Annotated in this window: 53 protein-coding genes (2 of these 53 running past the window's edge); 22 read left to right on the top strand and 31 right to left on the bottom strand. The window is 43.5% G+C overall.

The features are described from left to right. A protein-coding gene (locus ACE5CV_RS02510; RefSeq protein ID WP_374948574.1) for an acyltransferase family protein crosses the window boundary here: on the top strand, positions 1-667 show its 3' portion. 362 nt of this gene lie to the left of the window's left edge; only the last 667 of its 1,029 coding nucleotides appear in the window; the start codon falls outside the window, past its left edge; the stop codon is at positions 665-667. Here the strand turns inward: ACE5CV_RS02510 and ACE5CV_RS02505 are convergent. Continuing rightward, positions 648-1,418 (bottom strand): class I SAM-dependent methyltransferase, encoded by a 771-nt coding sequence (locus tag ACE5CV_RS02505; protein WP_374948573.1) that lies wholly within the window; start codon positions 1,416-1,418, stop codon positions 648-650. The genes ACE5CV_RS02510 and ACE5CV_RS02505 overlap by 20 nt on opposite strands. A 103-nt stretch (positions 1,419-1,521) precedes the next feature. Between ACE5CV_RS02505 and ACE5CV_RS02500 the strand changes: the two genes are divergently transcribed. Beyond that, positions 1,522-3,060 carry a YifB family Mg chelatase-like AAA ATPase gene (locus ACE5CV_RS02500; RefSeq protein ID WP_374948572.1) on the top strand — a complete coding sequence of 513 codons (1,539 nt, stop codon included), beginning with the start codon at positions 1,522-1,524 and terminating at the stop codon, positions 3,058-3,060. Positions 3,061-3,114: 54 nt separating this feature from the next. Here ACE5CV_RS02500 and ACE5CV_RS02495 read toward each other — a convergent pair whose 3' ends face one another. Beyond that, positions 3,115-3,492 carry a VOC family protein gene (locus ACE5CV_RS02495; protein WP_374948571.1) on the bottom strand — a complete coding sequence of 126 codons (378 nt, stop codon included), beginning with the start codon at positions 3,490-3,492 and terminating at the stop codon, positions 3,115-3,117. A gap of 14 nt (positions 3,493-3,506) precedes the next feature. Then, positions 3,507-4,043, bottom strand: a complete 537-nt coding sequence (locus tag ACE5CV_RS02490; protein WP_374948570.1) for a DUF4199 domain-containing protein — start codon at positions 4,041-4,043, stop codon at positions 3,507-3,509. A gap of 242 nt (positions 4,044-4,285) precedes the next feature. On the opposite strand from ACE5CV_RS02490, the gene ACE5CV_RS02485 reads away from it, so the two are divergent. Next, positions 4,286-4,660, top strand: coding sequence for a response regulator (locus ACE5CV_RS02485; protein ID WP_374948569.1), 375 nt, complete (start codon positions 4,286-4,288; stop codon positions 4,658-4,660). Positions 4,661-4,727: 67 nt separating this feature from the next. On the opposite strand, the gene ACE5CV_RS02480 is transcribed toward ACE5CV_RS02485, so the two are convergent. Beyond that, entirely contained in the window at positions 4,728-7,706 is a 2,979-nt protein-coding gene (locus ACE5CV_RS02480) for an outer membrane beta-barrel protein (RefSeq protein WP_374948568.1), read from the bottom strand. Positions 7,707-7,918: 212 nt separating this feature from the next. Further along, entirely contained in the window at positions 7,919-8,605 is a 687-nt protein-coding gene (locus ACE5CV_RS02475) for a hypothetical protein (protein WP_374948567.1), read from the bottom strand. A gap of 200 nt (positions 8,606-8,805) precedes the next feature. On the opposite strand from ACE5CV_RS02475, the gene ACE5CV_RS02470 reads away from it, so the two are divergent. Further along, on the top strand, positions 8,806-9,078 hold the full coding sequence (locus ACE5CV_RS02470) for a hypothetical protein (protein ID WP_374948566.1): 273 nt from the start codon (positions 8,806-8,808) through the stop codon (positions 9,076-9,078). A 74-nt stretch (positions 9,079-9,152) separates the two neighbouring features. Here ACE5CV_RS02470 and ACE5CV_RS02465 read toward each other — a convergent pair whose 3' ends face one another. From ACE5CV_RS02465 to ACE5CV_RS02455, 3 genes are all read right to left on the bottom strand, one after another. After that, positions 9,153-11,744 carry a zinc-dependent metalloprotease gene (locus ACE5CV_RS02465; RefSeq protein WP_374948565.1) on the bottom strand — a complete coding sequence of 864 codons (2,592 nt, stop codon included), beginning with the start codon at positions 11,742-11,744 and terminating at the stop codon, positions 9,153-9,155. Between the two features lie 108 nt (positions 11,745-11,852). After that, positions 11,853-13,082 carry an aspartyl protease family protein gene (locus ACE5CV_RS02460; protein WP_374948564.1) on the bottom strand — a complete coding sequence of 410 codons (1,230 nt, stop codon included), beginning with the start codon at positions 13,080-13,082 and terminating at the stop codon, positions 11,853-11,855. A 106-nt stretch (positions 13,083-13,188) separates the two neighbouring features. Then, the gene (locus tag ACE5CV_RS02455; protein WP_374948563.1) at positions 13,189-14,178 is read right to left on the bottom strand and encodes a YihY/virulence factor BrkB family protein; all 990 of its coding nucleotides are present in this window, start codon (positions 14,176-14,178) and stop codon (positions 13,189-13,191) included. A 49-nt stretch (positions 14,179-14,227) separates the two neighbouring features. On the opposite strand from ACE5CV_RS02455, the gene ACE5CV_RS02450 reads away from it, so the two are divergent. Next, complete coding sequence (locus tag ACE5CV_RS02450) at positions 14,228-14,842, top strand: histidine phosphatase family protein (RefSeq protein ID WP_374948562.1); 615 nt, start codon at positions 14,228-14,230, stop codon at positions 14,840-14,842. Here the strand turns inward: ACE5CV_RS02450 and ACE5CV_RS02445 are convergent, their stop codons facing one another. The 3 genes from ACE5CV_RS02445 to ACE5CV_RS02435 all read right to left on the bottom strand — a co-directional run bounded on the left by ACE5CV_RS02445 (position 14,843) and on the right by ACE5CV_RS02435 (position 18,209). Then, complete coding sequence (locus ACE5CV_RS02445) at positions 14,843-16,069, bottom strand: alanine dehydrogenase (protein ID WP_374948561.1); 1,227 nt, start codon at positions 16,067-16,069, stop codon at positions 14,843-14,845. 51 nt (positions 16,070-16,120) lie between these two features. Then, positions 16,121-16,537 carry a tRNA (adenosine(37)-N6)-threonylcarbamoyltransferase complex ATPase subunit type 1 TsaE gene (tsaE, locus tag ACE5CV_RS02440; protein ID WP_374948560.1) on the bottom strand — a complete coding sequence of 139 codons (417 nt, stop codon included), beginning with the start codon at positions 16,535-16,537 and terminating at the stop codon, positions 16,121-16,123. Between the two features lie 118 nt (positions 16,538-16,655). Continuing rightward, complete coding sequence (locus ACE5CV_RS02435) at positions 16,656-18,209, bottom strand: PglZ domain-containing protein (RefSeq protein ID WP_374948559.1); 1,554 nt, start codon at positions 18,207-18,209, stop codon at positions 16,656-16,658. Positions 18,210-18,350: 141 nt separating this feature from the next. Between ACE5CV_RS02435 and ACE5CV_RS02430 the strand changes: the two genes are divergently transcribed. The 6 genes from ACE5CV_RS02430 (at position 18,351) to efp (ending at position 24,364) form a co-directional block, all read left to right on the top strand. After that, the gene (locus ACE5CV_RS02430) at positions 18,351-19,577 is read left to right on the top strand and encodes an HD domain-containing protein (protein WP_374948558.1); all 1,227 of its coding nucleotides are present in this window, start codon (positions 18,351-18,353) and stop codon (positions 19,575-19,577) included. Positions 19,578-19,687: 110 nt separating this feature from the next. Next, complete coding sequence (gene lpxD, locus ACE5CV_RS02425) at positions 19,688-20,728, top strand: UDP-3-O-(3-hydroxymyristoyl)glucosamine N-acyltransferase (RefSeq protein WP_374948557.1); 1,041 nt, start codon at positions 19,688-19,690, stop codon at positions 20,726-20,728. 63 nt (positions 20,729-20,791) lie between these two features. Then, positions 20,792-22,189 (top strand): bifunctional UDP-3-O-[3-hydroxymyristoyl] N-acetylglucosamine deacetylase/3-hydroxyacyl-ACP dehydratase, encoded by a 1,398-nt coding sequence (locus ACE5CV_RS02420; protein ID WP_374948556.1) that lies wholly within the window; start codon positions 20,792-20,794, stop codon positions 22,187-22,189. Position 22,190: 1 nt separating this feature from the next. Continuing rightward, on the top strand, positions 22,191-22,976 hold the full coding sequence (lpxA, locus tag ACE5CV_RS02415; protein ID WP_374948555.1) for an acyl-ACP--UDP-N-acetylglucosamine O-acyltransferase: 786 nt from the start codon (positions 22,191-22,193) through the stop codon (positions 22,974-22,976). Between the two features lie 101 nt (positions 22,977-23,077). Continuing rightward, entirely contained in the window at positions 23,078-23,695 is a 618-nt protein-coding gene (locus tag ACE5CV_RS02410) for an ATP-binding cassette domain-containing protein (protein WP_374948554.1), read from the top strand. Positions 23,696-23,800: 105 nt separating this feature from the next. Further along, positions 23,801-24,364, top strand: a complete 564-nt coding sequence (gene efp, locus ACE5CV_RS02405; protein WP_374948553.1) for an elongation factor P — start codon at positions 23,801-23,803, stop codon at positions 24,362-24,364. Between the two features lie 74 nt (positions 24,365-24,438). On the opposite strand, the gene ACE5CV_RS02400 is transcribed toward efp, so the two are convergent. The 3 genes from ACE5CV_RS02400 to ACE5CV_RS02390 are packed head-to-tail and all read right to left on the bottom strand — an operon-like array spanning position 24,439 to position 26,281. Continuing rightward, a complete protein-coding gene (locus ACE5CV_RS02400; RefSeq protein WP_374948552.1) occupies positions 24,439-25,206 on the bottom strand; it encodes an exodeoxyribonuclease III in 768 nt (255 codons plus the stop codon). Positions 25,207-25,211: 5 nt separating this feature from the next. Continuing rightward, positions 25,212-25,916 (bottom strand): peptidylprolyl isomerase, encoded by a 705-nt coding sequence (locus ACE5CV_RS02395; protein WP_374948551.1) that lies wholly within the window; start codon positions 25,914-25,916, stop codon positions 25,212-25,214. Between the two features lie 11 nt (positions 25,917-25,927). Beyond that, positions 25,928-26,281: a hypothetical protein gene (locus ACE5CV_RS02390; RefSeq protein WP_374948550.1), complete on the bottom strand. Its 354-nt coding sequence runs from the start codon at positions 26,279-26,281 to the stop codon at positions 25,928-25,930. A gap of 134 nt (positions 26,282-26,415) precedes the next feature. Between ACE5CV_RS02390 and ACE5CV_RS02385 the strand changes: the two genes are divergently transcribed. Continuing rightward, positions 26,416-26,742 (top strand): hypothetical protein, encoded by a 327-nt coding sequence (locus ACE5CV_RS02385; protein ID WP_374948549.1) that lies wholly within the window; start codon positions 26,416-26,418, stop codon positions 26,740-26,742. A gap of 62 nt (positions 26,743-26,804) precedes the next feature. Beyond that, positions 26,805-29,102, top strand: coding sequence for a TonB-dependent receptor (locus ACE5CV_RS02380; RefSeq protein ID WP_374948548.1), 2,298 nt, complete (start codon positions 26,805-26,807; stop codon positions 29,100-29,102). 205 nt (positions 29,103-29,307) lie between these two features. Here ACE5CV_RS02380 and ACE5CV_RS02375 read toward each other — a convergent pair whose 3' ends face one another. The 5 genes from ACE5CV_RS02375 to thrA all read right to left on the bottom strand — a co-directional run bounded on the left by ACE5CV_RS02375 (position 29,308) and on the right by thrA (position 35,171). Beyond that, the gene (locus ACE5CV_RS02375; RefSeq protein ID WP_374948547.1) at positions 29,308-29,913 is read right to left on the bottom strand and encodes an HAD family hydrolase; all 606 of its coding nucleotides are present in this window, start codon (positions 29,911-29,913) and stop codon (positions 29,308-29,310) included. A gap of 41 nt (positions 29,914-29,954) precedes the next feature. Further along, positions 29,955-30,377 (bottom strand): hypothetical protein, encoded by a 423-nt coding sequence (locus tag ACE5CV_RS02370; RefSeq protein ID WP_374948546.1) that lies wholly within the window; start codon positions 30,375-30,377, stop codon positions 29,955-29,957. Next, entirely contained in the window at positions 30,370-31,680 is a 1,311-nt protein-coding gene (gene thrC / locus ACE5CV_RS02365) for a threonine synthase (protein WP_374948545.1), read from the bottom strand. Before thrC ends, ACE5CV_RS02370 begins: the two co-directional genes overlap by 8 nt. Before the next feature lie 103 nt (positions 31,681-31,783). Next, positions 31,784-32,719 carry a homoserine kinase gene (locus tag ACE5CV_RS02360; RefSeq protein WP_374948544.1) on the bottom strand — a complete coding sequence of 312 codons (936 nt, stop codon included), beginning with the start codon at positions 32,717-32,719 and terminating at the stop codon, positions 31,784-31,786. A 1-nt stretch (position 32,720) separates the two neighbouring features. Next, positions 32,721-35,171 carry a bifunctional aspartate kinase/homoserine dehydrogenase I gene (gene thrA / locus ACE5CV_RS02355; protein ID WP_374948543.1) on the bottom strand — a complete coding sequence of 817 codons (2,451 nt, stop codon included), beginning with the start codon at positions 35,169-35,171 and terminating at the stop codon, positions 32,721-32,723. Between the two features lie 246 nt (positions 35,172-35,417). Between thrA and rsgA the strand changes: the two genes are divergently transcribed. From rsgA to ACE5CV_RS02340, 3 genes are read left to right on the top strand one after another with little or no spacing between them, the layout of a single operon-like run. Further along, entirely contained in the window at positions 35,418-36,335 is a 918-nt protein-coding gene (rsgA, locus tag ACE5CV_RS02350; protein ID WP_374948542.1) for a ribosome small subunit-dependent GTPase A, read from the top strand. Positions 36,336-36,387: 52 nt separating this feature from the next. Then, complete coding sequence (gene dtd, locus ACE5CV_RS02345; RefSeq protein ID WP_374948541.1) at positions 36,388-36,846, top strand: D-aminoacyl-tRNA deacylase; 459 nt, start codon at positions 36,388-36,390, stop codon at positions 36,844-36,846. A 2-nt stretch (positions 36,847-36,848) separates the two neighbouring features. Continuing rightward, entirely contained in the window at positions 36,849-37,175 is a 327-nt protein-coding gene (locus ACE5CV_RS02340; protein ID WP_374948540.1) for a nucleotide pyrophosphohydrolase, read from the top strand. Positions 37,176-37,288: 113 nt separating this feature from the next. Here ACE5CV_RS02340 and ACE5CV_RS02335 read toward each other — a convergent pair whose 3' ends face one another. The 4 genes from ACE5CV_RS02335 to ACE5CV_RS02320 form a co-directional block, all read right to left on the bottom strand. Beyond that, the gene (locus tag ACE5CV_RS02335) at positions 37,289-37,999 is read right to left on the bottom strand and encodes a 2-phosphosulfolactate phosphatase (protein ID WP_374948539.1); all 711 of its coding nucleotides are present in this window, start codon (positions 37,997-37,999) and stop codon (positions 37,289-37,291) included. Positions 38,000-38,095: 96 nt separating this feature from the next. Further along, positions 38,096-39,175, bottom strand: a complete 1,080-nt coding sequence (gene gcvT / locus ACE5CV_RS02330) for a glycine cleavage system aminomethyltransferase GcvT (RefSeq protein WP_374948538.1) — start codon at positions 39,173-39,175, stop codon at positions 38,096-38,098. Between the two features lie 35 nt (positions 39,176-39,210). Continuing rightward, entirely contained in the window at positions 39,211-40,407 is a 1,197-nt protein-coding gene (locus ACE5CV_RS02325) for a glycosyltransferase family 4 protein (RefSeq protein ID WP_374948537.1), read from the bottom strand. Positions 40,408-40,438: 31 nt separating this feature from the next. Further along, positions 40,439-41,065: a ribonuclease HII gene (locus tag ACE5CV_RS02320; protein ID WP_374948536.1), complete on the bottom strand. Its 627-nt coding sequence runs from the start codon at positions 41,063-41,065 to the stop codon at positions 40,439-40,441. Between the two features lie 66 nt (positions 41,066-41,131). Between ACE5CV_RS02320 and ACE5CV_RS02315 the strand changes: the two genes are divergently transcribed. After that, positions 41,132-41,662, top strand: coding sequence for a DUF4920 domain-containing protein (locus ACE5CV_RS02315; protein ID WP_374948535.1), 531 nt, complete (start codon positions 41,132-41,134; stop codon positions 41,660-41,662). 246 nt (positions 41,663-41,908) lie between these two features. On the opposite strand, the gene ACE5CV_RS02310 is transcribed toward ACE5CV_RS02315, so the two are convergent. The 5 genes from ACE5CV_RS02310 to panC all read right to left on the bottom strand — a co-directional run bounded on the left by ACE5CV_RS02310 (position 41,909) and on the right by panC (position 47,973). Beyond that, positions 41,909-42,604: a hypothetical protein gene (locus tag ACE5CV_RS02310; protein ID WP_374948534.1), complete on the bottom strand. Its 696-nt coding sequence runs from the start codon at positions 42,602-42,604 to the stop codon at positions 41,909-41,911. Positions 42,605-42,696: 92 nt separating this feature from the next. Further along, entirely contained in the window at positions 42,697-45,513 is a 2,817-nt protein-coding gene (gene carB / locus ACE5CV_RS02305; RefSeq protein WP_374948533.1) for a carbamoyl-phosphate synthase large subunit, read from the bottom strand. 211 nt (positions 45,514-45,724) lie between these two features. Next, positions 45,725-46,696: a TonB family protein gene (locus ACE5CV_RS02300; RefSeq protein WP_374948532.1), complete on the bottom strand. Its 972-nt coding sequence runs from the start codon at positions 46,694-46,696 to the stop codon at positions 45,725-45,727. A 13-nt stretch (positions 46,697-46,709) separates the two neighbouring features. Then, positions 46,710-47,060 carry an aspartate 1-decarboxylase gene (gene panD / locus ACE5CV_RS02295; protein WP_374948531.1) on the bottom strand — a complete coding sequence of 117 codons (351 nt, stop codon included), beginning with the start codon at positions 47,058-47,060 and terminating at the stop codon, positions 46,710-46,712. An 82-nt stretch (positions 47,061-47,142) separates the two neighbouring features. After that, a complete protein-coding gene (gene panC, locus ACE5CV_RS02290) occupies positions 47,143-47,973 on the bottom strand; it encodes a pantoate--beta-alanine ligase (protein WP_374948530.1) in 831 nt (276 codons plus the stop codon). Positions 47,974-48,125: 152 nt separating this feature from the next. On the opposite strand from panC, the gene ACE5CV_RS02285 reads away from it, so the two are divergent. The 4 genes from ACE5CV_RS02285 to ACE5CV_RS02270 all read left to right on the top strand — a co-directional run bounded on the left by ACE5CV_RS02285 (position 48,126) and on the right by ACE5CV_RS02270 (position 53,502). Continuing rightward, the gene (locus ACE5CV_RS02285; RefSeq protein ID WP_374948529.1) at positions 48,126-48,950 is read left to right on the top strand and encodes a glycogen/starch synthase; all 825 of its coding nucleotides are present in this window, start codon (positions 48,126-48,128) and stop codon (positions 48,948-48,950) included. A 16-nt stretch (positions 48,951-48,966) separates the two neighbouring features. Beyond that, positions 48,967-50,382: a DUF4270 family protein gene (locus ACE5CV_RS02280; protein ID WP_374948528.1), complete on the top strand. Its 1,416-nt coding sequence runs from the start codon at positions 48,967-48,969 to the stop codon at positions 50,380-50,382. A gap of 93 nt (positions 50,383-50,475) precedes the next feature. Beyond that, entirely contained in the window at positions 50,476-52,311 is a 1,836-nt protein-coding gene (glmS, locus tag ACE5CV_RS02275) for a glutamine--fructose-6-phosphate transaminase (isomerizing) (protein WP_374948527.1), read from the top strand. Positions 52,312-52,566: 255 nt separating this feature from the next. Continuing rightward, positions 52,567-53,502: a LysR substrate-binding domain-containing protein gene (locus ACE5CV_RS02270; protein ID WP_374948526.1), complete on the top strand. Its 936-nt coding sequence runs from the start codon at positions 52,567-52,569 to the stop codon at positions 53,500-53,502. A gap of 4 nt (positions 53,503-53,506) precedes the next feature. On the opposite strand, the gene ACE5CV_RS02265 is transcribed toward ACE5CV_RS02270, so the two are convergent. From ACE5CV_RS02265 to ffh, 3 genes are all read right to left on the bottom strand, one after another. Continuing rightward, entirely contained in the window at positions 53,507-53,911 is a 405-nt protein-coding gene (locus tag ACE5CV_RS02265; protein ID WP_374948525.1) for an HIT family protein, read from the bottom strand. Positions 53,912-53,982: 71 nt separating this feature from the next. Continuing rightward, complete coding sequence (gene greA, locus ACE5CV_RS02260; RefSeq protein ID WP_374948524.1) at positions 53,983-54,459, bottom strand: transcription elongation factor GreA; 477 nt, start codon at positions 54,457-54,459, stop codon at positions 53,983-53,985. Positions 54,460-54,759: 300 nt separating this feature from the next. Continuing rightward, a complete protein-coding gene (ffh, locus tag ACE5CV_RS02255; protein ID WP_374948523.1) occupies positions 54,760-56,088 on the bottom strand; it encodes a signal recognition particle protein in 1,329 nt (442 codons plus the stop codon). 164 nt (positions 56,089-56,252) lie between these two features. Between ffh and ACE5CV_RS02250 the strand changes: the two genes are divergently transcribed. After that, a protein-coding gene (locus tag ACE5CV_RS02250; RefSeq protein WP_374948522.1) for a DUF5916 domain-containing protein crosses the window boundary here: on the top strand, positions 56,253-57,671 show its 5' portion. Its footprint extends 1,035 nt past the window's final position; the window shows 1,419 of its 2,454 coding nt (coding positions 1-1,419); it begins with the start codon at positions 56,253-56,255; its stop codon lies beyond the right edge, outside the window.

The raw sequence follows: 57,671 nt of genomic DNA, 5'->3' as shown, positions 1-57,671 counted from the left end.
TTATACCCCTAACTTTTTATCGGGCTACGGTTTTGGTTCGTACAACGGCAGCTTATGGACAATACCTATCGAACTGCAATTTTACATTATGTTGCCTTTGTGTTTTTTGCTTGCGCCCAAACGCAAAGTAAATGGTTGGTTTGTCGGCCTGTTTATCATTTTCCTGGCATTAAACCTTGCGTATCAGTTGACGGACATGAGCGATAAGGTAACCAAATTGATCCGGTATACTTTTATACCTCACTTTTACCTGTTTCTGGTAGGGGTTATATTCCAGCGGCTGCGCATTTATAGCTCTCGGTTTATTTATGGTAAGGCGCTTTATTGGATAGTACCATATTTTTCTTTTAGCCTATTTTTTTTCGACAGGATGGATGCTGTATACTTTACAGTTATACAGTACCTTTTCCTGTCCTTCACATTATTGTCGATGGCCTACACCTTACCAACCATAGCTGATAAATTGCTGCGTAAAAATGATATATCCTACGGGGTGTACATATACCACGGGTTAATTCTTACAGTAATTGTTGAAATGAAATGGTTACCCTATATTAACTTACCGGTTGTTCTGGCAGCCACTTCTGTAATGGCTCTATTATCATGGTTTTTTATTGAAAAACCCTTTCTCAAAAAAAAGGCTCGTACTATTCACCAGGTTTCATGATTTTGATGCCTACAAACATATTTCCCATAAAATTAAACGGGCTGAATAATGTGTAGATAAGTTTGGCAACGCTTAATTGCATCGACTTTGGAAATTTGCTGGCCAACTTAGATACCGCCAGACCATGGTCCCAAAAGCGTAATACTTTTATAGGCGCATAATCTTTAAGTAAGTAGCTTTTAACCACCTGTGTGAAGGTTTTTTTATCCCACCGAAAAACATAATTGATGGCGTCGCCCTGTACTTCCCATTCAGTACCTATTAAATTGCCAATGAGGCTATCATACGGTTCTATTACGATAACCGCTTTTCTGGCCACCCGCAGCATCTCTGTAAAGCCGGATACAGGCCTTGGCAGGTGATGCAATCCATCCTGCACAACTACCAAATCGTAGGAGTTGTCGTCAATGTCCAAGCTTTCGCCGTTAAGCATAATTGTTTTTATTGTCGGGTCAAATTCATTACAGATCTTGAGTGAATTCTCAGATATGTCGCTAACCGTAACATCTGCAAAGCCATTCTTTTTAAAAAAGATCCCTTCGCCGCCTACTCCTCCGCAGGTTAACAGCACACTCCAGTTTTTGTAATCAGCATCAAAATCCTTTAATACCTCCAGGCTTTTTAGCAGGCGCCTGTCGCGAAGGTAGCGTGTCAGCGGGTCAGGAGTTATATGGAAATCAAACTCCGATTTTTGTTCGGGTGCATAGATCTCCTCGTAAGCATTTTGCTGTTGTTTAACCTGCTCAAGCATCTGATAAAAAGTTTGTGAACAAGGTAAGGATTTTGGCCGAAATAGCATTCGGCGCTTAGCTGCTCAAATAAATTCTATATCTTTCGGCTTATAAAACATATACGTGTTAGTTAAAACCTTTGGAAGCGCTGTTTATGGTATCGAAGCTATTACCATAACGGTTGAAGTAAATATTGCGCCCGGTACAAAGTATTTTGTTGTAGGCCTGCCTGATGTTGCTATTAAAGAAAGCTATTTCCGAATAGAATCCGCATTGAAGAACTGCGGTTACCGCATGCCACGGCAGCAAGTAGTTGTGAACATGGCTCCGGCCGATATCAAAAAGGAAGGCTCTTCTTACGATCTAACTATTGCTACCGGTGTATTGGCTGCTTCAGGACAGATAGATGCCGACGAGTTGGAAAAATACCTTATCATGGGCGAACTTTCCCTGGATGGTGGGTTGCAACCTATAAAGGGTGCTTTGCCAATCGCGATTCAGGCACGCAAGGAAAAATATAAAGGATTTATTCTGCCTAAACAAAATGCACGCGAGGCGGCTATTGTAAACGATCTGGAAGTTTATGGTGTAGAAAACATAAAAGAGGTTGCAGACTTTTTTAACGGGACAGCCACACTCCATCAGGAAGTTGTTGACACACGCGATGAGTTTTATAACAGCCTTACTGCCTATGACAGCGACTTTAGCGAGGTGCGCGGTCAGGAAAATATTAAGCGTGCGTTAGAAATAGCTGCTGCAGGCGGCCATAATGTAATTTTGATTGGCCCGCCGGGTGCCGGTAAAACTATGCTGGCGAGGCGGCTGCCCTCAATTTTGCCGCCGTTGAGCTTATACGAATCGTTAGAAACCACCAAGATCCATTCTGTAGCGGGTAAGCTATCTGCCGCTGATGCACTGGTTACCACCCGCCCTTTCCGTTCGCCGCACCACACTATAAGTGACGTTGCATTGGTAGGCGGCGGCAGCAACCCGCAGCCGGGCGAGATTTCACTGGCACACAACGGTGTTTTATTTCTGGATGAATTGCCGGAATTTAAGCGGTCGGCTTTAGAGGTAATGCGTCAACCGTTAGAAGAGCGCCGAGTAACTATATCACGCGCCAAGTTTACAGTTGACTATCCAAGCAGTTTCATGCTGGTGGCCAGCATGAACCCATGCCCTTGCGGCTATTATAACCACCCGGAAAAAGACTGTATTTGCCCGCCCGGTAACGTTCAAAAATATCTAAGTAAGATCTCTGGGCCACTACTGGACAGGATTGATCTGCACGTAGAAGTTACACCGGTTAACTTTGATGAATTATCATCTGAGCGCTTAGCCGAAACCAGCGAATTCATTCGTGACCGCGTGATCAAAGCGCGGGATATACAGGCAACCCGTTTTGGCAACAAGCCGGAATTGCATGCTAACGCACAGATGAGCCCGCAAATGGTACGCGAGATCTGTAAAATTAGCCAGGCAGGGCAAAACCTGCTAAAAAAAGCAATGGAAAAGCTCGGCCTGTCTGCTCGCGCCTATGATCGGATATTAAAAGTAGCGCGTACCATTGCCGACCTTGCCGGTGCCGAGGAGATTCAATTGGAACATCTGGCAGAAGCTATACATTTCAGGAGCCTTGACAGGGAAGGTTGGGCCGGCTAAACGTTGCAATGTGCATGCCCTGGCTTAAATTCGCAGGGCACGCATAATATCTAATTAGTCAATTGGTTCCCATAATTCTAAAATGTTACCTTCAGGGTCAAGTATGTGCAAAAATTTGCCGTAATCATATTCCGCAATTTCATCAACAATCGTAACGTTCCCTTTCTTCAGCTCCTCCGCTAATTCTACAAGGTTTTCTACCCGGTAGTTGATCATAAACGGCTTTGCAGACGGCTTAAACGATTCTGCATCATTTGGAAATGCACACCATGTAGTCGACCCTTTTTTGGATGGATCGTCATCCTGGCGCCAATCAAATGTAGTCCCGTATGGGCTCGTTGGCAGGCCGAGGTTTTTACCATACCACTCATTTAATGCTGTAGGGTCATTGCTCTTAAAGAACACGCCGCCCAGTCCTGTGACTTTTTTCATATTAAAATTTATATCTATTCGTTTGTTGTATGTGCCGCCGTTTTATGTCTAAGTATTAGTGCAGCAATTACCGATATGGCAATACCAACCGGCGCAATCTCCATGTAAGTGATCAGCGCATTATAAAATGGGTTTTTGTACAGGTCGTTATACTTAGCCATCCCCGCCATTTCCCTATTTATATCAGCAGCATTTTTGCCTGCAGCCTGCATCTGCTGCTTCATTTGATTTATGTAACTGTCGATAGCATTTGGGAAGAAAAAGTAGTAACCAATAAGCCAAACCCCAACGTAGATGGTAGAAGCTACAAGGGTTACTAACAGGCCGATTTTTAAAGCCTTAGCAAATGTTATCTGGCCATTGCCAAATTTGTCCCGGAAACTTTTTACTGCTACAAAAATTATGGACAAAGCCACGATCATAGAAGCATAACCCAACCAGGTCTGCATCCCAACGTTAACATCCTTTGGCAGAGCCTTTACGCCTATAGTAAACCAGGCTGCAGAAATACATCCTCCTATAAGGCCGTACGTAAGAATGATCTTTTTCATTGAATAGGGCTTAAAGACATCGATCAAAAGTGTAAAATCGTTCAAAAACTTTAATCATACTTTAGGATGATTTTACAAATAATAGTCGGCAATAACAAGATTTACATTTACAGCGTTATATTTTAAATCCGCAATCAGCTAAAAGAATATTCAATTGCAAACGCGCTTTTAAATAGCTATAGCCCTAATTAAATTATTTGCTTTTTTTAAAACTTATTTATAGTTTCACCCTTCTATCGCCAATGAATAATAAAGCAAAAAAGATCATCATTTTTGATGATGATGAAGACATTTTATCCATCTGCAGTTATATTTTAGAGGAGCAGGGTTGGGAAGTTCACACTTATACCGACTGCAACAACATCGTCGAAAAAGTTTTGGGGATATCTCCCGACGTGATTTTGATGGATAACTGGATCCCAGACGCAGGCGGCATTATCGCAACACAAACTTTAAAAAAGGATGAGCAGTTGAAAAGTATTCCAGTGGTTTACTTTTCGGCAAACAGTGATATTCAGCTTTTGGCAGATCATGCCGGTGCCGAAACATACCTGGCAAAGCCATTCGACCTGGAAGAATTGGAGCGCGTTATAAATACCGTTTTAATTCACGATTAATAAATTCTTTACTATAATAAAAAGCCCCTACTATTTATCAGCAGGGGCTTTTTCATTTCATCAACTATTACATTGGCGGGCCACCGGGACCGCCCCCGCCTGGGCCACCACCACCAGGACCACCGAAGCCGCCGCCCGCCGGTCTGTTACCTCCGTCGCCACCTCTGAAGCTTCTTTCAGGAGATGCCGGCGCTTTGCCCGAGAACTTTTGCAAACGCAGGGTAAACGTTAATAAAGCATAACGCCCCAGTCTGTTTACATTGGTTTGGGTAACAATGCTACCATTGGTTGTGGTAGAGAAGCCGGTATTCTCATTGAATAAATCGTATGCAGCAAGGCGTAATGTTCCTCTGTGGTCTTTCAGGAAACGGCGCTCTACATAAGCATTTAATATGTTAGGATTTTTAACCGGAATGGAGTAGCCATAGTTTAATGTTTTGGTATAATCATAGCTTAAAGTCCAGTCTTTCCAGAAGTAATTTTTACCGTTGACACCCAGATTAAGCGCACGGATGTTGGTATTTTGATTATATAAAGCACCGTTTTGCGAGTTAACTGTTTTATTTAACGCGTAGCTGGTGTTTACTTCAGCGTCTACCACATCAGTAATGTTAATCCTGAAGCGGGCTTGCGGGGCTAAAGTAAATGTCTTGGCAATGTTCTTAATTAAAGGCGATTCTACATTATTCGCGTCAACACTTTGCGAGAAACCAATATTATTGGTATAACCCACGCCCGAACCTAAGATGACAGTGTATTTACGCTCCGACCATGGTTTTGAGTACAGAATGTTACCTGCTGCAGAATAATAACCGCTTGAATTAAGGTACTTGGTTAAGTTGGTATTTTGCAATTGTGCCAACCCAGGGTTCGCAGCTAATGCAGCTGCAGTAAACTGCGAAGGATAAGTAATGGTATTTTGAACTATCTTATTATCTGTTTGGGTAAATTGCGCCCGTATTAAAAAGATGTTACCTGTTTGGAAACTAAATGCATTGTATTGTAACGACAAGTTGTTGGTAAATTCTGGTTTCAGATCGGGGTTACCTTGTACGGGGTACAATGCATTAGAGAAATCGATAACCGGCTGCAATTGGTTAAACGCCGGCTGGTTACTGCTACCGTTGTAGTTTAAACGGAATGATTGGCTGCGTGAAAAGTTATAATTAAAGGATGCTGTAGGGATGATGTTAAAGGTTGAAATGCTGGTAGCTATTCCGGTTTTAACGTTTAATCCATCAAGTTTAGCCGGCTGTGCGCCAACACCAACTGTCAAGTTATATTTCTTCTCTACAACTTTATAGTTCAACGCAAAGCGGTTTGTTGTAAAGGTGTAATTATAATTATTGCTCAACAGATCGTAACGGTGATACCTGTCCGGGTTTGATGTGTACAGCGTATCGGTTTCTTTATCACTTTCTGTGTAAGAGTGGTTAAATTCATAACGCCCTTCCAGGTAAGACACCTTACCAAGTGGTTCTAAATATGATAGATTGAAGTTGTAAGCGCTGGTGCGGCTATCGGTAAAAATTACCTGGTTGATAGGTGCGGTTGGTACGCCAACGGTATAGTTATAAGTTGGGTTATCAAACTGGTTGTTTTTGCTGGTGCTTGCCCCAAAACCTAACTGAAGATTGCGACGGGTGCCTTTAAACTTGTGATTGTAAAAGCCCGTTATGCCGTAATTTGGCGACGTTGTATTGCTTATCGAGTTTGATGTGTAAGCTAAATTCGTTGCGCCGGCCCTGGTAGATGTAACGTTATCAAAGCTGGTAACGTCCGATCCGGTATAGCTAAATGTTGGGGTAACCTTCAAATAATTTAGCGTATCAGGTTTCCACTCCACGTTAAAATTAAAGCGGTGGTTTATTGGATTGCTGGTTTCCTGGCTAATCTGGTTACTGGTACTCGGCGTAGTGAAGTTGTTTGTTTGTAAGGTGGTAGAGTTAATAAAGGTAGTATTATCGCTAAAACTGTAGCTGCCATAAACAGACAGCGTTTTACCCCACTGATCCCTGAAATTTAACCCTAGTGAACGTGCGTTAGTTATACCCGGTGCATTAGTTGTTGAGCCTGTGCTACCGCCACGCAGTGCATTACCCCGGCCCCCACCGCCGCCACCACCGCCGAAACCACCACCGCCGGCAGCGCCACCTGTTGGCGCACCAAAGCTAAAAGTGTTCACATTAGTATTGTTTAAGCTACCCAGTACAGAAATTTGCTGATCGCCTTTGAACTTAAAAAAGTTTAGCAAGCCGATGTAACGATTATCATTGTGAATATCGGCACCATCTTTTTTAGGCAGTAAGTCGCTACCGTCGCCTGCAGTCGCCTGGCCAAAGTAGCCATAGTTTTTATCTTTGCGGATAGTAAAGTTTAATATTTTATTTGGCTCACCTGTACGTACACCGCTCAAATTTTGCTGATCGCCGTAGTCATCAACAACCTGTACGCTTTCAATTACATCGGCAGGCAAATTTTTGGTTGCGCTTAAAACGTCTCCTCCAAAAAAGTCTTTCCCGTTTACCCTTACTTTGGTAACCGCCTTACCCTGCGCCGTGATCGATCCATCCTTGGCAACGTCTAACCCCGGAATCTTTTTCAATACATCCTCTATAGGCGCGTTCTCGCGCACCTTATAGGCAGCAACGCTGTACTGTACCGTATCTTCTTTAAACACTACCGGGTTTACGCCAACAATTGTTACAGTAGCCAACTGGCGTGTGTCAGATTTTAAGATGATAGCAGGCAAGGTAACCGGCCCGGTTGCGTTATCTAAAGTGTAATGTTTTATAATAGCCTGAAATCCGATGGATGTTATCGCCAAGTTTATTTTGGTGCCTTTAACCGCCGGAAAGGCAAACTTACCATTCACATCAGCAATAGTAATTACACTATCTCCTTTGTCTGAGGTAAGCTTAATATTACTGCCCGGCAGCGATAGTTTGGTGGTATCTAAAACTGTACCCTGCACAACGCGTGTTTGCGCATTTGACTGTATGGCACCAATAGATAAAAACGCTAAAAGTAAAATTAAATATTTCATAATTCGATAAGGGTATTCACTGTAAGGCTGTAGTATACATTTATTATGCAAATGTTCATTTAATAAAATTTAAATATTAAAAAATCATATTATTGTTACATATTATAATAGATCAACAATGGGATTGTTACATAACAAAAAAAATAAGCCCTGCTTTGGCAGGGCTCATTTTTTTAACCGGTAAAACCTTGTATATATTTTACTACACGCTGTTAATTAGACAGATGCAAAGCCGAGGCTACCTGGCTGTAGTTTTTTAGGTTTAAGTTTGGATGTGTAAAGCCAAGATTGGTTAATGATGTACCGGGCACAATAACCACTTTAAAGTCTAATCCCGAGCCGTTGAAATTGGCCTTTATATTTAGATATCCAACACCAAATGATGACACGCTTATGCTGCGGTCATTTTCGGTATAAGGCAATGCATAATAACCCGATGTAGAGCCCGTAGTACGGAAGTAAACCAGCACCACTCCCTGGTTAACAATATCTTGAGTGATAGCAGGTACGCTAAAAGTTGTAAAACCGGTAAGTACTACACTGCGGTTAGTAAGCAAAAAGCTTTGTACGTTGGAAGATGTGCCATCCTTGCCATCTTTACCGGTAGCTCCCGTTGCACCCGTAGCACCTGTTTCTCCCTGTGGGCCTTGCGGGCCTGTTGCACCAACAGCGCCGGTTGCTCCCGTAGCACCTGTTGCCCCGGTTGCGCCTGTAGCACCGGTTGCTCCTTGCGGTCCTTGCGCGCCTGTAGCACCTGTCGCGCCAGTAGCACCCGGGTCACCTTTATCACCCTTTGTTCCCTGCACACCCTGTGGGCCTGGATCACCCTTTTTTGAGCATGAACTCAATGCTATGGTGCAAAGTAGTAAAAGTGCCAATGAACGTCTAATTGTAGTCATAATAGTTGTATAAGTAAGTGAGTGGATGCTTTTACGATAGCGTTTATAATTAGTTGCAAATTAATTTGAATGGAAAAATGTTTCTTAGTCTGATTTGGAATAATCATCCGCCGGATGCAGAACAACTTAATTTCCAAAAGTTTGTTGGGTTGCACAACTTTTAATGTTGGCGTTTCGTTAAAGAATAAAAAACGTAACCTATGGATAATACAAGCATGTCTTTGCACTCAAAAGTGCATCGTTGGATAGATGCGATTGGTTTCCGGCTCAACGCATCACAAACAAATGGTAAAAGTAAAGTTACTACACAGCATTACTTTTTTGAGACCTTCAATTTTTTTGAACGCATCAAATCCGGCGATTACGAAAAATCCAAATTCCTGTGTTTTGATATGTATGGTGAAAAGGTTAACGTAAAAACACTACTTGATTTGCAAACAGCGTTTTTTGAGAACATCAGCCAGCTTAAGTAAGCCCCCGGCTTAATGTAAGGCAATAAAAAAGGCCTGCTCCGGTATTGGGCAGGCCTTTAAAATTTATAATAAAATTAATAATTAAAATCCCGATCCAATTCTTCTGTTAAACGGCCCGGCGTGCCTGCACTAACATTAACAACCGGCCTGGTTGGGTATAGTGCTTCCTTAATACGTAAACGTAAATCGGCGTAATGCGCAGTTGTTAACGCATCGCCGCCTTTTGAAAGGCCGTTGCTGATCCTGGCAAGTTCGGCACGTACCATAGGGCGGATATCCGATAGGGCTATATTAATTGGCGTGTAACCTAAGTTAGCGAGTTGCGCAGTGGTAGCACCAGGCAACGTACGGCTTGCATCCTCATTTAACAACGATTTGAGGTTGTCAATGTACCCGCGCTGCAGGTTGCGTTTAAACTGATCAGGCTTTGTTGTGCCAAACACACCACTACGCAAATCGGTAAATAACTCTGCAACAGTATATGCCCTGGCGCCATTTTTAGATTCGTTATCAAACATACGTGCCATGCGCGATGCATTGATCACATTGCCAATAGCGTTAACCTGAACAGCTTTAATACGGCTAATCACAACGCCATTATCAAAACGGCTCAGTTCGGCATTGTTGATTAACCAATAGGGGGTTGAGAATACTTGCTTATTTAAAAAGTCTACCGCATCATGCTGCAGGCTTTTGCTTACAAAGCCATAAACTGGGCCGGTTTGGTCGTATGTTTTAAAATTTTCGTTCATGCCGCCAATGTTCATAGTAACATGGCCTATGTAACGGTTGTACTGGCCAATAACCTCGTTGTACAAAGTTTGTACATCTTCAAAATCCTCACCTTTTTGGAAGCTCCATTTCTCCAGATTAGGCAAAATCCTTTTCAGATTGGCAATTCCGTATGTACTTGCCTTCATTGCATTATCACCTAAATCTTCGTTTTGCAGGCGCGGATCAATAGATGTACCCTGGCGGCCGAAATAGTAAAGCGGATTGCCGGCATTTTTCTTGGTCCAAACATCCAGCATTTCTCTTTCTGCCTTAACACTTTTGTTACCCGGGAAATAGCTGTATCCCCATTTGATAGCCCATTTATCGTACTCGCCTATTTGCGGGTATAAATGGGTAACATTATCGCCTGGTTGTGCTATGTAATTAAAACGGGCATAGTCCATAATTGATGGTGCGGTGCCGTGTTTATCAGTAAACGATTTGGAGCGTAAAGAGTCAACAGGGTAAGCGTAGCTTGAGCCAAAGTTGTGTGGTAAGCCCAGGGTGTGGCCAATTTCGTGCGATGATACGAAACGGATCAGTTCGCCCATTTGCTCGTCAGAATATTTAGCAACTCGTACTTTGGGGTTAACAGCTGCAGTTTGGATAAAATACCAGTTGTGCAGTAAACTCATTACGTTGTGATACCAGCCTACATGGCTCTCCAGGATCTCGCCTGTGCGCGGGTCTGATATATGCGGGCCATAAGCATTCTGTACATCTGATGCAAAGTAACGCACAACGCTGTAACGGGCATCTTCGGTACTAAATTCGGGGTCTTCTTTAAGGCTCGGGGCTTCTTTGCCAATAATGGCATTTTTAAAGCCGGCTGCTTCAAAGCCTTTATTCCAATCGTTAATACCTGCAATAAGGTAAGGAACCCACTTTTTGGGTGTAGCCGGGTCGATGTAGTAAACAATTTGTTTTTTTGGCTCTACCAACTCGCCACGGGCGTAGGCGGCCTCATCTTTAGGTTCCAACTTCCAACGGTGAATGTAGGCCGTACGTTCTGCCTTTTGCGCATCGGTACCGTAGTCCGTTTGTTCCTGCCCAAAAAACCCTACACGGGCATCCGTCAAACGCGCTTTCATCGGTGTTTTAGGTAGCAGCAGCATTGAGGTATTCAGCTCAAAAGTGAGCGCACCGTTCGTATTATCAGTCGGCGACTCTGCCGAGCGGAATGTTTTTAGGGTGCGGGCTTCCAAATTGATAGGAAAACTCTTAATAGTATCGATGTATGAACGACCGGCATCAAGCGCAGTAATTTTATACAGCTTTTTAATATTATCCGGCAGGCTGATGGCGGGTACATCACCATTGTACATATCTGTAACATCAACCAAAACGCCAGTCGTATCTTTGTTGTAAGCTTTAATATCAAACGATGCTAACACCGCATCAAGATTAGAGTTTTTTACAGATTGATACATATCGCTGGTACTATCGGCCCTTACCGAATAGCTAGGCACGCGGATGAAGATCTGCTTATCGTGGCGCTGCCATTTCCAAACCTGGTCATTCACTTCTTCGCCACCGTATTGCTGGCCAAAAGATTTTAAGCCGGCAGGCGTCTTTACAAAGCGGGTTACAACCAGCATTTCGCGCTCTAATAAGCTGTCGGGAATTTCAAAATAATACTTACCGTCAACTTTGTAAGTATTAAAAAGGCCATTATCGGCTTTTACTTTACCTATTAGGTCGCTAAATTTTTTGATACCTTCTTTTTTTGCAGGTCCTACAGTTGCTGTAGCGGTCGATCCGCCGGGAGTATTTGTGGTTTTAAGCGTAACAGTTTGGGCAGCCTGCTTTTTGGTAGCACATGCACTTGCAAAAACCGCAAGTGACACCGCAGCTACGCGCAAGTAAGTACCTACCCGTAAAGATGTGTTCATTGGATATAATTAATTGTTTAAATGAAATTAGTAAAGGGATAAAAATATGTAATAATAACGGATTTCAAATAACACAATGCCTTTGTTACATATAATTATAAGGTCGCGTTAAATGCGGCGTTTTAGGGTGAGTACTACTTTATCGTAACGATTATCATGGAAAATCTCCAAAAGCAATGCCCGTTCATCTCTTGATTTGAAGATCCCGTCGACCTCCTCAATTGTCATGTGTGAAATGGGCTTTAAATTGATTGATACGATTTCGTCATCTTTTTCTATACCTATATCAGCAGCGGGTGAGCCCGGAGATACACGGCTAACAATTAAATGCTGATAATTTTCGCCGCCTGCATAATACTCCATCCCACTCATATCAAACTCATAAGCATTTTTGTAAGTACTGTTAGGCTTCAGGTAAAGGGCGCCGCTGCTATAGTCGAAAATAATATGAAATCGTTTCAGGATCCCAATTCCCATATTGCCATCCCTTGGCACAGTATACTGTCTTTTATCGTAATCAACATCGGGAAAGGATGTAATCACCTTTTTAATCTTGTATTTCCCAATATCTATCTCGTCCATCCGGCTGATGTAGCCGGATATTGGTCCATTGAGCGCTACACCAAGATTAGCCGCTATAAATTTGGGTGGAAGGCCGTTTTTAGCAATAAGGTTTTCCAGTGATAGCGGGTGTCCGGCACCAAGATCAATAATAAGTTTGTTTTTGGTTTTCTTGCCACCCTGATAAGTAATGGTTGTTTCGAGATACGGCTTTTTATCTTCAATCGTTATAGGCACCTTGTGCATTTTGCGCATTTTGCCCAAATCTGTTGGCTCACAAACCGTGATTGTGCTATCTTCAAAATTAATTTTTACAGCAAACCCGCTAAAAAAGTCGTAGCCCAGCAAACCATGTACAGGCATGCCAACAAACCCAGACAAGTTAAAATAATCATTTTTAAGAATAGCCGCTCCAACATCAACGCTATTGATACCGGGCATGGTGATGTTTAGCGCAGGTGTAACCAAGGCTTCATAATCTTCGCCGTTAGCAAGGCCGCTTATTTTAATGGTTCGTTTATTCGGGATAGTAATGGAATCAGCCAGTAAGGGATCTGTAATGATCATGATCCCCACCCCGGTATCTAAAATGAAATTATAAGGCCCGCGCTGGTTGATGCTTAACTGCACCACGACCATATTACGCACCAGTTTAAACGGAATGTTAATGTTTTTACGCGAGCTGTTTATTTCGAAGTGCTGGGCGTAACAAGGCAAAACAATAGCGCATAAAATAGCTATAAGCCATATCAGTTTATGGATAAAATATTGTTGCAACGCTAACAACTGTTTATAATTGGTAGCTAAATTTAATATTATTATGCAACAAAAGGTATAAAGCCGGCATTAAAATAATAACGGCTTTAACAGAACATCCGGGATATTATTTTTTTTCTTCCTTATCCTCACACTTAAGGTTTCCCTTAAGTTCAGGATTTTGTGCTGGCAATGTGCTTACAGTGCGTTCTACCTCTGTTTGTTGAATATGTACCGCATATTCTGCAGGCTCAATGTGGCTGCCAATCGCTTCAGCGTATACCTGGGTAAATTCAGCACCGATATACAGTATGGCCGAAGTGTAATAGATCCAAACCAGTATCACAATAAGCGACCCGGCGGCACCATATGCCGAACCTTGTGCACTGTAGGTTATATACAACCCTATGACATATTGGCCTATCATAAACATAATTGCGGTAAATAACGCGCCAGACCGAACATCTTTCCATTTGATCTTGACATCGGGCAATACTTTAAAAATAATACCGAATAGCGTAGCTATGATGATAAGTGTAATACCCAGGTTAATTCCTTTTAATAAAACACCGGTAACCGCAGGTAAAAAGTGCTCTATTTGTTTACTTAGCGCATCCATTAAAAAGCTCACTACTAACGATGCCATCAGTAAAAAACCAAGGCTCACAATCAGCGAGAATGATAAGAAACGGTTTTGCAGCATTTTAACCCATCCGCGTTTTGGCTTAGCTTTTACGCGCCAGATAGTATTTAGCGAATCTTGTATTTCAATAAAAATACTGCTGGCACCTACCAGCAGGGTTACCACACCAATTACAACAGCAACGGTGGTTTTACCGGACAGTTGCAGGTTTTTTAGCATAGACTGAATCTGCAGTGCAGCTTCTGACCCTACATAAGTTTGAATCTGGGGGTAAAGCCGGTTAGTCGCAGCATCGGCACCAAAAAACAAGCCTGCAAGCGAAATAACCAGTATTAATAAAGGAGCCAGCGAAAATACGGTATAATAAGCCAGCGATGCGCTTAACTTTAAGCCATTATCATTACTGAAACCACTAAAAGTTGCCAGTATAACCTTCCAAAGCTGCTTTAAATAATCCTTGCTAAAAAATTTCATATTCAATTTCCAATATATTTGTTAATACCTTTATCATAAACAGCACTGTATGAAAAATGTAACGCATACCGCAAACTTTTTTAAGGTACTCTTATTCGTTTTACTTCTAAGCAATTTTAGTGCCTCAGCTCAAAAAACTGTAATTTGGGTGGTACGCCATGCCGAAAAACAGGCACCCGCACCAGATATGCCTGTAAGCAATCCAGACCTTTCTGAAGACGGCCGCGAACGCGCAAAAGAGCTGGCCAAAGTGCTAAAGCGTGAGAACATCAAAGCTATTTATGTTACCTCAACAAAGCGCAGTGCACAAACCGCCCGCCCGCTGGCCGCACAATTAAAAATATTGCCAAGGATATATACTGATAGTATTAAAGCATTTGTAAAAACACTGCTAACCAATTTTAACGGCAGTAAAGTACTGGTTTTGGCACACTCAAATACAGTAATGCCTATATTAGCCGCCCTGGGCGCCGAACAGCCGTTAGACACCTTATCTGAAGAGGATTTTGATATGATATTTAAGATGACGATAAAAGAATCGGGAAAAGTTGGCCTTGAGATATCCTATTATGGCGCGGTACATCATACAAGTGAATTGCCCGACAAATACCGGCCCGATAAGCAAGGCGTTCAGCAATACTCCAGGCCGCTAACCAACTATTAGTTAATGGTTAGACACCACCAGTAGATCCAGGTCTTTACATGGGATATTAAAGCGCTCGCCCATGTGTTTGTTTGTTAGGTGGCCCTGATAAATGTATACCGATTTCCGGATCCCTGCTTTCTGCCAGATTACATTTTTTAAGCCGCCCATGTCGCCAATGTCTATCAAAATAGGCGCGAAGATATTAGTAAGGGCATAGGTTGCCGTCCGCGCCACGCGTGATGCGATGTTAGGAACGCAGTAATGTATAACGTCATATTTACGAAACACCGGGTGGGTATGATTAGTTACTTCTGATGTTTCAAAGCAGCCTCCCTGGTCTATGCTTACATCGATAATTACCGAATTAGGTTTCATGCGGCTTACCGTAGCCTCAGATACGATCTGCGGACTGCGGCCATCATCTGCGCGCATTGCACCAATGGCAACATCGCAGGTAGTAATAGCTTTTTCTAAAACAATGGGTTGTACTACCGAAGTAAATACCCTTGTGCCGATATTATTTTGCAGGCGGCGCAACTTATAGATAGACGGATCAAAAACCTTAACCTCGGCACCTAGTGAAATGGCTGTACGGGCAGCATATTCGCCAACTGTCCCCGCGCCTAAAATTACAATTTCGGTAGGCGGCACGCCGGTAATACCACCCAGCATCAGGCCTTTGCCTTCAAAAATGTTGCTTAGGTATTCTGCCGCAATGAGTACGGATGTCGCGCCCACAATTTCGCTCATGGCACGCACTACGGTTAATGAGCCTCCTTCATCTTCTAAATGTTCAAAACACAGTGCAGTAATTTTTTTATTAAGCAGGGCATGCAGGCATTCGGCCTTTAGGGTTGATACCTGCAAGGCTGAAATTAGCAGCTGGCCGGGTTTCATCATAGCTATCTCATCCATGGTGGGCGGCGCTATTTTGATGATGATATCGGCTTCATAAACGCGCTTGGTATCATATACAATTTGTGCGCCCTGCTCGCTATAATTATTATCAGAAAAATTGGCTGCCTGGCCGGCGTTACTTTCCAGCATTACCTCGTGCCCGTTGTTTACCAGCAATGCTACGGATAAAGGTGTAAGCGGGATGCGGTTTTCCTGGAAAGAAACTTCTTTAGGGATACCGATGTAAAGCTTGTTCTTTTTACTTTTTACCTCAAGCATCGATTCCTGGGGTTGCATCATTGCCTGCTTGGCAATGTCAGAAAACCCGCTATATTTCCCTGTGCTCATGTTATAATTATTTTCCGGATGATGAAGTTAACAAAAAAACGGCATTGGCGTTCAAATATTTTCCACAGTTACCTGCCGGGTGGTAGCATCTAAAACCAGTATGCGAATACCAGTATACTGGTCCGGAATAAGGCCTGCAATTTTTTCTGGCCACTCAATAAAGCAGTAGTTGCCGCTGTCAAAATATTCCTCATATCCCAAATCAAGCGCCTCACTCTGGTTACTTAACCGGTAAAAATCAAAGTGAAATACAGGGCCATTACTGCTGCGGTATTCGTTTACAATAGAAAACGTAGGACTTGTTACCGCATCGTTTACCCCGAGTGCTTCACATAAGGATTTAATGAGCGTTGTTTTGCCTGCGCCCATTTCTCCATAAAAAAGTAGGATACGGTTGCTGCCGGCAGCTTTTAAAATGCTTTTCGCCGCGCCGGGCAGATCTGCAGGAGATGAAGTGATAATATCCAAAACGTAATTATTTAAGCCTTGTTGCCGGTAATAACAATCCTCAGATAGACGTTTCGCTATCAGCTTAATTGTTAGTGCTTTGCAACAACGCGACATTCATTAACACTTATCAAATATCTTATTTAGGGCCGTAAGTTACAATCGGGATGATCATTTCTTCTAATGAGATACCACCGTGCTGGAAGGTTTCATTATAAAAATTAACAAAGTGATTGTAATTGTTAGGATAAACAAAATAGCTATCGCCTTTGGCAAAAACAAAACTGCTGCTCACGTGCAGCTTTGGCAGCATGGCATCGTGCGGGTTACGGATATGGAATACTTCTTTGGCGTTATAATTCAAATTTTTACCCTGTTTATAACGCAGGTTAGTATTGGTGTTCCTGTCGCCAATTATTTTGCTTGGGTTTTTGACCTTTATAGTACCGTGATCTGTGGTAATCACCACACGCACTTGCTTTGTTGCTAAAAATTTAAGCAGGTCAAACAGCGGCGAGTGCTCAAACCACGAAAGTGTTAATGAGCGGTAAGCTGCATCATCACTTGCCAATTCACGAATCATTTGCATATCCGTACGGGCGTGGCTCAGCATATCAACAAAGTTGTACACCACTACGTTAAGGTCGTTGCCCATCAGGTTATTTACCGATTCGTTGAGTGCGCGGCCTTCGTCTATATTAAGTATTTTATGATACGAGTGCTTAATTTCTTTACGCAGTACACGCTTTAACTGGTCGGCAATAAAATCGGCCTCGTAAAGGTTTTTTCCGCCTTCATCTTCGTCGTTCTGCCACATGGTTGGATAGCGTTTCTCCATATCAAGCGGCATCAGGCCCGAGAAGATAGAGTTACGCGCGTACTGTGTGGCGGTTGGCAGGATGCTGTAGTAGCTATCTTCTTCCTCAAGCCTGAAATACTCAGAGATGATCGGATTAATGATTTTAAACTGATCATAACGTAAATTATCGATCAGGATAAAAAATACCGGGCCGTTACCATCAAGCTTAGGGAAAACCTTTTTCTTGAACAGTTGTGGCGAGCTGGTGGGGCCATTTTCCGGATCTTTCACCCATCCCAGGTAATTCCGTTCCACAAATTTGCAAAACTGAACGTTGGCCTCGGCTTTCTGCAGGGTAAGTATCTCGTGCATGCCCGCATCTTCCAATGTTTCTAATTCCAGTTCCCAATAAATCAGCTTTTTATAAACATCCACCCATTCCTGGTAGCTTAAATTATCGTTCAGCGTCATTCCCAGGTTACGGAAATCCTGCTGATAAGCCATTGTTGTTTTTGCGCCAACTAGTTTTTTGTTCTCCGTAAGTTTTTTAATCGTGAGCAATATTTGCTTTGGATGTACCGGCTTTATCAGGTAATCGTCAATTTTAGATCCGATAGCATCCTCCATTAAATACTCTTCCTCATTTTTTGTAATGAGCACTATCGGTACATCACTTTTTATATTCTTTATTTGTTGTAACGTCTCCAGCCCGGTTAATCCCGGCATATTTTCATCTAAAAAAACAAGGTCAAAATAACCTTTTTTAAATTCTTCAACGGCATCATTACCGTTAGTAACCGTGGTAACCTTGTAGCCCTTCTCGCTTAAAAATAGTATATGTGGTTTCAGCAGATCAATCTCGTCATCGGCCCATAATATTGTGGTATCCTGCATAATATATTTAATTTTACCACCGTATAACCTTACGGCAGTATGTTTTGTTGTAAAAATATACAAAGGTTTAACATATATTAACATCCGGAAGGTGCTTGTTATGTCATAATTCAACACTTTTGCAAACTTTACAAGCACACCTTGAATAAAAAGAAAATCATTAACGACCCTGTTTACGGGTTTATCAGCATACCGTCCGATCTGATCTTCGATCTGATCGAGCACCCATACTTTCAGCGTTTGCGTTATATCAAGCAATTGGGGATGACCCACCTGGTTTATCCCGGTGCGCTGCACACCCGATTCCATCATGCGATAGGCGCCATGCATTTAATGGGTACTGCCATAGAAACACTTTGCAACAAAGGTCTCGAAATCACGGGCGAGGAAAAAGAAGGGCTTATTATTGCCATCTTGCTGCACGATATTGGCCATGGGCCATTTTCGCACGCGTTGGAGCAAACTATAGTTGAGGATATAGACCACGAGGATATATCCATCCTGCTGATGAATAAACTAAATGAGGAATTTGGCGGCAAGTTAAAAACCGCTATTGAGATCTTCAAAGGTACTTACCACAAAAACTACCTGCACCAGTTGGTATCCAGTCAGCTGGATATGGACAGAATGGATTATTTGAACCGCGATAGTTTTTTCACGGGTGTATCTGAAGGGGTTATTAGCTCGGACCGGATCATCAAAATGCTGAACGTTAAAGACAACGGCATAGCAGTTGAGGAAAAGGGAATATATTCGATCGAAAAATTCCTGATCTCGCGCAGATTAATGTACTGGCAGGTCTATCTGCATAAAACGGTTATAGCAGCCGAGCAGCTTTTATGTAAGATATTCAAGCGTAGCCGCGAATTGGCCCTTCAGGGTAAAACATTCCCGGTTACGCCGGCCCTGGCTTACTTTTTAGAGAACGTTATTACCAAACAGGAATTTATAGGCAATACAAGACACCTGGATACTTTTGCCCTGCTTGATGATACCGATGTAATGGCTGCTGTGAAAGTTTGGGCTGGTGCAGAAGATTTCGTGCTTAAAACGCTTTGCCACAATCTTATTAACCGCAAACTTTTTCATGTAGACATTACCGCTGATAAGCCCGATGATGCCCTGATTAAACAATTGACAGCCAGTGCCGTTACTTATTACGATATTACAGAGCATGAAGCTGCATACTTTGTATTTACAGACAGTATCCGTAATAACGCGTACAACAAAGGCGACGGCAACATTCATATATTAATGAAGAATGGGACTGTAACGGATATCACCCTGGCCAGCGACAATTCGAATTTAGAGGCGTTATCAAAAACGGTAAAGAAATATATACTTTGTTATAGTAAAGAGTTGTTATAGGTTAAGGTAACCAGCGAAGGTTACAAGTAAAAAAAACCTGATGATTGACCCTGCACTATGCATCAATATTAATGATTTGTTGCTATGGTTTTAACATTTAAATTTGCGTGATGCATTTTACTGCGAAGGATATAGCCTTAATGCTTAAAGGTACGGTTGAGGGCGACCCGCTTGCTGCGGTTAGTGGCTTAGCCAAAATTGAAGAAGCAGGGCCTGGTTCATTATCTTTCCTGGCAAACCCCAAGTATGAGCACTATCTATACACAACCAACGCCGGTATAGTAATTATCAACAGCGGTCATCAGCTTACAGAGCCGGTAAAAGCAACCCTTATTCGTGTAGAGAATGCATATAGCGCTTTTACTGTTCTTTTAGAGGCCTACAGCACCTTTAAACTACAAAAAGCCGGAATTGAGCAACCATCTTTTATACATGATACAGCCACCGTTGGTGAAAGTGCTTACATAGGTGCTTTCGCTTATATAGGCCAGGGTGTTACAATGGGTATCAATTGCAAAATCTATCCTAACTGTTATATTGCTGATAACGTAACGCTGGGCGATAACGTAACGCTGTTTCCGGGTGTTACGGTTTATTTTGATTGCGCTATTGGCAGCAACGTCATCATCCATTCCGGTGCAGTGATCGGCAGCGATGGTTTTGGCTTTGCCCCTAATACGGATGGCACTTATAATAAAATTGCGCAGATAGGCAATGTGATAGTTGAAGACGATGTGGAAATAGGCTCAAACGCCACTATCGACAGGGCAACTATGGGATCTACTATTATACGTAAGGGTGCAAAAATTGATAATCTGGTACAGGTAGCCCACAATGTCGAGATAGGGTCTAACACTGTAATTGCTGCGCAATCAGGAATTGCGGGTAGCACTAAACTGGGCGAAAACGTGATGTTGGGCGGCCAGGTTGGCGTAGTTGGCCATATAACATTAGCCAAAGGAACTCAGGTACAAGCGCAAGCAGGTGTAAGCCGTACCATTAAAGAAGAAGGAAAAAGATGGGCCGGTTCTCCGGCTATAAGCTACACTGCCGACATGCGGTCAAACATAGTAGTAGGCCGTTTGCCTGAACTGGAAAGAAGAGTAAGAGATTTAGAAATCATTATAAAAGAATTGACCAAGGGTGATTAATTAGAGGTAAGGCTGTTAAGGCAGATGCTAATTAACGGTATATAATCCCAATGACTACATAAAATGAATGTAAAACAAAGAACCATAAAAGCGCCTGTATCAATTTCAGGTACGGGGCTGCACACCGGCGAACGGGTTACCATGACCTTTAACCCCGCTGCTGAAAAGCATGGATTTAAATTTCGCCGTATCGACCTGCCCGGCCAGCCGATTATCGATGCCGACTGCGATAACGTAACCGATACCTCGCGCGGTACTACGCTTACCCAAAACGGCGCTAGTGTAAGCACTGTTGAACATGTGCTGGCAGCGTTGGTTGGATTAGAGATAGATAACGTATTGATTGATATGGATGGGCCTGAAACACCTATTATGGACGGTAGTTCTATTCAATTTATTGATGCTATACTTGAATCCGGGTTTACAGAGCAGGAGGCCGACCGGGAGTATTATCATATCCCGTATAACATTCATTACTCGGAGCCCGACCGCAAGGTAGACATGGTAGCGATGCCCTTAGATGACGATTATCGCTTTACCTGTATGGTTGATTATAACTCACAGGTGCTGGGTAGTCAGCATGCAACCATCTCCAGCATCACGGAGTTTAAAAAAGAGATCGCATCTAGCCGCACTTTCTGCTTTTTACATGAGTTGGAAATGCTGGTAAAGCACGACCTGATCAAAGGCGGCGATTTGAATAATGCCATTGTTGTTGTAGATAAAAAAGTGGACGAAGAAGAATTAGCCCATCTGGCTAAGCTATTTAACCGTAAAGATATCAACGTTGCCCCGCAGGGAATTTTAAACAACATTGAACTAAGGCACCAAAACGAGCCGGCCCGCCACAAGCTGCTGGACATGATTGGCGACCTTGCCCTGGTTGGTGTACCGCTTAAAGGCCATATTATGGCTGCAAGGCCAGGTCACGCTGCAAATGTAGCGTTCGCTAAAAAAATTAAGGCACTGATTAAAAAGGAGCGGGGCCGCAAGCATGTTAAGGTCTATGATCCTAACATGAAACCGGTTTATGATACGGTTCAAATCATGAACATTTTGCCGCATCGCCCGCCAATGCTGCTGATCGATAAGATCCTGGAGCTTACCAAAACCCATGTTGTAGGCTTAAAGGCCGTTACCATGAATGAACCTTTCTTTGTTGGGCACTTCCCGGGTGCGCCGGTAATGCCGGGTGTTTTACAAATTGAAGCGATGGCCCAAACCGGTGGTATCCTGGTATTAAACACCGTTCCTGACCCTGAAAACTGGCTGACCCTTTTCCTGAAAATAGAAAATGCACGCTTTAAAGACAAGGTTTTGCCCGGCGACACGTTAATATTCCGTTGCGACCTGGTTGCACCAATCCGCCGTGGTATTGCACAAATGAAGGGCATAGGCATGGTTGGCGAAAAAATTGTTGTTGAGGCCGAGTTAATGGCGCAAATAGTTAAATACAAGTAATATGATACAGCCGTTAGCATACATCCATCCGCAGGCCCGCATAGCCGATAATGTGGTGATAGAGCCGTTTGTAACCATCCATAAGGATGTGGAAATTGGCGAGGGTACCTGGGTAGGCTCCAATTCGGTGATTATGGATGGTGCTCGAATCGGCAAAAACTGTCGCATTTTTCCGGGCGCGGTGGTATCTGCACCACCCCAGGATTTAAAATACAAGGGCGAGCCCAGCACCGTTACGGTTGGCGATAACACGGTTATCCGCGAATGCGTAACCTTAAACCGCGGCACCGCGTTAGATAAAAACACTACTACTATAGGCAGCAATTGCCTGCTAATGGCATATGTACACGTTGCCCACGATTGTGTGATTGGCGATAATGTGATTATTGCAAACGGTGTGCAGTTAGCCGGCCACATTAATATTTACGATTATGCTTTTATTGGAGGCACATCTGCTGTTCACCAGTTTGTTGAGATCGGCGCGCATAGCATGATCTCGGGCGGCTCACTCGTTCGTAAAGATGTTCCTCCGTTTACCAAGGCCGGGCGCGAGCCCTTATCTTATATTGGTATCAATTCGGTTGGTTTGCGCCGCAGGGGCTATTCGGCTGCTACAATAAACGAGATCCAGGAGATCTACCGGATTATTTTCCTGAAAAAATATAACATGACCAAGGCGCTCGATATTATTGAGGCGGAATTTAACCCAACAGTTGAGCGTGACGAGATCATCAACTTTGTACAAAACTCACAACGCGGTATCATGAAGGGATTTGGAAGCAGTTAATTTTGATCAGAATTTACAGAATATTTGAATAAACATGACGCATATTGCGGGCATATTTTTATTCTGAAGTTCTCCGTTTGTGATATACTGATTCAGGAAGAATGAAAATCACCCTTCAAAATATTGGCCGGCGTTTTAACCGGGAATGGATCTTTAAGGGTATAACCTATACTTTTAGCCAGTCGGGCAGCTATGCCATTTTAGGCCCTAATGGTTCCGGCAAATCAACTCTTTTGCAGGTTTTAAACGGCAGCCTTGCGCCTTCTGTTGGGGTGCTTAAATATTCAAACGGTGAAACAGGAATAGAGCCCGAAGATGTTTTTAATCATTTGAGCCTTGCTGCGCCTTACCTGGAGCTGATCGAGGAGTTTAGCTTAAACGAGATGGTTGATTTCCATTTTAAATTTAAAAAATACAAGCAGGGAATAGATAAGGCTGAACTAACCAGCCTGCTTAATTTAAAAGGCAGCGAAAATAAAATGATCCGCTATTTTTCATCGGGAATGAAACAGCGATTAAAGCTGGCGCTTGCGTTCTGTTCCGACACTCCTATGCTGATGCTGGACGAGCCAACCTCTAACCTGGATACGCAAGGCATCGATTGGTATTTAAACCTCGTAGAAAAGTTTAGCGCCGACCGACTTACCATCATTTGCTCCAATCAGGAGCACGAGTACAGTTTTTGTAAAGAACAATTAAGCATTGCAGATTATAAGTAGCATTTTGACTACCTATACGTCGAATTGTATTACTGTAATTCTAAATCTGTTAGCTTAAATATCGCCTCTAATAATTATTTTTGCTCCTCGATTATACAACTTATTATGGCAAAAGCATCTGACATAAAAAACGGAAATATACTTCGCTTTAATGGCGAGCTGGTACAGGTTGAAGAATTTTTACACCGCACGCCCGGCAATCTTCGGGCATTTTATCAGGCCCGTATGCGAAATGTACGTTCGGGTAAATTGGTGGAGTATCGTTTCCGTACGGATGAAGAAGTTGACATTGCACGTGTAGAAACCAGCAATTACCAATATTTGTATGAGGACGGTGAATCGTTAGTTGTGATGGACAACGAAACTTACGACCAGCACAATGTTCCCAAAAAACTGTTCGGCCCGGCGGTAAAGTTTCTAAAAGAAGGAATGAACGTAATTGTGGCCTTTGAAAGTGATGAGCCAATAATGGGTTCCGTTCCAGGATCTGCCGAGTTAGAGATCACTTATACGGAACCTGCTGTTAAAGGTGATACATCAACCGGAGCCATGAAAAATGCCACTGTTGAAACTGGTGCCGAGATCAAAGTGCCCTTGTTTATTAATATTGGCGACAAGGTAAAAGTAGACACCGCTACGGGCAGCTATGTAGAGCGTGTAAAAGTGTAGCAGAAATTATTTCATCAAAAAAGGGATGCTATCGAGCATCCCTTTTTTGTTTTATTGAACCTCGTTGTTATGTCTTAAAACTCCAGCTCCAGCAAGACGGGACAATGATCGGAATGTTTGGCCTCTGATAGTATGGCAGAACGTTTGATATTGTCCTCTAACTCTTTACTAACCATATTATAATCTATACGCCAGCCCAGATTTTTACCACGTGCGCCCGCGCGGAAACTCCACCAAGTGTAGTTATGCGGCTCCTTATTTACATGCCGGAAGGAGTCTACAAAACCCGACTCAATAAACCCTTCCATCCACTCACGTTCTTCAGGCAAAAAGCCGGATGAATTGGCGTTTGATTTTGGATTGTGAATGTCTATTGGTTTATGGCAGATGTTGTAATCGCCGCATACAACAAGTTTAGGATATTGCACTTTCAGCAGCGTAAGGTATTTACCAAACTCATCTAAAAAGCGGTATTTAAATATTTGCCGTTCGTCTCCGCTGGATCCTGACGGGAAGTAGACACTCATTACCGAAACTTCATCAAAATCAACCCGGATACAGCGGCCCTCGCGGTCAAAGTCGGGGATACCGCAGCCATATTCTACATGATTAGGCAGGCTTTTGCTGAAAATAGCTGTTCCGCTGTACCCTTTCTTTTCGGCCGGAAACCAAAAATGCTGATAGCCCATTGCGTCTACTAAGCCGAGGTCAGTTAAAACATCGGGCGTTGCCTTGATCTCCTGCAGGCAAACTACATCCGCATCAGTAGCCTGTAGCCACGCCAACCAATCTTTATTAATTGCAGAGCGTATGCCGTTCACGTTATAGGTAATGATCTTCATAAAACTTATTTTGCCAAGCCTAAAAGTTTATCCAATTGTTTGCATTCTTTCTTATCCAATAGCTCAACCGTCATGGTTACATTGCTCTTAGGGCGGTCGCACTCATCTTTTTTAACAGCCGCAATGCGGTCTACCATATCAATGCCATTAATTACTTCGCCATACACAGTATAGTTTTGATCAAGATGCGGCACACCGCCTACGGTAGTATAGATCTCCCGCTGTGATGGCGGGATCTTCCGGCCTTTCAATCTTGTTCTTTCCAGTGTATCTAACCGGCCTGGTGTAAAACGCCGTCCTTCCACAATATAAAACTGGCATCCGCTCGATGCCTTTTTTGGGTTGTCGTCTCGGGCAGCGGCCAGTACACCGCGTTTGTGAAAAATACTATCGCGAAATTCAGCAGGCACGGTATAGCCAACGTCACCATCACCAAGCGCCATGTCTGGTGCGGCCTTAACCGGGTCCTTCGAATCAGGATCGCCGCCCTGAATCATAAAGTTTTGTATCACCCTGTGAAATAATGTACCATTATAAAACCCCTGCTTGGTAAGCTTAATAAAATTATCGCGGTGCAGGGGCGTTTCGTTATACAACCGGATGATGCAATCGCCATAACCGGTTTTAATTCGTACGTATTGGTTTTTAGGCGGTTTTGCGAATGCAGTTGCGGCCAAAAGTAAGAAGCAAAGAGTAAAGACTTTTTTCATATGGTTAAGTATTAAAACTCCCATTCCATTTCTGTTTCAAAATAGTTAATGACAAGCGATTTCAGTAGCATCTCCTGCTCAAGCAGCGTATAATTAGGCATTTGATTAACCAGTTTCCAGTGAGGCCACCCATCTTGGTCAAGGCCTTCCAGTTCGTAAAAGCCCATTTGGCTAAATAGCTTACAGTTGGCAATGTGCATCAACTCTTCTTTTTGACGCTTGCTAAACTTCCGCGGGCCCTGGCCAAGTTCCTGTACGCCAATTAAAAATAAAACCACTTTAATATCCGGCTTTTCATTATCAAACTCGGTTGCTAAACGCTCTTGCAGCGCGGCCCATTTCAAATTAATTTCGGCAGGTTTCATCTGGGCAAATATAGCAGATGTACAGTTGCTTTAACCATTTTGTTACCCGGCCTTTAACAATATTGTTACTTTACAAACCGGCTTTTGGGGTTTAAATATTTACTTTTGTTTGTATTGTTAAAATAACAGCGGTTTTGAAAAAAAGCACTTACCATATAATTTGCGCCTGGACACTGCTTTTATGCTTTATAACAGGCCAATATATGGTTTACGCCCATCAGCACTACATCAATAAAGGGGCTCATACAACCGTTTGCCATTCTCCGTCAAAATCAGCTCAGCCTACTGTGTCAGAAAAATGTGCCGTGTGCGATAGTATGCACCACATTAATATGGAACTGGTAAATCATATCAGTTACCCTAAAGTTGCCGCTACAACATTTACTTACAAAACCCTTCAATACCAATCCAAGAGCATATCGCTCATCCTGGCTTCAGGCCGCGGCCCGCCAACAGCATAATAAGTTTTTATATCCAGCAAACGCCACATTGTGTGGTATTTATGAATTTTTAAATTATTATTATGAAACTACGATTAGTTAGTTGCCTGTTTTTCCTGTTTATGCAAATATCTGCATTTGCCAATTTTATAGATTTTAAAGGTAAAGTAATTGACGCAAAAACGCATGAAACCCTGCCTGGTGCTGTGATCAACATTCCGGATCTCCGGATCTCCGTCGCTACAAACAATAAAGGTGAATTTACTTTCAAGGCCATCCCTGCACGCGGCCGTTATGTGGTGCAGGTACAATATCTAAGTTACAAGACATTGACCCAGACTGTCGACTTCTCGACAACCACCTCGTTTGTGTTTGAAATGCAGCCCAGCATTGTGGAAACACACGAAGTTGTGATCACCGGTACACCAATAACCGCTGGCAGCCGAAGTAATAGTACATCGGCTTCGGTAGTAACTAAAGACCAGTTGCAGGGCTCGTCAACCAACCTGATCGATGCATTAGCAAGGCAGGTGCCCGGAGTAAGCCAGATCACTACCAGCCAGGCTATTTCTAAACCTGTTATACGCGGGTTAAGCTATAACAGGGTGGTTACTTTAAATGACGGGGTTAAACAACAAGGCCAGCAATGGGGCGACGAACACGGTATAGAGATGGACCAGTTCCAGGCCGAGCGTGTAGAGGTGCTCAGGGGCGCAGCATCGCTGCAATACGGATCTGACGCGCTGGGCGGTGTAATCAATGTTATCGACCCGCCAACCCCAGCCGAAGGGAATATTAAAGGCGAGGTACTATCTAACTACTCTACCAATAGCGGCTTAACTAATACATCGGTAATGTTAAGCGGTAACGAAAATGGTTTTGTTTGGCGAGGCCGCGGTACGTATCAAAACGCGCACGAGTTTAAAACACCCGCAGGTTACTATATTAACAGTGGTTTTAATCAAACCAATTTTAGCGGTTTGTTAGGGGTTAACAAAAGCTGGGGCTATTCGCATCTAAACTTTTCTTACTTTAAAAACAACATCGGATTTTACGATTCGGAGCCTGGTGACCCGCTTTACACCGACACTAAAAGCCGCACTATAGATTATCCACGCCAGGATATCCGCCATTATAAATTGGCATTAAATAACAACTTCATCTTTGGCTCCAGCTCGTTAAAACTGGACTTAGGCTATCAGAAAAATCAGCGCCGCGAACTGGAGGACAGCCCCGTTCCCAATTTATTCTTCGACCTGAGCACCTACTCGTTAGACGCTAAATATTACCTGCCAGAAAGCAACGGCTGGCGGCCGGTTATTGGTTTAAGCAGCAGCCTGGGTCATAGTGTTAACCTGGGCGAGGAACTACTGATACCGGCGTATGACGAATTTAGCAGCGGCGCTTTTGTTTACGCCAAAAAAACCTGGGATCAAAATACCTTTAGCGCTGGCGCAAGGTTCGACTATATTAAAAATAAAGGCAAGGCCCAAAATAACACCAATGGCGGTGTAATCTTTACCGGCTTTGACAACAACTTTTCCAACGTAAGTGCCGCGTTGGGTTTCACGCATATATTCAATGACGAGTTTAGCTTTAAATCTAATGCCGGGTCGGCATTCCGTGCGCCAAACCCCGCTGAACTGGGCTCTAACGGCGTGCACGAAGGAACATCCCGTTATGAAATTGGTAACCCTAATTTAAGCCCGGAGCGCAGCTATCAGGCTGATGCCACGATTGAGTATGGTTCACGCTTTGTAACCGGTAGCGTTGGTGTTTACGAAAACTATATCCATGACTTTATTTACGCATCGAACACCAATAAGGAGCAGGTAACCGTAGTGGACGAAACCGGCAACCCGCGCGATTATGACGCTTACCGTTACGGACAGGTAAATGCCAATTTGTATGGCTTTGAAGGTAATTTAACCTTGCACCCGGTATCATTTATTCACTTTGAAAATACGTTTAGTTATACCCGTGCCAAAAACACATCGTTCGACAGGCCGCTGCCCCTAATACCGGCAGGTGTGCTGCACAACACTTTGCGTTTTGAGCCAAAAGTTAAAGGCCTGACAAATTTTTACATCTCTGCCGGGATAGATAACTATTTCGCACAGAATCGCATCGACGCCACCTTCGAAACTCCAACGGATGGCTATACCCTGATCAATGCCGGCATTGGTGCCACATTTAAAATAGGGACTCAGCTTTTAAAATTATATGTGACCGGATCTAACCTGGGCAATAAACGTTATTACGATGCCCTGAGCCGCTTAAGGCCCGGCCGTTACAGCCAGGAAGACCTTAGTTACGGTGTTTACAACGCTGGGCGTAACATTACCTTTGGCTTTTACCTGCCATTCGGCACTAATAAATAGTAAGTTAGTTAGTTTAGTTAATCAATAGTGAGGCGGTGAGTGGTAACTCATCGCCTTTTTTATTGGTTATTTGGTCGATAAATGCAATGCTGACATGCTATACCAAATTATCTTCCTGCGTATATTTCTGGTTTGTTTTGATAAGCTAACGCCTTGATATTGATCCGGGTGGTTGCTTAACAATTCAGCCTGGCATCAATATTCCCTACAAAATATTTCTTTTTTCAAGATCTTCTTTTAACTGCTCGGGCGAGGTGAAGTGAATACTATTGATCCCTAGTTTTTGGGCAGCTAGTATATTGCGGTAATTATCATCTATAAATAATGATTCTTCGGCTTTTACATTATAACGGTCTAGCAGGATCTGGTAAAACTCTGGCGCCGGTTTACGCATTTTTTCAGCACCCGACACTACAATACCGTCAAACCAGTTTAAAAATTCGAATCGTTCCTGTGCCAGTGGGAATGTCTCTGCCGACCAGTTAGTAAGTGCATAGATTTTGTATTTGCCGCTTGCTTTTAGTTCTTTGAAAATTTCAACGGTACCTAAAAATGCATCGCCCAGCATCTCTACCCACCGGCTATAAAATGCGCGGATATTTGCCTCGTGTTCCGGGTGTTGAGCCACTAACAAATCGGTACCTTCCTGTAAAGTACGGCCGGCATCCTGTTCCTCATTCCAATCGGAGGTGGTGATGTTGTTTAAAAAATCGCGCATTTCCTGCTCATCGTCGAAAATGGTCTTATACATGTAATCCGGGTTCCAGTCAATTAAAACTGCCCCAAGGTCAAATATGATAGTGTTGATCATGGAAATATTTGTAGTCAAATAAGCGCTTTTATTTAATTCAGTTATTTTTTAGCGTTCTCTTTTTTATGCTTTTCCGCTAGTTTATCGGCATTATCCTGTTCAATTACTTTCACATCATTCACTACCGAATCTTTGTTTAGATAAAGCACCAGGTATTTCGCGTAAACGGTATCCAGCCGGTCCATTTTACAGTTAATTTCATACTTAAAACTTCGGTCGGTGTAGCTGTTCCACTGGGGGTAGCGCAACAGGTTGATCACCTCTTTGTATTTCATCCCTTTTAGCTTATGGGTAGCCAGCAAATCATCCAACATACCGTTACGGTTTGGCCAGCTAATGCCGTCGCCATCGTCCCAGCCCCGCCTGTCAAACTTTTTTTTGCTGCAGCCGGCAACTATAAGCATCATCGCCATGCAAAACAGTAGTAAGCCGTTCTTTTTTATTGATTTGTTATTGCTATGCATTGTTGAGCAAATATCCTTTAAATCCTTCAAAATCCTTACCTAAACTCAAAGCTTGTTTTTGTTTTTTTTCCAGCTCTGCTACCTGTGGAGGATTGACAATATGTGCAGAAACATGCTGCGGAAAAACATCCGGAAATTTGCAGGGGTGTGCGGTCGACAAAAATATCCCGGCAGTGTCTTTATCCGCATGTTTTTGCCGATAACTCTTCAATGCTTTCCATGCAATTGCAGTATGGGGGCAAACAACGTAATTGTATTTGCTATGCACCTCATTAATTGCGGCAATTGTTTCCTCATCATCGTAGCGGTAACCGGTAATTAATTTTTTTAAAGTGCCGTCATCATCTTTAAACATATCTGCAATACGCATCCAATTGCTTGGGTTGCCAACATCCATTGCGTTTGATAGTGTTGCTACCGATGGTTTGGGTTGATAAATACCGGTTTTAAGAAACTCCGGCACGGTATCATTTGCGTTTGTAGCTGCAATAAATTGCTCAACGGGTAGGCCCATTTTCCATGCCAACAGCCCGGCCCCTATGTTGCCAAAATTACCGCTCGGTACGGCAAAAACAACTTTACTGATTCCTGCCTTTAAGAGTTGCGCATACGCGTTAAAATAGTAAAACGTTTGAGGGATAAGCCTGGCAATGTTAATGGAATTAGCCGATGTAAGCCTTAGCTTTCCGTTCAGTTTATCATCGGTGAAGGCCTGCTTAACCAAGGCCTGGCAATCGTCAAAAGTGCCGTTAATTTCCAGCGCGCGGATGTTTTGGCCATTGGTAGTTAATTGCAACTCCTGAATATCGCTCACCTTGCCTTTTGGGTATAGGATGGTGACACGGGTATTGGGTACGCCTAAAAAACCAAGCGCCACTGCGCCGCCTGTATCTCCCGACGTAGCAACGAGCACATCCAGCTGCTTTTCGCCGTCTTTTAAAAAGTAGCTCATCACCCGGCTCATAAAGCGGGCGCCAAAATCTTTAAAAGCTAACGATGGCCCGTGAAAAAGCTCGAGTACGTAAATGTTATCTTCCAACTTTTCAATTGGCGCATAAAAGTTAATGGCATCGTTGATAATAGCCTTCAGATCATCGGCCGGGATATCGTCTGCCAACAGGTTTTGCGCTACATGAAAGGCAATTTCCGGCAGGGTATATTGATCAAGGTTGTTGATGAACTTATCATCCAGGCGCGGGACATTTACCGGCATGTATAAACCCTTATCCTGCGGCATGCTGTTAAATACCGCCTCTTTGAAACCAACCCGCAGGCTAGTGTTGTTTGTACTGTAGAATTTCATTGTCTGAATCAGAATTTACTGAATTTAAGAATCAACAGAATTATAAACTGACAGAACAGGGATTTGAAAATTCAATAATCCTGTATTCTGATTCAGCTATTTTTTACCCTATCACCCTCGGCCCTTTATCGTTTATAGTCGACACATAGCCATTTGAGCCTATTTTGATGCTGGTTAAATGCTTTTGTAATTTATCAGTAATGCGTTTAGCCGTTTCTTTATCCCTGGTAAAGGCAAATACTGACGGACCCGAGCCGGAGATGCCGAAACTTACGGCACCCAGATCCATAGCCATTTGGCGCATCTCATAAAAATCAGGAATCAGCATGCTGCGAACCGGTTCTACCAGTACATCCTGCATGCTTCGGCCAATCAAGTCGATATCCTGCATAAACAACCCGCTTACCAGGCCGGCAATATTTCCCCATTGGGTTACGGCATCTTTCATTAAAATTTTATTGCGGATGATTTGCCTTGCCTCACGAGTTGGTACATCCACATCCGGGAAAACAATGGCACACCACAAACTTGGTGGGTGCGGCAGGCGGACCACATCCAACGGCTCGTAACTGCGAATAAGTACAAAACCCCCTAATAGCGCAGGTGCAACATTATCCGCATGACCATGCCCGCAAGCCATTTCTTCGCCTTTCATAGCAAAAGGTAGTAAGGTAGATGGATCAGTATCATCGCCCATAAGGGTTTTTATAGCAAATAAGCCGGCCACCGTACTGGCTGAACTGGAGCCCAACCCACTGCCGATAGGCATTTTTTTATACAGTTCAATATCCACACCAACGTCCAACCTATCTATGCTACGTAAATAATGTTCTACGCTTACGCTCACCGTATTTTTAGCCGGGTTAAGCGGCAGGCGGCCGTCATCGCCCGTTATTTTGCTGATGGAGATACCCGGCTTATCGTTTATCCGCATGATCACCTCGTCGCCCGGTTCATTTACGGCAAAGCCCAGCACATCAAACCCACATACTACATTAGCAACGGTAGCCGGGGCAAAAACTTTTATAGACTCTTCCATATCAATTAGCACCTACGTTTATCAGATCGGCAAATACACCCGCAGCGGTAACTTCGGCACCGGCACCGGGACCTTTTACCACCAAAGGGCGGTCTTTATACCTGTCGGTAGTAAAAGAAATGATGTTATCGCTGCCGCTCAGCATATAAAACGGATGGCCTTCATCTACACTTTGCAAGGTGATTGATGCCTTACCATTCTCAAGCTTACCAATATAGCGTAATACCTTTTTATTAACTTGTGCCTGGTCTTTTATTTTAGCAAAATAAGCATCTTCTGATTGAAGAGCCTTATAAAACTCCTCAACGGTTTGTGCATCCAGGCAAGCCTGGGGTAGGATGTTCTGTATTTCCACATCCGCTTCTTCCATTTGGTAACCGGCATCACGGGCCAGGATCAGCATTTTGCGCATAAAATCCTTGCCGTTTAAATCATCGCGTGGATCAGGTTCGGTATAGCCCTTTTCCTGTGCTTCTTTTACTATATCATGAAAATTAGCATCACCTTTGAAGTGATTAAATATAAACGATATAGTTCCGGAAAGGATGGCCTCTACCTTTTGCACCCTGTCGCCGCTGCTCATTAAATCTTTTAACGTACGAATAATCGGAAGGCCGGCTCCTACGTTGGTTTCGTAAAAAAAATCTACCCCATGCCTCCGGGCTGTATCCCTGAAGGTTTTATATTGGCTATAAGTTGCCGAGTTGCCTATTTTGTTACAGGTAACTACTGATATGTTCGATTTAAAAACCTGTTCGTAAAAAGCGATAGGTTTAGGGCTGGCAGTGTTGTCGATAAACACGCAGTTAGGCAAATTCATTTCCTTCATTTTATTAATGAATTGCTGCAGGTCGGCAGTTTGCACGGAGTTTTGCAACTCATTCTCCCAGCTATCCAAAGGCAGTCCATCGGCATTGAACACCATTTTGCGGGTGTTGCTAATGCCGGCTATCTTTACCTGGATACCGTTGTTTTGCTGCAGGAAAACGCTGTTTTGTTGCAGTTGCTTAAACAGCGTTTTACCAATGTTACCTGTACCCAGGCAAAATGCATGCAGGGTTTTAGTAAGCTCGATAAAGAAAGCATCATGCACGGCATTTAAGGCTTTAGAAAGATCAGTTGCAGAGATGATCACCGAGATATTGTATTCTGAGGAGCCCTGAGCAATGGCCCTGACATTTACACCGTTACGGCCAAGGGCATGAAACAATTTGCCACTAACGCCGGGGGTTTGCTTCATGTTTTCGCCTACTATGGCAAGGATAGCCTGGCCGGTTTCGATAACCAAGGGCTCCAGTTTGTTGGCCAACAGTTCCAGTTCGAACTCTTGTTCTATCAATTGCCTGGCATTGTCCACATCATGCGGCTGCACAGCAAAGGTGATGCTATGCTCTGATGACGATTGGGTGATAAGGATAATATTGATCTGCTCGCGCGCCAGCAAGCTAAACAAACGCCCGCTAAAGCCCGATTTGCCTACCATACCGCTACCTTCCAAACTCAGTATGCTGATATTATTGATAGAGGAGATTCCTTTTATTGGAAGATTTGACGCTTTGCAATTGTGACGGATAACCGTCCCCGCAAAAGCTGGTTCAAAAGTGTTTTTTATAACGATAGGAATTTTTTTCAGAAATGCAGGGATCATAGTTGGCGGGTAGATCACTTTGGCACCAAAGTAGGATAACTCCATGGCTTCGGTATAAGATAGCTCTTCCAGCGGGAAAGCCTTTTTTACCATGCGCGGGTCTGCTGTCATCATGCCGTTAACGTCCGTCCAGATCTGGATTTCATCTGCATTTAACGCCGAACCGAAGATGGCTGCTGTATAATCGCTGCCGCCGCGGCCAAGGGTAGTGATTTGTCCGGGTTCGTTACCGGCAATAAAACCGGTTATAAACAGTAGCTTATCGTTGTTTTCACTGTAAAAACCTTTAATCAACAGGTCGGTTAGTTCGATATTTACCTTCGCATTGCCAAAGCTGCTATCGGTTTTTATCAATTCAGACGCATCAACAAATAATGCTTCTTTAAAATACTGGGCTGCAATTTTGCTGACCATGAGGGTAGAGCAGCGCTCGCCAAAGCTCACGATCTGGTCGCGGGTTTTAGCAGTAAGTTCACGCAGCGCAAGTACACCCTGCAATAATTCTTCTAACTGATTAAAATGGATCTTTAAGCGGGTGTATGCCGGGTTTTGGTTTTGGATATCTAATAAAGCTTTCACCACATCGTAATGGCGTTTTTCTAATTCGGCCAGCTCCGCGGTAAACTCGTTGCCGTTTGCAGCGTTTTCGGCCATTGAAAGCAGCAGGTTGGTAAGGCCGCTCATGGCACTTAATACAATTACCGGGTTGCTCCCACTGTCGTGTTCGCCTTTTATGATATCTAACAACGTTTGAATGCTTTTGACGGAACCTACGGATGTGCCGCCGAATTTTAAGATCTTCATTTTTTCTGATATTAAAAAAGCCTTCCTCTTTGTCGGAGGAAGGCTTTCATTTGGTTTTGTTTATTTTTTTACACCATACGATTATCTTCCTCCGAGTTTTATGCCGGTGATAATAATTGTTGTAATGGTTGTGTTGTTAATTGTCATATATAATGTCGGTAAATTAAGTAGTTTAATTTTTAATAAACAAACACTCTATCGATTTTATTTTTATTTGGCTGCTTATCTTTCCTAAATTGCGCCCTTATGCAAGGGCTTGTCACAAAATCAACCGGAAGCTGGTACCAGGTCAAATCCGGTGATCAAACTATCGATTGTCGCATTAAAGGAAAATTCCGTACTAAAGGGATTACAACCACCAATCCTTTGGCCGTTGGCGATGTAGTGGATTTTGAAATGGAACCCGAGCAGGACAATGGTGTAATTACCAACCTACATCAGCGAAAAAACTACATCATCCGCAAAAGCATCAATTTGAGCAAGCAGGCGCAGATCATTGCAGCCAACCTCGATTTAGCCTTATTGGTAGTTACCCTCGCTTCACCACGTACCTCATTGGGATTCATCGACCGTTTTTTGGTTACCGCTGAGGCTTACAGTATCCCTGCTTGCCTGATCTTCAACAAACTTGACCTTTTTAGTGATGAGGGTTTGGAAATACTGGCCGAATACCAATCTGTTTACCAAAAAATTGGATATCCGTGCTATTCAGTTTCAGCTTTAGCGGGGACAAATATAGATCATGTGCAGGCTTTGCTTAAAGATAAGGTAACGTTATTTTCCGGCCACTCGGGCGTAGGTAAATCGAGCCTGATCAACCGCTTATTGCCCGACCTGGATTTACGCACGCACATGATCTCCGACTGGAGCGACAAGGGCATGCACACTACTACCTTTGCCGAAATGTTTGAACTGCCGCAAGGCGGAGACATTATAGACACTCCGGGAATTCGCGAATTAGGGGTGATAGATATTGAAAAGAATGAGCTTAGCCACTTTTTTCCGGAAATGCGCGATCGCATGAACCAGTGCCGTTTTAATAATTGCCGCCATATTAACGAGCCGGGCTGCGCTGTTCTGCAAGCAATTGAGGACGGCAATATTGCATTATCCCGCTACGATAGTTACCTGAGCATCTATAATGGAAACGACACGAGGGCATAATCAGGTTGGCGCAACTTCTTTTAATTTGAGCTAAAAAAACTTAAAACATTTAATGAGGGCGATATTACAACGGGTAACCCAGGCATCATGTACAGTTGACGGCAACATTACCGGGCAAATTGGACTTGGTTTTTTAGTTTTATTGGGTATTGAAGATGCGGATACTGATGACGACCTGCAGTGGCTGGCTCAAAAAATCGTAGGCATGCGGGTGTTTAGCGACGAAGGCGGCATGATGAACAAAGCCCTGGCGGATGTTGGTGGCGACATATTACTCATCTCTCAATTTACGCTGTTTGCGCAGACAAAAAAAGGCAACCGCCCCTCGTTTATAAAAGCAGCCCGTCCGGATAAGGCGATCCCGCTCTACGAAAAGATGATCAGTACGCTGGAAATGCTTATGGGAAAAAAGATTGCTACCGGCATATTTGGCGCGGATATGAAGATCAGCCTGATAAACGATGGCCCGGTGACGATCATGATGGATACCAAGGATAAAGAAAATCACTAAAAATGGAAATTCAAGACGCCCAGAAATTGGTTGATGACTGGATCAAAACCACCGGGATTCGTTATTTTAACGAGTTGACAAATACGGCTATTTTAATGGAAGAAGTTGGAGAGGTTGCCCGAATCATGGCAAGGCAATATGGCGAGCAATCTTTCAAAAAATCGGATACAGAAATTAACCTGGCCGATGAAATGGCCGATGTACTTTTTGTTTTGATCTGCCTGGCTAACCAAACCGGCATTAACCTTACCGAAGCGCTTGAAAAAAACATGCAAAAGAAAAGCATCCGCGATGCCGACCGGCATAAAAATAATGAGAAGTTAAAGTAAAATAGTGTTCACGTTCACGGCCGTGAACGGCACCAAAAATTTGGTAACGACTGATAATCAGACTATCGAAATTTTCCGTTTGTAACAAAAACGCATTTATGCTGTCACGAAGCCTAAAGTTTCAATAATTTTTCCCCATCTAACACAGGGATAGCTGTAGTAATATCTACCTGTAAACAAAAGGCAATATCTTTTTCGATACCCAATTTTTTGAGACGTTCTCCGTGCGATGTCTTGCTAAGGTATTGGGCTATATCGGCTTTGCCCAACTGGAAAAGGTCGTTAGCGGCAATGGACGGGTCGTCCAGTATAAAACCCGAATCTTTCAACTGCTCAATAACCGCACCGGCAAACAGGGTATCCTCCAGGTTAAAATTGTTTTTCCAGCCGGCGCAAACCAGCAGGATATTTTCGTTTTGGGTTTTAAGCCAATTACAAAGCGAAGTGAGGTTTAAAAAAGAGCCGATCACCACTCTTTTAGCCGATCGTGATAAATGCAGGGCATGTGTACCGTTGGTTGTGGTAAGCACCACCGTTTTGCCGGCCACCTTATCGGGCGTATAACTAAATGGCGAATTGCCAAAATCAAATCCCTCCACAACCTCGCCGTTACGCTCAGCTGCCAGCAGGTAATCCAGACCCTTTTCGCGGTAGGCTGCGCATTCCTCTACTTCCGATACGGGAATGATGGCTTCGGCTCCGTTTTCAATACCATAGCAAATAGATGAGGTAGCGCGGAAAATATCGATCACCACCACAATATAATCGGGTACGTTATAAAGCGGGATAAGCGCCGGCGTAAGGCAAACATCTAAATTTTTCATCGGATGATCTATTCATTGGGTCATTCGGTCATTGTCTCCGGCGATTTACAAAGTAAAATGATCCGATGACTCAACAACTAATGACAAGCGAAGGTTCTATTTATAAAACGGTGGTTTAACAACCTTAGCTTTTACTTTGGCATCGCGAATGCTGATGTAAATTTCTGAACCTTCTTTGGCAAATTCATTCTTAACATACCCCAGCCCGATAGCTTTTTGCAATGATGGCGATTGTGTGCCTGACGTTACTTTGCCGATGGCGTTGCCATCTGCATCGACAATGGCATAGTCATGACGGGGGATACCACGGTCTATCATTTCAAAGCCGATCAGCTTACGTTCAACACCAGCTTGTTTTTGTGCCTGTAAAGCTTCAGAATTGGTAAATTGCTTGTTAAATTTGGTAACCCAGCCTAAGCCGGCTTCTAAGGGTGAAGTAGTGTCGTCAATATCGTTACCATACAGGCAAAAGCCCATCTCCAGGCGCAGAGTGTCACGTGCAGCCAGGCCAATAGGTTTTATACCGAAAGGTTCACCGGCTTTAAATATTTCATCCCAAATGAATTCGGCATGCTCATTATCAAAATAGATTTCAAAGCCGCCAGCGCCGGTATAGCCGGTTGCTGATACTATGACATTATCTATCCCCGCAAATTTACCTTTAGTAAAAGTGTAGTACTCCATTGATGCCAGGTCAATATCGGTTAGGCTTTGCAGCGCATCTGCCGCTTTTGGGCCTTGTACGGCTAAAAGTGACGTGCGGTCTGATATATCCTTCATATCAACCCCATCAGTATTATACTTAGAGATCCAGTTCCAGTCTTTTTCAATGTTAGACGCATTGACCACCAGCATATACGTTTTTTCGTCTACGCGGTAAACCAGCAAATCGTCAACAATGCCGCCATCTTCGTTAGGCAGGCAGGAGTATTGCACTTTGCCGTCGTACAGTTTCGATGCATCGTTACTGGTAACACGCTGAATCAGGTCAAGCGCCTTATCGCCTTTCAAAATAAACTCGCCCATGTGGCTCACATCAAACACACCCACCGCCTTGCGCACGGTATCATGTTCGGCATTAATTCCGGTGTATTGAACGGGCATATTGTAACCTGCAAAGGGCACCATTTTAGCACCTGTTTTGGTGTGCAGATCGGTAAGGGCAGTATTTTTCATGGTTATTTGTTATGCGGCAAAAATAGTAAAATAGCTTATATAATCGACTCGTAAAAACCCACCAACTGTTTGGTAATGGTATTTACGTTATGCTGTTCTTCTACCAGCTTGCGGGCATTAGTGCCTATTTGGCGGGTAAAATGCTCATCGCTGATGCATTTACTAATGGCGCTGTAAAACTCATCGGTATTGTTGGCAATGATGATGTTATGGCCGTCAGTAAAATTGATACCCTCGGCACCAAGCGACGTGGATATGATACACTTTTGCATGGCCATTCCCTCTATAATCTTTACCCGCATACCCCCGCCGGATAACAGCGGAACGATCATGATAGATTTGCTGTTAACAAACTTCAGGGCATCATCTACCTCCCCTTGTATGTAAACCTTACCGGGTACCTCGTACTCATCATAAGCCTCGGGAATGTTATGGCCGGCCACAAAAAACTTTACCTTCAGGCGCCCGTCTATCAGGTCTTTATGAAAATTATCTAAAAACCACTCTATTCCCTCTTTATTGGGCAGCCAATCCAACGATCCTAAGAAAAATAAGCTGGGGTGCTCGGTACAACTATCGTCCGGCTGATAACGGGACAGGTCGACACCGATTGGCAATGCTATTATAGGCGTTTTAGAGCCACGTTCAATAATGGTGTCCCGATCCTGCCCGGTAAAAACTACCAGGCCATCAAATTTATCACGCAGGCCAGATTCATAGGTGCGTACGCGCCGGGCCAGCAAGCCCAGATACCAGCGCTTTATGGGGTCGCTTTTTTGGCGGGCCAGCTTTTGCCATACCTGGTGCTCGATGTTGTGCACCCTAAAAACCAGTTTGGCCTTTGATACCTTACGGATAGCCGAGAGGTAAGGTGCTACGAATAAGCCCTCTAACTGGATAATGTCGTAATCCTGCTCCTGAATATTCCTGACCAGCAGGCGCTCGAAACCTGCATTATAATACTTGTCAATATTGTAGGGGTTCCTGGTGAAAAGGTTACTAAACGCCTCTACCATGGTAAGGCGCGTATCAATAGCATATTCAATGTATTGGATGCGGTCCAGCAGTTCATCCCGTTCGGTTACACGACCGCTTTGCTTTTTAACGTTGATGGATATTAATGATACCCTGTGCCCCTGGCTTACCAGACCCTTGATGGTATTGCCAACTACAATAGGATAGCCGCCGTTCTGTGGGAATGGAGTGCGGTGTGTTAATATCAAAATCCTCAAAGCGAGTGTTATAATTGGTTGCCCAAAGTTATCAATCCGCCAATGAATCGGCAACCTCGGTGGCTGCAAATCGTGCGGGCGGCTCCGTTACTTTGAAAGTTTTACGGTGGTATGGCGTATGGCCGCGTTGCAGCACCATTTTACGATGATCAATAGTAGGATAGCCTTTATTGCTGTGCCAATTATACTCCGGGTGTTCAAGGGCAATTTGCTTCATATAATCGTCCCGGTAAGTTTTAGCCAAGATAGATGCGGCTGCTATACTAAAGTACTTGGCATCGCCCTCTACAATGCACTGATGGGGGATGTCGCTGTACTTGTTAAAGCGGTTACCATCAATGATCAAAAATTGCGGAATGCATAAAAGCTTATCAATGGCCCTGTGCATCGCTAAAAAGGATGCGTTGAGGATGTTTATCTCGTCAATTTCGCAGTTGTCGCACCAGGCAACAGCATGCGCTATAGCACGCGCTTCAATTTCGGTACGCAGCTGGTAGCGTACGTCTTCGGTAAGCTGTTTGGAATCATTAAGCAGGTTGTGGTCAAAATCGCGCGGAAGGATCACGGCAGCGGCAAATACAGGTCCGGCAAGGCAGCCGCGGCCCGCTTCATCGCAACCGGCTTCAATAAAATCGTGCTGGTACCTGGCTAATAACATGCGCTTTGTAAGATCATCAATAGTTATACAAATATCTTAAAATATGCCGTTGGCCACCAATACCTTTTGAAAAATAAAACAGGCACCCGTTGCCAAACTAACAACTATAAAGAGTGTTATAACGCTATGCGGATCATAAAAAGTGCAGTAATAATTATTTGTTTATTTTGCGGGGTGGCCATGGCGCAGAAAAAAACGCCACTGCCCCACGGGATGGTCTTTGGTACGAAACCTAAAGGTATCGGCCCCATACCTGCAACTACCCTTGAACGGATGATGGGCGGCAAAGTAAGGCAAACGGCTGCCATTAGCGGTAAAATTACCCGGGTGACCAAAGAGAAGGGCGGATGGTTTGAAATTGATGCCGGTGGCGGCAAAACCATTGCAGCGCACTTTGCCAATTATAATGTTACGCTGCCAAAAGCAATTGCCGGGAGGGTAGTAATTATTGAAGGGGTAGCCCAGCGTGTACTTAACCCAACCGACCTGCAACACTTTGCCGGTGATACCGTTACCGGCTCTAAACAACACCGTGAAACGGTAAATAAGCAGCGCCGCCTTACTTTTGAAGTACTGGGATTGGTGATAGACAAGTAGACATGCAACGTTGCGGTTGTTGTCTTCAAGAACAGAATTTTCCGAATTTGGAAATAACAACGCTATAAACCATGTCATTTCGAGGGAAGCGCAGCGACGAGAAATCCTCTTAGAAAAATAGTACTGACCCTGCAAATGGTAGAGGATTTCTCCCTCGTACCCCGGGTCGAAATGACAAAAGGAAATTGCGCCCACAAAAAAAGCGATGAGTACAACCCATCGCTTCAATTTTATGATAATCTTTAATTAAGCAAACCTTGCTGTTTTGGTCAGAGCGGCCGGTTCCACATCCAGATAGTCGGCAAATAATTCCTTTATCTTTTGATTTACTTCGGCACGGTTAACTGTCGATGCATCCCGGCGGCATTTAAGATGATGCTCGCGGGCAATCTTTTCGCTCAGATCGCCCAGGGTTTTTACTTTAAGTTCCTTACCAAATTTGCCGGCAAGCACCAATCCAAAAATAGCTACACCGCCACCTATGTAACCAATGATTTCACTGTAGAATGTAACCGCGACAGATGCCAGCAGCAATAAACCAAAAGCCCATACGATCCATTGCTTTGGCTGCAACAGGTTCATGTGAAAGCCCATTTCGGTTTCTATGTCTGCAACTACTTCTATGCGGTTATCCCTCGGGAACAATTCGCAAAGCTTGGTTTGCGGTTTAAGCTCAGATCGGTCTACCGTATTTTTTGCATCTATGGCGTTGCGCAGCTTGTAAAAAGCCTGCTGCGTGGTGCAACTGTCCGAGTGGTGCTGCTTAACTTTATCTACCACAAGGTCGCATAACGCGCCAAATGTTTTAATGCCCTTTAAGTCGGTATCTGTAAAGTTGATATGAAAATACTTTTCTATTTTCAGTAAAATATCACCAATGTCCTCTGCGTCAAAATCGTTTAAATTTATAGCGTTGGTGTTACTTTTTAAATTAAGTTTCAATACAATAGAACTAAATTAAACCATCATTGCTGCCAAAATAAAAAGACAGCAAACCCTTTCTCTCCCAATTCAAAACTGATGCCAGTGCCGAATTACTTACTTAAATACATTGATTTTTCGCGATATAGATGTTTGAAGTAAGGGTCTTGCAGATCAGGGATAAACCTGATCGCTTCGCCGGTCGATTTCATCTCGGGGCCAAGCTCCTTATTTACTTCAGGGAATTTATCAAACGAAAATACAGGCTCTTTTATTGCGTAACCTTTAAGCTTCCGCTCGATGGTAAAGTCACTCAACTTATTAACATTCAACATTATCTTGGCTGCAATATTTATGTACGGCACATCATAAGCTTTAGCAATAAACGGTACCGTACGTGATGCACGCGGGTTGGCCTCAATCACAAACACCTTATCATTTTTAACCGCAAACTGAATGTTAAGTAGCCCCCTCACGTTTAGCGCGCGGGCAATTTTAGCGGTGTACTCTTCCATCTGGCTGATAACGCTCTCGCTCAGGTCGAACGGAGGCAATACAGCAAATGAATCACCCGAATGGATACCTGCAGGCTCGATATGCTCCATCATTCCTATAATGTGCACATCTTCACCGTCATGAATAGAATCTGACTCTGTTTCTGCAGCACGGTCCAGGAAGTGGTCAATCAGTACGCGGTTGCCGGGTAAATTTTTCAACAAATTGACCACCGCTTTCTCCAGGTCCTCATCATTTATTACAATGCTCATTCCCTGGCCGCCAAGTACGTAGCTTGGGCGTACCAATACCGGGTAACCTACTTCATGTGCAACCTCTAATGCCTCTTCGGCACTTTCGGCAACACCATACTTAGGGTAAGGGATATCCAGCTCTTTCAGTAAGTCGCTAAAACGGCCGCGGTCTTCGGCAATATCCATGTCGTTAAACGATGTGCCGATGATCTTGATTCCGTGTTGATGCAGCTTCTCAGCCATTTTAAGCGCGGTTTGGCCACCTAACTGAACAATCACACCCTCCGGCTTCTCCAGGTCGATTATCTCGCGCACATGCTCCCAAAATACCGGCTCAAAGTAAAGCTTATCGGCCATGTTAAAGTCGGTAGATACGGTTTCAGGGTTACAGTTAATCATGATGGCCTCATAACCGCTTTCTTTGGCGGCTAATAAACCATGTACACAGCTGTAATCAAATTCTATACCCTGGCCAATGCGGTTAGGGCCGGATCCCAGCACGATGATCTTCTTTTTATCTGATACGATAGATTCATTCTCGCCCTCGTAAGTTGAATAATAGTATGGGGTTTTGGCAGCAAACTCGGCAGCACAGGTATCAACCATTTTGTAAACGCGGTTAATTCCTAATGCTTTACGGCGCTGGTAAACATCCTCTTCGGTAACGTTACCTAAAACGTAGGCTATTTGTGTATCAGAAAATCCACGTTGCTTAAGGGTGAAGAAGAAATCTTCGGGGATGTTATTTAAAGTGTATCGGCGCAATTCTATTTCGATGTTCACTACATCCTGGATCTGGTTCAAGAACCAGCGGTCTATCTTCGTTACCTTACGTATCGACTCAATAGGTACCCCCAGGCTCATGGCATCGTATATATGGAAAAGCCTGTCCCAGCTTGGGTGCTCCAGGCTATGCATAATCTCTTCCAGGTTGCGGCTCTGGCGGCCGTCGGCACCAAGGCCGGCACGGCCAATTTCAAGGCTCTGACAGGCCTTTTGAAGCGCCTCTATAAAGCTGCGGCCAATACCCATAACCTCGCCAACCGATTTCATGGTTAAGCCAAGCTCGCGGTTTGCGCCTTTAAATTTATCAAAGTTCCAGCGGGGAATCTTTACAATTACATAATCCAGCGTTGGCTCAAAATAAGCCGATGTTGTTTTAGTGATCTGGTTTTCTATTTCATCCAGGTTGTAACCAATGGCCAGCTTTGCAGCTATTTTAGCAATAGGGTAACCGGTTGCTTTTGATGCCAGGGCAGATGAACGTGAAACACGCGGGTTAATCTCGATAGCGATGATCTCTTCATTTGCCGGGTTTACAGAGAACTGTACGTTACAACCACCAGCAAAATTACCAATGGCGCGCATCATTTTAATGGCTTGGTTGCGCATCTCCTGGTAGCAGCGGTCGCTAAGGGTCATGGCAGGGGCTACGGTAATCGAGTCGCCGGTGTGGATACCCATCGGGTCAAAATTCTCTATAGAACAAATGATGATCACATTATCATTGTTATCGCGCAGCAATTCCAGCTCGTATTCTTTCCATCCCAATACGGCCTGCTCCACCAAAACTTCGTGCGTTGGCGATGCCTGCAGCCCACGGCTTAAGGCAGCATCAAAATCTTCTTTTTTATGTACAAAGCCTGCACCTTTACCGCCCAAAGTATAGCTTGGCCTTATCACAAGCGGGAAACCAATGGTTTGTGCAGCTTCTTTACCTTCCAAAAATGAGTTGGCAATTTTAGAGGTAGCCACGCCAACCCCAATATCCACCATTAACTGGCGAAAGGCTTCACGATTTTCGGTCTTTTCAATTGCTGCTATATCAACACCAACTATCTTAACACCGTATTTTTTCCAAAGGCCCTGCTCATCCGCTTCAATACATAAGTTCAATGCTGTTTGGCCGCCCATTGTAGGGAGCACGGCATCTATCTGTTGTTCCTGCAAGATCTGCTCAAGGCTGGCCGTGTTTAACGGAAGCAGGTAAACATTATCTGCAATAACCTTGTCCGTCATGATAGTGGCGGGGTTGCTGTTGATGATGGATACTGTAATGCCTTCGTCTTTAAGGGAAAGGGCAGCTTGCGAACCTGCGTAGTCAAACTCACACGCCTGGCCTATAATAATAGGGCCGGAACCAATGATCAATACGGATTTGATGGAAGTATCTTTGGGCATAGGGCTCTTTTTAAGTCAAAAAAGTTAAAATTCAAAAGTTAAAAATGGATGGTCCATTTAACGTAAATCCTATGCGCTGAAAGGCGAAAAATCCCGACCTCAGCGTCGGGGTGCAAAGATAGTAATTACAAGGTATTCTGCATTATTTTTGTAAAAACATAATATTGGAAGCTCAACTGTATAAATTTAACAAAGATTGCTCACGATCCGTTTAACGCGCTACAGCCAATGCAAACTGAACAGGTATGGTATAGTATATTCTGATAGGCAAACCATATTTGGTAGCCGGTGTCCATTTGGGTGAGCCTTTTAAGGCTCGTAAAGCCTCATCATCCAATGATTTTTCAACGGAGTTAACCACCTTAATATTGGTTAGTGTGCCATCCTTTTCTACAAAGAATTGCATCACTACCATGCCCTGCACATTGTTTTCCCGTGCGGCCGCAGGGTAACGTATTGCCCTGGCAAGGAACATTCCAAACGCTTTTTCGCCGTTCGGAAACCCTGCCGGAACGTACCGTGCTTTGCTGTAAGTAAGGTTCCTGCCGTTTTTTACAGCGCTACCTTCAATCAAAATCCCTTCGTTATATTTTTCTTTAAAAGTAACAGTATCCTTTTTGTCTGCGCCTTTCCACTCTCCGGATTTTTTACCATTTTCTATCGGGCCTTGCTCTGCAACTTCAGTAAAATCTTCATTGTAATCAGTATAATAGCCTTTGCGATTAACGACCGTAGCTACGCCTAATGAGTCGTAAGCATCAGTAATTACCGTAACGGTATCTGCGCTACTGTCATATTTAAACTTTTCGGGATAGTGTTTAACAACATGTAATTTACCGCTGGGGTAATATTCGTAAAGATCATTTATATGATGGCCATGCTCATACGTGGCAATTGATTTTCGCTGTCCGCTATTAAAAAAAGTAAGGCATGGCCCCTCCAGGGTTACCATTTCAACTTTTGAAGTTTTGCCTATCAGCTTCTGCTTGCCATCCGTAAAATATTCAAGCAAATCATAAAGTTTTTCACCTTTCGCAGGTTCGCGTATGATGCGCAAAAAGTCGGCACTGTCTTTAGTCGTAACAATTTCACCATTGTTTTTAAGCAGGTAAACATTCTGGCGCAGCTGTGCCTTACCCACCATTGTGCAAAGCAAAAAAGTGGCGATAAAGAGAAATTTCATCAAAGTAAATGAATTATTTGATCAGCTTATTATTAGCGTCCGGGAAAATCAATATAGGTTCATAAGCACGGGCTTCCTGGGCTTCCATGTAGGCGTACGACATGATGATCACAATATCGCCTACTTGTGCCAGCCTTGCGGTAGCGCCGTTAAGGCATATAGTGCCGCTGCCGCGCTCTCCCCTGATAACGTATGTTTCAAAACGGGCGCCGTTGTTGTTGTTCACAATCTGCACCTTTTCGTTGGGGATGATGTTAGCCGCGTCGATCAGGTCCTCATCTATGGTGATACTGCCAACGTAGTTCAGTTCGGCCTGGGTAACCTTAACGCGATGAAGCTTTGATTTTAATACCTCAATAATCATAAAGCAAAGGTAAGGATATTTGATTGAAGGTTCATAGCGGGTAGTTATGGGTATGACGGTTCTGTGATCTATGAACCAGCTCTTAACGTAGCAACATATTGTCTATTAATCTTGTTTTACCAACTTTTGCAGCCGTAAGCGCCACAATAGTTGAGGAGTTTTCGTCGGCAGATAAAAGTGTTTTCCCGTCAGCCAATTCAAAGTATTCAGGCTCAACACCCGGTTGGTTTTGCAGGCGGGCCATAGCTTCCTGCTCCAGGTCATATATTGGCAATGTGCCGAAGTTTTCTTTGGCCCAGGTAAGCGTTTGTGACAAGACCAACGCGTGCTGTTTTTCATTTGCAGACAGGTGAACGTTCCTGGAGCTCATTGCTAAACCACCCGGCTCGCGCTCAATGGGGCACATTACCATTTTTACCGGGATGTTTAGCAGCTCTACCATTTTACTCACCACTAAAAATTGCTGGTAGTCTTTCTGGCCCATGTACAATGAGGTTGGCTTTACAATATCCAGTAATTTGAAAACCACCTGCGTTACGCCCTGATAGTGCCCCGGGCGAAACTCGCCCTCCAGCAAAAACTCCAACTGCCCGATGTTCAAATGCCATTGCTCATTGTCATCATAAATTTCCGAAACAGGGGGGTTAAATAATACGTCGCACCCGGCGGCGGTTAGTTTAGCAATGTCTGCCTCAATAGGCCTTGGATAATTTTCCAGGTCGCTGGCATTGGTAAACTGAGTTGGGTTTACAAATATGCTGCAAACCACCAAATCGTTGTTGTTCTTAGCCCGGTCTATTAATGACAAATGTCCGTTATGCAGCGCACCCATTGTAGGCACAAAGCCTATGGTTTGGTTAGCAAGTGATGACAGGTACTGCCTTATTTGTTGGCGGGTAGTGAATATCTTCAATGTAAAAGGTGTTTAAAAAGCGGGGCAAAGGTGGTTATTTGATTAAAAATTACCAAACGGGCTTGCACATGTGGTTGCCAGTTCATATAATAATGCTTATATTTGCAGACTCAAATTTTTGACTTCTTTACATTTATAAATTCTGATTAGTGATGGGTAAATCTAAGCTTTTGTTCATAACTCATGAAATGTCCCCGTTCCTTGAACTCACAAAAATTGCCGAAATAACACGCCAGCTTCCGCAAGCCATGCAGGAGAAGGGTTTTGAAATACGTATTTTAATGCCACGTTTCGGAAATATTAATGAGCGCAGGAACCGTTTGCATGAAGTTATCCGTTTATCAGGGATGAACATCATTATCAATGATAATGATAATCCGCTGATCATAAAAGTTGCTTCAATTCCGGCCGCGCGTATGCAGGTTTATTTTTTAGATAACGAAGAGTACTTTCAACGCAAGCACGTGTTTAATGATAAAGATGGTAAATTTTACGCCGACAATGACGAGCGTATGATCTTTTTCTGCAAAGGTGCTTTAGAGACTGTAAAGAAATTAGGGTGGGCACCGGATGTGATTCATTGCCACGGCTGGATGAGCGCCCTTGTGCCTGCTTACCTGAAAACCACTTACAAAGACGACCCAACCTTTAAAAACTCTAAAGTAGTTTATTCTATTTATGATAATGAGTTTAAAGATAAGATGGACCCTGAGTTTTCACGTAAAGCCGTAATGGGTGATATGACCGAAGCTAACACCGAAATTTATAAAGAGGGTACCAACTCTGCAATGTATGCCGGTGCTATCCATTACAGCGATGGTATTGTTTTAGGCAGTGCTAACATTGATGAGGATGTGTTAAATAATGTTAAAAACAGCAATAAATCGGTGTTAGAATACGTTTCCACATCAGATTACGAAAATTATTACAATTTTTACGACGAAATCACCAACGATGAATTGGTGCATGTTGCATAAAGCTTTATAACGATATATGAAATTTTCTAAATTAGGCTTATTAACCCTGTTAATAAGTCTTTTTATTTTGAATAGCTGTAAAAACCAGGATTCTATTGGTTTAGGCGTTGACGCCGGCACTCAGCTGAACGGTACTTTAATAGCTGATACGAGTGTTGTTGTAGCTACCATGCCCGATGACACTGTTGCTACCGGCGCGCTCGTTAACAGTTCTACAACTGCAGGCACGCCATCGAAGGGCGTACTTGCTTATTTCAAAGATCCTGATTTTGGCATTACCGAAACCAATATCGCAGCAGCATTAAACCTGCCTAATGGTATCGCTTATACCTTGCCAACCGGCACAATAACTATCGATTCATCCGTACTGGTGTTACCGTATTCAGACGGTTTTTACGGAGATTCGTTAACATCGAGGTTCAAACTGGATGTACACCAACTGGCAGAAAAGGTGGTTTTAGGTACCCCATATTACAACAACAAACAATTTGCTTTCGCGCCGGCTTTGTTAGGTACTAAAACCTTTACAGCCCGTACGCACGATACCATTAAGGTGTTTAATATACTTAAGGGCCGTACAGATACCCTTATCAAGGTTGCGCCGCAATTGCGCATACCCATCAGCCAGGATTTTGTTAATACTTATTTGCTTGGTGCCGACGCTGCAACCTATCGTGCATCGCTTACGGCATTTCAAAATGGTGCAAAAGGCATTTATTTAACGCTTGACAAGAACGGCACTACCGGGCCGGGCGGTAATATCCCGTTCGAATTAGATTCTGCACGTATATCAGTATATTACAGGGCTAATAATGCGGGCGTTATAGATACTGCGATAGTAAGTATGCCTGTTCAAACATCGGCGCATGCTATTCAAATAAAACACACTTACACCCCTAAGGTGCTGGCAGCTATTAGTAGCCCGGCTACCTCGGGTTTAGTTTACTTGCAGGGTGGCGCCGGCTTAAGAGCCAAGGTTAGTTTTCCTAATATCAAAAGTATTTTTGCAGGCTTAGGTAGCGGCGTTGTAATTAACCGGGCAGAGCTTGTAGTTAAAGTGGCACCGGGTACTAATATACCGTACAGGGCACCACAGCGGTTAACCATGTACCAGTTGGATATTGCAAAGCAGCGTACCAGTATACCTGATGGGTCGATAACTGACCCGCGCGGAGTAAACGGTACAGGCGCATTTGGTGGATTTTACATAGCCGCAACAGGCGAGTACCATTTTACCGTAACAGGATACATTCAAGACCTGATAAGTGGCAAGGCTGTAGATAATGGTACATTTATCGCCCCTGTAAATCCGTTAAGCAGCAGCGTTGATATTACACCAACCGCGCAGTACACAGAGCGTTTAATTACCTTTGGTAAAAATTCGCCAAATCGTATAAAGCTTAACATCATTTACACAAAAATTAATAAGTAAGCTAATCTGGCTGTCAACGTTTATTAAGTTGACACATAGGGAATATTTGCTTTTCCTGCTATTTTTGCACTATCAGTTTTTTAAAAGAATAGTATGTGCGGAATAGTAGGATATATAGGTTTTAGGGATGCTTATCCCATTGTTATTAAAGGGTTACACAGGTTAGAATACCGCGGCTACGACAGCGCAGGTGTTGCATTGTCAAATAACGGCTTAAAGGTTTATAAGAAAGCCGGCAAGGTAAGCGACCTGGAGGATTTTGTAAAAGACATTAAGCTTTCCGGCACTGCTGGCATGGGCCATACCCGTTGGGCCACCCACGGTGCGCCAAGCGACAGAAATTCACACCCTCACTCATCAGGCGACCGTAAGCTTACCATCATCCACAATGGTATTATAGAAAACTACGCTACGTTAAAGGAAGCCCTTATTGCTAAAGGCCATACCTTTAAAAGTGATACCGATACCGAGGTACTAATCCATTTTATTGAAGACATCCAGTCATCTACCGGGAAAAGCTTACAGGAATCCGTTAGGCTTGCGCTTAACCGTGTAGTGGGAGCCTACGCCATTGTTATAATGAGTGCCGATCATCCGGATGAGATGATTGCCGCCCGTAAAGGCAGCCCAATGGTTATAGGGGTAGGCAAGGGCGAGTATTTTGTAGCATCAGACGCTACACCGATAGTAGAATACACCAAGAATGTTATCTATTTGAACGATAATGAAATCGCTTATATTAAACGCGATGACCTGCTGGTTAAAAATATTGACAATACCATTCAGGAGCCATACATACAAGAGCTGGAATTGAAGCTGGAGATGCTGGAAAAGGGCGGCTATGATCACTTCATGATGAAAGAGATCTATGAGCAGCCCCGGTCTATCCGCGATTGCCTGCGCGGCCGTATCTATCCCAAACAGGGCATGGTACAACTGGGTGGCATTAAAGAGTATGTAGAGAAGCTAAAGAACATCGACAGGATCATCATAGTTGCCTGTGGTACATCATGGCACGCCGGTTTGGTAGGAGAATATCTTATCGAGGAGTTTGCCCGGGTCCCGGTTGAAGTTGAATATGCATCAGAGTTTAGGTACCGTAACCCTATTATCACATCTAAAGATCTGGTGATTGCCATTTCACAATCCGGCGAAACGGCCGATACCATGGCTGCAATCGAACTGGCTAAAGAAAAAGGTGCAACTATTTTTGGTATTTGCAATGTAGTTGGTGCTTCTATTCCTCGCTTAACGCATGCTGGTGTCTATACCCATGCCGGTCCCGAAATAGGAGTAGCATCTACCAAAGCCTTTACCGGCCAGGTAACTGTTTTAACACTAATAGCCTTTTACATAGCGCAACAACGGGGTACCATTACCCAAAGTAAATTTATTGAGTACTTAACCGAATTAGATGAGGTACCTGAATTGGTTGAGCGTGCGCTACAATCTAACGACCAGGTAAAAGCCATTGCCGAACGGTTTAAAGATTCTGCCAACTGTTTGTTCCTTGGACGCGGAAGCTCTTTCCCGGTGGCCTTAGAAGGTGCCCTTAAGCTTAAAGAGATCTCCTATATTCATGCGGAAGGTTACCCGGCGGCCGAAATGAAACACGGGCCTATCGCCCTGATAGATGCGGAAATGCCGGTGGTATTTATAGCTACCAAAAACTCATCTTACGAAAAAGTAGTAAGTAACATCCAGGAAGTTAAAGCCCGCGGAGGAAAGATCATCGCAATAGTATCTGAAGGTGATGTTGATGTTAAAGAAATGGCCGACTATGTGATTGAGATCCCTTTAACAGGCGAAACATTTGTACCAATTTTAGCAACCATACCTCTTCAGTTACTATCCTACCATATTGCAGTGATGCGTGGCTGTAACGTTGATCAGCCGCGTAACCTTGCTAAATCTGTTACGGTAGAATAATTCTGGAATGATACTTGTTTTGGTTAGGTTAACTAAAACTAACTACTATGGCAGCTAAAGGAAAAAGAGGCTCATGCTGGGCAGGTTATAAAATGGCCGGCATGAAAAAGAAGAAAGGAAGACAAGTTCCTAATTGTATAAAAGCAAAATCAAAAAAGAAAAAGTAATAACGAGCCGCTTTAAAAGCGGCTTTTTTTGCTAATACCTGATAGATAAAATCAAATAGTTACTACATTTGAATAGATAATAACTATCATGACTTTAACTCAACTGGAATATATTGTAGCTGTAGATACCCATCGCAGTTTTGTAGCCGCCGCCGAAAAATGTTTTATTACCCAGCCTACATTAAGTATGCAGATACAAAAGCTGGAAGATACACTGGGTGTAAAATTATTTGACAGGAGCAGGCAACCGGTTGTGCCAACAGAGATAGGGATAGAGATCGTAGCGCAGGCCCGGATACTTCTTGCAGAAAGCGAAAAGATAAAGGAAATCATCAGCGACCGGCAGAAAGAGCTCTCGGGTGAGTTGCGGATAGGAATTATCCCAACTGTTGCGCCCTACATACTCCCTAAAATAATGCATGGTTTTTTTGAAAAGTATCCGCAGGTTAAACTGGTGGTATGGGAACAAACCACAGAACAGATCATTCAGCAACTTAAATTAGGCGCGTTAGACTGTGGCATACTATCTACTCCGCTGCATGAATCAGGCCTTACAGAGGTGCCGGTGTTTTATGAAAACTTTGTTGCCTATGCATCCAAAAATAGCAAGCTATTCAAAAAGAAAAACATTGTTCCGGATGATATAGACATGGAAGAGATCTGGGTGCTTAACGAGGGGCACTGCATGCGTGAGCAGGTTTTAAATATTTGCCAGCGCCGCAAAGCTACCAAGGGTTACCAGCACTTTGAATACAATACAGGGAGTGTTGAAACTTTAAAACGCATGGTTGACATGAACAATGGTGCTACCATTTTACCAGAACTGGCCCTGGCGGACCTAAGCGACAAACAGCTTGACCGTGTGCGTTATTTTAAAAGCCCCGAGCCTGCCCGCGAAGTGAGTATTGTAATGAACCGTAACTTTTTAAAACGCCGCATGATAGAAGCGTTAAAAAACGAAATACTCGATTTTGTACCAAAGCGCCTGCGTACAAAGAAGAAAAAAGAAATTATGGAAATTTAAGTTGTTAATTAGTTACTTCTTTCAATGCGTCTACTATCTTTTGAGCGGTTACGGCTAACTCGTCCGGAGTAGGGCTAAGCTTTGGCCGTGCGAAGTTCATGTCATCTACGCGGTTCATTGGTATCAGGTGGATGTGGGCATGCGGCACTTCCAGTCCAATTACCGCAACGCCTACTTTTTTGCACGGTATAGCTTTTTTTAACCCTGTTGCCACAATTTTGGCAAACAGCTGCATACCCATGTACACCTCATCGTCCAGGTCGAAAATATAGTCAACCTCTACTTTTGGGATAACTAATACATGGCCCTCTGCTAAAGGGCTGATATCTAAAAACGCCAGGAATTCATTGGTTTCGGCAACCTTGTGCGCCGGAATTTCGCCCGATATGATCTTAGAAAAAATGCTCATGAAATTTGGTTTTGAGTAGTAATTAGCGAATTAATGATTAATCCGTACTAAATCATTAATTCGCTTTTAGTCTATTGCCTCGAAATTTCTTGTATTTCGAATTCAATCTTTCCGGCAGGTACCGTGATCTCGATCACCTCACCAACAGACTTACCCAGCAAGCCTTTTGCAATTGGCGACGTTACCGATATTTTACCGGCCTTCATGTCGGCCTCACTTTCAGATACCAGTTGGTAGCTCATAGATGCGCCGGTTTTAACGTTCTTTATTTTCACCACCGACAATGCTAAAACCTTTGATGTATCCATCTTCGATTCATCAAGAATGCGGGCGTTTGAGAGCACCTCTTCCATTTTAGCGATCTTTGTTTCGTGCAAACCCTGCGCTTCTTTAGCCGCATCGTACTCCGCGTTTTCAGATAAGTCGCCTTTGTCGCGCGCCTCCGCAATAGCATTAGCTATATTGGTACGACCGGTAGTTTTTAAGTACTGTAACTCTTCTTTTAATTTGTCTAAACCTTCTTTGGTATAGTATGATACCTCTGCCATAATACATTTATTAATTTAGGATAACGGCCAAAAAAAACCGCCCTGCTATTTTTGCAATAGAGAGCGAATGGCCTTAAAAAACAAACAAGACTACGCAATTCGTGCTGCATAGTCTTGTTTTGTTATAAAACGAAGATAAGCTAATTAAGTTTTAATATCCAAATTTTTGTTTTGATGAGTGGAATTACAGCTTATAGTCTTGCAAAATCTATATAGCTAACTTTATTAATTCCATGCCGGATAAAAATTAAGCCCCGCATCGCTGCAGGGCTTGTATGGCTATCTAAAAATGATAATGTATTACATTTTCGGCATCCTGCGCATCATATTGGCCATGGCGGCTGGGTTGCTCATTTGTTTCATTACCTTACGCATATCATCAAATTGTTTAATAAGGCGGTTAACTTCCTGCAGGTCGGTACCCGATCCTTTGGCAATGCGATTACGGCGGCTTTGGTTGATCAGGTCAGGATTTTCCTTTTCTTTCGGCGTCATTGATGATATGATGGCCTCGATAGATTTAAAGGCATCGTCGCTCACTTCCACATCTTTCATCATTTTGCCAACTCCAGGTATCATCCCCATCAGGTCCTTCATGTTACCCATTTTTTTGATCTGCTGAATCTGACCGTAAAAGTCATTAAAGTCGAATTTGTTCTTGCGGATCTTCTTTTGCAGCTCTGCAGCTTCCTTTTCGTCAAACTGCTGCTGGGCACGCTCAACCAGTGATACCACGTCGCCCATTCCCAAAATGCGGGATGCCATACGATCCGGGTGGAAAACGTCAAGCGCTTCCATCTTTTCGCCGGTACCAATGAATTTGATCGGCTTATTTACAACAGATTTAATAGAGAGTGCAGCACCACCGCGGGTATCACCATCAAGCTTAGTTAACACCACGCCGGTAAAGTCCAATCGATCGTTAAATACCTTGGCAGTATTTACAGCATCCTGTCCGGTCATACTATCTACCACAAACAGTATCTCATGCGGATTTATAGCGGCTTTGACCCGCTCAATCTCCACCATCATCGCCTCATCTATAGCTAAACGGCCGGCAGTGTCAATGATCACTACATTATTGCCATTTTGCTTTGCCTGGGCTATACCTTCATGGGCAATAGCAACCGGGTCTTTAGAATCGCGGTTAGCATAAACCGGGATGCCTACCTGCTGGCCTAAAACTTCCAGCTGGTCAATAGCCGCGGGGCGGTAAATATCATCGGCAACCAATAAGGGTTTTTTGCCTTTTTGAGTTTTAAGATAGTTGGCCAGTTTGCCGGTAAAGGTTGTTTTACCCGCACCGTTCAAGCCCGCAATTAATATGATTGTGGGCGACGCCTTAAGGTCCAGATCGGCGGTTGTGCCGCCCATAAGGGCTGTAAGCTCATCGTTCATGAGCTTGGTAAGCAATTGGCCCGGAGAGATGGATGTTAGTACATTCTCGCCCATTGCCTTAGTCCTCACATCATCTGTAAAGGTTTTGGCTGTTTTATAGTTAACGTCGGCATCTAAAAGAGCTTTGCGAATCTCTTTCATGGTTTCGGCCACGTTTATTTCTGTAATTGATCCCTGGCCCTTCAGTACCTTAAAGGCCCTGTCGAGTTTATCCGATAAATTTTCAAACATTATTTATTACTAATTTTTGAGGACACAAAGTTAAGATTTTGAAGCGATTTGGCTAATCCTCATTATTATAAAACGTTATTTAACACTCGTTAACTAACATTTAACAAAATAAAATGTAACGTTTTAGCAACTTCGCACATCTTATAAAAAACCTAAGCCCCGCAATGAAGGTATTTTTTCTGGCGATTTTGTGCGCTTTTATTACCCTTGACGCTTTTTCTCAAAAAGAAAAGAAAACACTTGTAGCAATAAAAACCGTTACGCCCCCTAAAATGGATGGCGCGCTGGATGATGCCGTTTGGCAAAATGTACCTATAGCAACAAACTTTGTTGAGCTGCAGCCCAATGCCGGCCGTCACGAGAAGAATGAAGAAAGAACCGAGGTTAAGATTATTTACGATAACAATTCGATTTACGTTGGCGCACGGATGTACGAAACATCGGCAGATAAAGTAGCTAAAGAATTGGCAACCCGGGACAATGTGGGCAATGCCGACTTTATCGGGATCATTTTTGATACCTATAAGGATGGAATAAACGGTACCGGCTTTTTTGTAACATCGGCCAATAGCCAGTTTGATGCCAAGTACGCTCCTAATCCTAATGGCAATACCGAAGACCCTAATTGGAACGCTGTTTGGATAAGCAAGGTTAAAATAGACGAACACGGCTGGACGGCCGAAATGAAGATTCCATACTCGGCATTGCGTTTTGCCAAAAAGGATGTGCAAACCTGGGGTATGAATTTGATCCGCAAGCGGCAAAATGTGCAGAAGCAATTGTTTTGGAACGAGATAGACCCTAAGATGAACGGTTTTATTAACCAGGAGGGAATCCTTACCGGATTGGAAAAATTGGAGCCGCCGGTAAGGCTGGCATTTTACCCATATTTTTCAACTTACGTAAACCACTACCCGTACAATACTGCCGGCCTTAAAAACACATCTACAGCGGTTAACGGGGGCATGGACGTTAAGTATGGCATCAATGAAAGCTTTACGCTTGACCTGACCCTAATCCCCGATTTTGGACAGGTACAATCAGACAACAAGATCCTTAACCTTACTCCCTTCGAGGTGAAGTATAACGAGAACCGGCCTTTTTTTACCGAAGGAACCGAATTGTTTAATAAAGGCAACCTTTTTTACTCGCGCAGGGTGGGCGGCTCGCCCATCAATTTCAACGCCCCTTACAACAACCTTAAACCCGGCGAAGAGGTGGTTAACAACCCAACGGAAACCAAGCTACTAAATGCCATCAAACTATCCGGCCGTACATCAAAAGGGTTGGGTATTGGCTTGTTTAACGCCATTACCAACACTTCCTACGCCACTGTAGAAGACGCGCAGGGCAACCGCAGGCAGGTGCAAACCAGTCCGCTGGCTAATTATAACATCCTGGTGTTTGATCAAAACCTGAAGAACAATTCGGCAATAACGCTAATCAATACTAACGTTAACCGGTTTAATAAAGATTATTCTGCAGATGTAGGCGGTTTGGTGTTTAACCTCAACAATAAAAAGAACACTTATAACCTAAGCGGTTATACTATGATGAGTAATTTGTACGGCCCAGGCCGTGCA

The organism is Mucilaginibacter sp. (assembly GCF_964263795.1).
GTDB lineage: Bacteria > Bacteroidota > Bacteroidia > Sphingobacteriales > Sphingobacteriaceae > Mucilaginibacter.
Note: the sequence above shows the minus strand (reverse complement) of the source record. Positions and strands in the feature narration are given on the sequence as shown.

Excerpts from the sequence above, each read along its gene's own strand:
- ACE5CV_RS02505 (WP_374948573.1), bottom strand. The coding sequence starts at position 1,418 with ATGCTTGAGCAGGTTAAACAACAGCAAAATGCTTACGAGGAGATCTAT.
- ACE5CV_RS02495 (WP_374948571.1), bottom strand. The coding sequence starts at position 3,492 with ATGAAAAAAGTCACAGGACTGGGCGGCGTGTTCTTTAAGAGCAATGAC.
- ACE5CV_RS02490 (WP_374948570.1), bottom strand. The coding sequence starts at position 4,043 with ATGAAAAAGATCATTCTTACGTACGGCCTTATAGGAGGATGTATTTCT.
- ACE5CV_RS02485 (WP_374948569.1), top strand. The coding sequence starts at position 4,286 with ATGAATAATAAAGCAAAAAAGATCATCATTTTTGATGATGATGAAGAC.
- ACE5CV_RS02480 (WP_374948568.1), bottom strand. The coding sequence starts at position 7,706 with ATGAAATATTTAATTTTACTTTTAGCGTTTTTATCTATTGGTGCCATA.
- ACE5CV_RS02475 (WP_374948567.1), bottom strand. The coding sequence starts at position 8,605 with ATGACTACAATTAGACGTTCATTGGCACTTTTACTACTTTGCACCATA.
- ACE5CV_RS02470 (WP_374948566.1), top strand. The coding sequence starts at position 8,806 with ATGGATAATACAAGCATGTCTTTGCACTCAAAAGTGCATCGTTGGATA.
- ACE5CV_RS02465 (WP_374948565.1), bottom strand. The coding sequence starts at position 11,744 with ATGAACACATCTTTACGGGTAGGTACTTACTTGCGCGTAGCTGCGGTG.
- ACE5CV_RS02455 (WP_374948563.1), bottom strand. The coding sequence starts at position 14,178 with ATGAAATTTTTTAGCAAGGATTATTTAAAGCAGCTTTGGAAGGTTATA.
- ACE5CV_RS02450 (WP_374948562.1), top strand. The coding sequence starts at position 14,228 with ATGAAAAATGTAACGCATACCGCAAACTTTTTTAAGGTACTCTTATTC.
- ACE5CV_RS02445 (WP_374948561.1), bottom strand. The coding sequence starts at position 16,069 with ATGAGCACAGGGAAATATAGCGGGTTTTCTGACATTGCCAAGCAGGCA.
- ACE5CV_RS02435 (WP_374948559.1), bottom strand. The coding sequence starts at position 18,209 with ATGCAGGATACCACAATATTATGGGCCGATGACGAGATTGATCTGCTG.
- lpxD (WP_374948557.1), top strand. The coding sequence starts at position 19,688 with ATGCATTTTACTGCGAAGGATATAGCCTTAATGCTTAAAGGTACGGTT.
- ACE5CV_RS02420 (WP_374948556.1), top strand. The coding sequence starts at position 20,792 with ATGAATGTAAAACAAAGAACCATAAAAGCGCCTGTATCAATTTCAGGT.
- lpxA (WP_374948555.1), top strand. The coding sequence starts at position 22,191 with ATGATACAGCCGTTAGCATACATCCATCCGCAGGCCCGCATAGCCGAT.
- ACE5CV_RS02410 (WP_374948554.1), top strand. The coding sequence starts at position 23,078 with ATGAAAATCACCCTTCAAAATATTGGCCGGCGTTTTAACCGGGAATGG.
- efp (WP_374948553.1), top strand. The coding sequence starts at position 23,801 with ATGGCAAAAGCATCTGACATAAAAAACGGAAATATACTTCGCTTTAAT.
- ACE5CV_RS02400 (WP_374948552.1), bottom strand. The coding sequence starts at position 25,206 with ATGAAGATCATTACCTATAACGTGAACGGCATACGCTCTGCAATTAAT.
- ACE5CV_RS02395 (WP_374948551.1), bottom strand. The coding sequence starts at position 25,916 with ATGAAAAAAGTCTTTACTCTTTGCTTCTTACTTTTGGCCGCAACTGCA.
- ACE5CV_RS02390 (WP_374948550.1), bottom strand. The coding sequence starts at position 26,281 with ATGAAACCTGCCGAAATTAATTTGAAATGGGCCGCGCTGCAAGAGCGT.
- ACE5CV_RS02380 (WP_374948548.1), top strand. The coding sequence starts at position 26,805 with ATGAAACTACGATTAGTTAGTTGCCTGTTTTTCCTGTTTATGCAAATA.
- ACE5CV_RS02375 (WP_374948547.1), bottom strand. The coding sequence starts at position 29,913 with ATGATCAACACTATCATATTTGACCTTGGGGCAGTTTTAATTGACTGG.
- ACE5CV_RS02370 (WP_374948546.1), bottom strand. The coding sequence starts at position 30,377 with ATGCATAGCAATAACAAATCAATAAAAAAGAACGGCTTACTACTGTTT.
- thrC (WP_374948545.1), bottom strand. The coding sequence starts at position 31,680 with ATGAAATTCTACAGTACAAACAACACTAGCCTGCGGGTTGGTTTCAAA.
- ACE5CV_RS02360 (WP_374948544.1), bottom strand. The coding sequence starts at position 32,719 with ATGGAAGAGTCTATAAAAGTTTTTGCCCCGGCTACCGTTGCTAATGTA.
- thrA (WP_374948543.1), bottom strand. The coding sequence starts at position 35,171 with ATGAAGATCTTAAAATTCGGCGGCACATCCGTAGGTTCCGTCAAAAGC.
- rsgA (WP_374948542.1), top strand. The coding sequence starts at position 35,418 with ATGCAAGGGCTTGTCACAAAATCAACCGGAAGCTGGTACCAGGTCAAA.
- dtd (WP_374948541.1), top strand. The coding sequence starts at position 36,388 with ATGAGGGCGATATTACAACGGGTAACCCAGGCATCATGTACAGTTGAC.
- ACE5CV_RS02340 (WP_374948540.1), top strand. The coding sequence starts at position 36,849 with ATGGAAATTCAAGACGCCCAGAAATTGGTTGATGACTGGATCAAAACC.
- ACE5CV_RS02335 (WP_374948539.1), bottom strand. The coding sequence starts at position 37,999 with ATGAAAAATTTAGATGTTTGCCTTACGCCGGCGCTTATCCCGCTTTAT.
- gcvT (WP_374948538.1), bottom strand. The coding sequence starts at position 39,175 with ATGAAAAATACTGCCCTTACCGATCTGCACACCAAAACAGGTGCTAAA.
- ACE5CV_RS02320 (WP_374948536.1), bottom strand. The coding sequence starts at position 41,065 with ATGTTATTAGCCAGGTACCAGCACGATTTTATTGAAGCCGGTTGCGAT.
- carB (WP_374948533.1), bottom strand. The coding sequence starts at position 45,513 with ATGCCCAAAGATACTTCCATCAAATCCGTATTGATCATTGGTTCCGGC.
- ACE5CV_RS02300 (WP_374948532.1), bottom strand. The coding sequence starts at position 46,696 with ATGAAATTTCTCTTTATCGCCACTTTTTTGCTTTGCACAATGGTGGGT.
- panD (WP_374948531.1), bottom strand. The coding sequence starts at position 47,060 with ATGATTATTGAGGTATTAAAATCAAAGCTTCATCGCGTTAAGGTTACC.
- ACE5CV_RS02285 (WP_374948529.1), top strand. The coding sequence starts at position 48,126 with ATGGGTAAATCTAAGCTTTTGTTCATAACTCATGAAATGTCCCCGTTC.
- ACE5CV_RS02280 (WP_374948528.1), top strand. The coding sequence starts at position 48,967 with ATGAAATTTTCTAAATTAGGCTTATTAACCCTGTTAATAAGTCTTTTT.
- glmS (WP_374948527.1), top strand. The coding sequence starts at position 50,476 with ATGTGCGGAATAGTAGGATATATAGGTTTTAGGGATGCTTATCCCATT.
- ACE5CV_RS02270 (WP_374948526.1), top strand. The coding sequence starts at position 52,567 with ATGACTTTAACTCAACTGGAATATATTGTAGCTGTAGATACCCATCGC.
- ACE5CV_RS02265 (WP_374948525.1), bottom strand. The coding sequence starts at position 53,911 with ATGAGCATTTTTTCTAAGATCATATCGGGCGAAATTCCGGCGCACAAG.
- greA (WP_374948524.1), bottom strand. The coding sequence starts at position 54,459 with ATGGCAGAGGTATCATACTATACCAAAGAAGGTTTAGACAAATTAAAA.
- ffh (WP_374948523.1), bottom strand. The coding sequence starts at position 56,088 with ATGTTTGAAAATTTATCGGATAAACTCGACAGGGCCTTTAAGGTACTG.